Source organism: candidate division WOR-3 bacterium (assembly GCA_039803545.1).
Lineage (GTDB): Bacteria > Hydrothermota > Hydrothermia > UBA1063 > UBA1063 > UBA1063.
This window is the reverse complement of sequence record JBDRYS010000001.1, coordinates 1019651-1067405: the sequence shown is the minus strand read 5'-3', so window position 1 is coordinate 1067405 and position 47755 is coordinate 1019651. Positions and strand designations below refer to the sequence as shown.

Genomic DNA, 47755 nt, shown 5'->3' with positions numbered 1-47755 from the left:
GGGCGTACGCCCCGCCCCCTCTTTCTTTTTTGTTGTTTTTTGTTGTATATGGTTTAAATTTTTATTATGGAAAATAAATCCCCCGATAAGTTAAATCTTACCATTACTGGAATGACCTGCGCCACCTGTGCAAAGACCGTGGAGAAAGCGATTAAGAATGTACCGGGAGTTAAATATGCTGCGGTAAACCTCGCCACAAATCAAGCCTTTATAATTCTCGAGAGGCCATTGGATATTGAGGAAATAAAAAAGGCCGTAGAAAAAGTGGGGTACGGTGTATCTACATCTCCCCCCGAGGACGTTGAACGTAAAAGATACAAGAGGACTCTGAGAAATCTGATTTTTGCACTCATATTAACGGCTCCTTTGACCATGTTGATGATACTTCATATGGTGGGGATCCATGTGCCGGGTTTTTACTATTTAGAATTGCTGCTTACCCTTTTAGTTATTTTTGTGGCAGGGATCGATGTCTTGAAGGGTGCCTGGATCGCGGTGTCACACTATCACGCAAATATGGATACATTAATCTCCATCGGTGCCTTAACTTGCCTTTTAACTTCTGTTTTCAGGTTTGCCGGCTTCCAAATTGAATCCTTTGGAACCATAGGTGCGATGATCATGTCCCTCCACATCCTCGGTAGGTTCATAGAGAGCAGTTTACGAGATAAAGCCTTCAGAGAAATAAGGGCACTCATCAATTTAAGGCCTAAGGAGGCAAGGATTATTCTTGAGGGGGAAGAAGTTATGATACCTGCCGACCATCTTAGAGAGGGTATGTTAGTTTTGGTTAGGCCGGGTGAAAGGATTCCTGCTGATGGGCTCATTGAGGAGGGAAGGACAAGCGTTGATGAGTCCATGATCAGCGGTGAAGCAATCCCTGTGGAAAAGGACAAAGGCTCGAAGGTACTTGGAGGCACCTTAAATTTAACAGGACTTGTGAAAGTTAAGGTCGAAAAGCGGCCTGAAGAGTCTTATATATCAGAAATAATTAAGATTTTGAGTGAGGTCCAAGGTTCGAGGGTCCCTATACAAAAGTTGGCTGATAGGATAACTAATTATTTTGTACCGGTTATCATTACCCTTGCTTTACTGAGTTTTATCTTTTGGTTTTTCAATTTTGAGCATTTTAAACCTATCCTCGAGGAAATTTCCTCTAAATTACCCTGGGTACCATCTACCAGCAGGCTTGGCTTTTCTCTTTTCACTTTTGTTTCCGTTATAGTTATTGCCTGTCCTTGTGCCCTTGGGCTTGCTATTCCAATGGCGCTTGTGAGAGGAACAATACTGGCTTCAAAGAAGGGCATATTGATAAGAAATGCAGAAATCATTCAAACCATTATGGATGTTAAATATGCACTCTTTGACAAAACGGGTACTTTAACAGAGGGAAGACCAGTGGTGGTATTTCAGAACCTACCTCTTGAGGATTTGAAAAAAGTTGTTTACTTTGAACGTTTCTCAAATCATCCTCTCGCGAATGCGGTTTCGAAACTGTTAGAGGATGACTTAACTTTTGAGGGATATGAAATTGAGGAAGTTCCTGGAGTAGGACTTATTGCTAAATCTCGTTCCGAAGAGTATTTCATTGGTAGGCCAGAAAATTCTGAGGGTTACCTTGACTATCTAAATAACGGTGGTACTGTTGTCGAGGTTCGGAAAAATGGAACCAGGATAGGCTTTTTTGTTCTGGAAGATAAAATAAGAGAGGATAGTCTTATAGCCGTAAAAGGGCTTAAAGAGATGGGAATTACGCCAGTTCTTGTCACCGGGGATAATGAAAGATCGGCTAAATATGTGGCAAAAAGACTCGGAATTGAAGAGGTTTACTACGAAGTGAGACCAGAGGATAAGGTAAACATAGTGAGGCAGTTTCAATCGCAGGGAAGAAAGGTTTTAATGGTTGGGGATGGGATAAATGACGCTCCAGCATTAAAGGCAGCCGATATTGCTGTAACAGTGTCGCATGGTTCGGATCTGGCCATCGAAAATTCTGATGCCGTTATTTTAAAGGGAGGGCTTTCTGTCATTATTGATCTCGTAGGCCTTTCCCGAAAGCTTTTAACGAAGATTAAAGAAAATTTGATTTGGGCTTTTTTGTATAACGGTGTTACAATTCCTTTCGCTATGATCGGTCTTTTGCACCCTGTTATGGCTGAAGGTGCAATGGCCTTTAGTTCAATATCTGTGATTTTGAATTCAATGAGGCTAAAATAAGGGGGTGTTATGGCAAGGTACAAAGTATATATTCCAGCCATTCATTGTAATCATTGCAAGATGAGAATTACGGAGGCCCTGAAAGAGATCGGTGAAAAGAAATTTGAGATCGATGTTGAAAAGAAATTACTTTTTATAGAGACGGCAAATTTTGATAAGGTTAGAGAGAAGTTAGAAGAGATTGATTATCCTCCGGAAAGGGTCGAGGAAGTTTAAGGCTTCTATCTTCACAAGCTCCTCTGATAGAGGGTATTTTACCTTGATCTCATCTTTTTAAGTTGGGTGTTGGGCAAGATTTGGTTTATTTTGGTGTCTTGTGAAAGTGGCGTTTTTCGACTTTTCCCAAGATTTTAGTTTAAAGAGCTTTTTTAAGTTTTTACCTTGGTTTATAGTCTTTATTATGGTTTGTGTTTTCACCCTCGGAGTTTTACCCGAAAGAATTAGGTTCTCGTTTTTAAACGCGCACTTACCGGTTTCTTTGCCTTTGGTGAGGCAAAAACTTTTGAGGCTAATTTTTTAGTTTCTGTCGCCTTACATTCCATATACCCCCATGAAAGGGGATTTTTTTCTTTATGGAACAAGACCAATGCCTTCTTAAAATTTTTCTTTGCCTTTTCTTTACCTCCTCCAAAGGTTTTTGGTCTAAAAAAGAAAGATATTCCTTCCAAATAATAAACTCTTGGATTTTCAGGATCAAGGGACTTTGCCTTCTGAAAAGCCTCTTTTGATCTTTTCCCCCAGTACACGACGCGGGAAAGGTTCATTATGGCCTTCATACCGTAGAGGGAACCCAGGACAGCGTAGGCGTCGGAGAAATCGGGTTTCAATTGGGTGCACTTTTCTAAATAAAGAATAGCGCTGTCGACGTACTGTTCATTTGCGTAAAGGCTGTCTGATGTTAAAATTAGGAAAATCGCAAGCCCATTGGCGTAAGCATAGAGGTAATTTTCTTCTCGCGGATTGGCTTTATTTCTCAATTCGTTGTAATAGTAAAGGAGAGAGTCTTTGTTTCGAGAACGAGAAGCTTTCGTTAAATTTGAGACGTAAAAACCGATTTGTTCCGGTGTGAGAAGCTGAAGGGTTAGGAAAAGGATTGAAAACATTTTAATGATTTTAACCCGTCAACCTTGGTTAGAAAAATTGTTCGCACATTAAAAGGCTTTTTAAGGTCAGGATTTAACGGTTAAAATAAATGGGGAGGTGAAAGATGAGGGTGGTAATTCAAAGGGTTAAGACGGCGGAAGTCTGGGTTGAGGGGAATTATGTATCCGGGATAGAGTCTGGACTTTTGCTCCTTGTTGGGTTCGGGAAAGGGGATAGTGAAGAGAAGATTTCCAAAGCTGTTAAGAAAATATTAGAACTGAGAATTTTTGAAGACGAAAACGGGAAGATGAACCTGTCGGTAAAGGATCTCGGCCTTGGGATTCTTGTAGTGCCCAATTTTACCCTCGAGGGGGACATAGAAAAAGGCAGACGCCCATCCTTTGATAATTGTATGGAACCGGAGAAGGCGCGTCTGTTTTTCGAAAAGTTTTGTGAGAAATTAGAGGAAGAGAGAATTAGAGTTTCCAAAGGCATTTTTCAGGCAAAAATGGAAGTGAAGTTGATCAATTACGGCCCCGTAACCTTCGTGCTTGATTTATGAGTATTTTATTATTTTTCGTCTTTGTTTATCCTGTTATTACCGAGGTTATGCTGGACCCACTGGGTCCGGAGACGGGCTCTTTATCCCCCGGCGACCGTAATGAGTTTATAGAGATTTATAACCCTGATGATGATACCGTTGATATGGGACTTTTTAAACTCAGGGATAATGCCGAGTTCGATAGCATCGTTCCTTTTACGGAAGTCCTTCAATTTTATCCGAGGGTGAAAGCCACCACAAGAGTACCGCCGAAGTCCTACGGAGTCATTTTAGACAGAGAGTACATTGTAGAGGGAGAGAATTATTTGCCCTATTCGCTCCCCGGTGGAATTTCAGTGATGACAACTAAGGATACAGACTTGGGAAATGGCCTCTCTTCTAATGATACGTTATGTCTTATAGATAGAAGCGGCAACGTTGTTTCATCCTTTGGATTGGGAAGTGGATTTCCTCTGAGATTAAAGGATGGGGTGAGTTTTGAACGGAAATATTATTGGGGACCGGATAATGCGGACAACTGGAGGTATTGTAACGAAGCAGGTGGCAATACCTGTGGAAGGGAGAATTCTGTTTCAAAACCCTTTAACTTGAAAATGGTGGAAGTGAAGGTTGAAAGGAGTGGGGATTGCGAGCTGGCTTTTGTTGTAAGCATAACAAACACAGGTACTGAATTTTTAAGTGCTGTGAAGTTAAATTACGAAATTCATGGGGCCTTGCCATCTTCTGAAGAGGAGAGGAGTGTATCCCTTTTTCCCGATTCTACTACCTCTGTTAAAATTGGACCTTTTCTAATACCTCAGGGCACCTATCCTGCCTGGTTACGTGTTGGAATTCAGGATATCTACTTTGATTCGACTTTTTTGCAGGTTTTTTCAGGAAGGCCACCGGTAGTAATAAACGAAATTATGTATAACGGAGATATGGAGTGGGTTGAGCTTTACAATGTTTCAAATAGTCCGATTTCTTTGAGGGGATATTGCGTTGGCGACCCTGTGAAAAGATCAGAATCTGCACCCGAAATCACCCTTATGCCAGATTCCTACTTTGTTTTTTCTTCAGCAATCCTCAATATTTCAAATAGCACGGTGCTTAAGAATTTCCCTCCCCTTAACAATACTGGAGATACTGTCTTTCTATACGATTCCTACGGTCAGATCGTAGATGTGGTACCCTATTCCGCCCGCTGGGGAGGGTCTTACAACGTTTCCTTAGAAAGACTTTCACCTTTCTTGCCGTCAAACTCTCAATACAATTGGATTTCATCGAAGGAAGGTAACACCATGGGGAGAAAGAATTCAATCCAGATTTTACCACCATCGGGGGGAACTCTTCTTTCCCTTTCTTCGAAAGCCCTTTCGCCCTCGAGGGGTGTTCCGGCTATTGCGGTTAAAGTGGAATTTCCTGAATTTCCCGTTTATGCAACCTGTGAACTTTACCGATTAGATGGAAAGAAGGTCCAGACCTTTTTCAGCGAAAAACTTCTGGAGGATGGTAAGTTGGACTTTACGATTAATCCATACGCTGATGGTGTTGAACTTGATGAGGGGATGTACATCCTGTTTGTGAAGGGTCGAACTCTTCAAGGAAAGCTCTTTTCGAAGAAAGAGGTGATAGGAATTTTAAGATAGGCGCCTTTTTAGTCTTATTAGTGGTATGATCATTTCTTCAATGCTTAGACCACCGTGGAAAAGACCGCCCATGTATCTCTTTTTGTATTTACCTGGGTCACTTTTGTAAACAAAGAAATCGTACCCCTTTGCTAAAAAGAGCATTCTTGCAATCTGGGGGATTCCAAACTTTTTGAGATCCATTAATTCAACGGGTTTACCTTCTAAAGCTTTCAAAGAGTCACCAAATTTGAAACGTAATCCCTCCGTTGTCTCCATACCACCCTGGATTACCACAGGTTTTTCTCCTTTTACCCAACCGTGGTCAGTGGTTATGATAATATTTGGTGTGTGCAACTTTTCTAAAAAGTTAGCACTTTCGAGAAGGAATTTGCATAATTTTACATAGTCTTCTGCACTTTCGATAAGCCCCCTGAGCGGTGATTCTGCTTCTCGAAGATGAAAGATCATATCGAAAAAGTTGATAACGTAAACTTCGAGAGGCAGACCTGCATCGAAAATCTCTTGCTTAAAAGCATCTAAGGAATTGATTTTTTTGATGACATGGGGAAGATTTTTGAAGCCATTTTCAATGAGGTTTTGTTCTAAGAGCTCCTTTTCGTGTAAGTTATCCCTCGTCCAGCCGGGATTTCTTCTTTCGGTATCGTAAGGGGTATGTCCTGAGAAGAGTGAGTTTCTGGCAAACTGGGTCGCAGTTGGTAGAACAGAGAATATGGGATGGATTTCGACGTTGTAGCCCGATGGAATTGCCTTGGATAATTCAAGAGCCTGGTCAAATCTAAAATTATCGAAGACAATTAAAGTAACTCTCTCGCCATTTTTGAGTAATGGGAATACGTGATTTTGGAAAATCCTGAAAATAAAAGGAACTTCGGGTGTATTGAGGAGTTCTGGGTATTTTCTCATAACCCAGGTAGCAAAATCTTGATTTTTTGTCTTCAATTCTTCTTTTAAAAGTTCATCTTCAGGGCTTTCTACCATCCAGTAAAAGAGAAGTCTACCCTTTTCAAGCCAGTCTTTCCAATCATTTCCGAGACTGTTTATAGCATTGTAGTAGTTTAAAATTCTGCGGGTTTCAGCGCGGTTTTTTATTTTGTCTTTTTCCAGTTTTCTTAATACCGCAAGGATCTGGGAAGGTTGAACGGGTTTTACGAGGTAATCAAATACGTCAATAGAGTAGGCCTCATCCATAACCTCTTTATCCTGAACCATAGTTATTAGTACTAAAGGCACGTTGGGATGCAACTTCTTGATTTCCCTTGCAAATTCTATTCCCGAAATCTGGGGCATTTTATAATCTATGAGGATTACATCAAAGTCTTCGGACTTTGCTATTTCCAGTGCCTTTAAAGGATGGTCGATACCTATGACCTTCATTCCCTGATCCTCAAGAAACATGATGTGAGGCTTCAGAAGGTCAATTTCATCATCGAGCCACAGGATTTTCATAATTTAAATTATAAAGCGATGAACATGGAGAAAGCCTCCTCTAAAAGACTTTAAAATTCCTGCTCTCTAGAATATAATATATAAACTACGGGCAGATAGTTCAGTCTGGTTAGAACGCTGGTCTCACATACCAGAGGTCGGAGGTTCGAATCCTCCTCTGCCCACTTTTAAATTGTTAAGGCTATAGCCATTAGCATCATCGCACCGCCTACCAATTCTAAGGGTGCCCATCTTTCTCCAAGGAATACCACTGCTACAATAAAACTGAACAGTACTTCAAGGGATACAAAAAAGGTGGATTTTATAGCACCCGCATGTTTTAAGCCGGTAACATAAAGATAGTAAGCGAGGACAGTGCAGTTTAGTGCAAGATGGACCACGAGGAGAATGCTTTTCCAGTTTAGAACTATGCTGGTCCCCTTATCCAGAAGGAGAAAGGTTGGAAGGGAAAGTAAGGCAGTTATGCCGAAGGTTATCATATTGACTTCGTGTGAATTATACCTTTTCAAGAGGTTCTTGGAGAGTATCACATAAAAGGCCCAACAGAAAGAGGCAAGGAGCACGATAAGGTCGCCGACCATTATTCTCGAGTGGAAAAATTCTTTTACATTTTTGCCCGTAGTAAGCAGGAACATTCCAGGTAAAAGAAAAGCGAAAGAAAGGAAGAATCTCCTCGGAGGTTTTTCTTTTAGAAGAAGAATTGCCAATATAGGAACCCATATCACAAAGAGGTTTATTATGAGAGCAGTACGGGAAGCGAAGGTGTATTGCTGACCTAAGTATTGAAAAATGTAGGAGAGGTAGGTTACCAGGCCGAGTAGGTAGATCGATTTTTCTTTGAAAATGTTTGGGTCAAATTTTTTTTCAAAAGCAAAAAATAAAAGGATGTAAAAGAGGGTGCCAAGAAAGAACCTAAGAAAAATAAAAAGAATTGGTGGAAGATAACTAAGACCTAATTTTACGGCGGGAAAAGATGTACTCCAGATTAATGAAGAAAGTACTACATAAAGAATGGCCTTTCTCTCTGACATAATGGATTCTCATTCCTTGCATTGGCAAGGCGATTTTTTACACTTAGGGCAACCTTTGGAGTATTTTGAGACTGCAGATTCCATATCGATATCGTAGAGGTTGGCTAAGGAAAAGAGCCAGGCACAGACGTCGGAAAATTCTTCTGCTAGTTCATCCTTCGATTCGTGCTTCATCGCCTTTGCCAGTTCCCCGACTTCTTCAACGAACCAGCGAAAGGTCTCCGCTTTGCCCCTCTTTGAGTCTTTCTCAAAATAGGTTTCTCTTATGATCTTCTGAAATTCTTTTATTTCCATAGTCCCAGGATCCTTGTTATCAAGGCAAAATAAGGCGCTGTGAAGATGATGCTGTCAATCCGATCAAGCATCCCCCCATGCCCGGGGAATAGATTTGAGGAATCTTTAACTCCAACTTCTCTTTTGAAGGCGGATTCAACAAGGTCGCCGATTTGGGAGAGAATAGATATTAAAAATGTAAGAATTATATTGATGTAAAGGTTTTGTGAAGGTGTGATTTTCAAAAAGTGCAATAAAAAGCCAAAGGGAATAGTAAAGAGGATTCCGTAGATGTATCCCTCTATAGTTTTCTTAGGGCTTACTTTTTCTGCAAGTTTGTGTTTCCCAAAGAAGTACCCGGCGATGTATGCCATGCTATCGAAGATCCAGATGATAAAGAGGAAGAACAAAATCCCTTTAATTCCCATTTTTTGTCTTATTATCAATGCCGAGATGGCTCCTATCACTATGTAAAGGAAGATAAAAGTGGTCAGGGCGAATTCTTTGATTTTGTAGTCTCTGCTCCATAGGATAGGTATAGGAAAGTAGAGGAGCAGAATTGAAAGAAGCACTATGGAGGTGTAATTAAAATAAAAGCCTAATATTGCTGTAACAAGAAGAAAGGTAGCGTAAAAGGCAAGATTTTTTTTAACGGCGTAAAGATTCAGGAATTCCCATTGCGCTAATCCAAAGGCGACAATTACCAATAAAGTAAAATAAAATTTCCCGAGATATATTAAAAGCAGAACCACGGGAATTAAAACAATGGCTGTAAGGGTTCTTATTTTTAATTCAGCCTTCAACGACACCGCCAAATCTCCTTTCTCTTTTGCTGTAGTCCTGGAGAATTTTAATGTATTCCTCTTTCCGGAAATCGGGCCATAAAGTCGGTGTAAAGTAAAGTTCAGTGTAGGCTATATGCCATAACAGGAAATTAGAAATGCGCACCTCTCCTCCTGTTCTTATAAGAAGATCCGGTTCAGGGATGTCGGGCATGTAGGTGTATTTCTTAAAGAGCTCTTCAGTAATATTATCAGGGTTGACACCTTCTTTGACGATCCTTTTTACAGCATCTAAGATCTCGGCTCTTCCGCCATAAGATAGTGCGAGAATTACATTTAACCCTGTACACGTTGCCGTTTTTTCTTTTGCTCTTTTAAGTTCGTAGGACAAAGATTCAGGAAAAAGTTCTATTTTTCCTATGAAATCGAGCTTGACGTTGTTTTTGTATAGACTGTCCACTTCATCTCGAATTAACTTCCGAAGGAGGGTCATTAAAAAGTCAACTTCCTGCTTTGGCCTCCGCCAGTTTTCTATTGAAAAAGTGTAAAGGGTTAGGTACTTGATGCCAAGTTGTTGAGAGGTTTTTATGACTTCCCTGGTGGACTCTGCCCCCGCCTTGTGCCCCAAGTATCTTGGAAGTCCACGCTCCCGTGCCCAGCGGCCATTACCATCCATGATAATGGCCACATGCTGAGGCAGGTTATTCTTCAAGAATCTCTTTCTCCTTATTTTTTACCAGTTTGTTGATCTCCTCGATGTATTTGTCGTGGAGTTCCTGGAGTTGTTTTTCCGCCCTTTTAGAATCATCCTCGCTAATCTCTTTGTTTTTCTCCATCTTTTTTACCTGTTCGACACCGTCTCTCCGTATATTTCTAATGGCCACCCGAGCATCTTCGGCGTATTTTCTAACCAATTTTACGAGTTCCTGACGCCTTTCTTCTGAAAGTGGAGGTATAGGAATTCTGAGTACATTACCGTCGCTCTGAGGATTAAGGCCCAGGCCGGCTTTTTTGATAGCTCTTTCAATTTCGCCTATCACCGACTTGTCCCAGGGTTGGATCAAAATCATTGATGGATCGGGTATTTGGATGGTAGCAATCTGATTTATGGGGACCTGAGAGCCGTAATACTCCACTTTTATTCCGTCCAGTAGGTAAGGAGTAGCACGACCGGTTCTTAACCTTGAGATTTCTCTTTCAAAATTTTCAACGGTCTTTTTCATTCGAGATTCAACTTCTTTATATACCTTGTCTAACATGTTGGCGGCCTCCTATGGAAAGGTTAAACCTCAACAAAGGTACCTATTTTTTCTCCGATTAATGCTTTGGTTAAATTCCCTTCTTTCGTAACATCGAAAACCAAAATGGGAATCTTGTTTTCACGACAGAGGGCGATAGCAGTTTGATCCATCACTTCAAGCTCTAAATTAAGCATGGTTTTGAGGTCTAAATAGTCAAACTTCTTCGCGTCACTGTACATCTTGGGGTCTTTGTCATAAACACCATCTACTTTTGTACCTTTCAACAGTATGTCGGCCTTTATTTCGCCTGCTCTGAGGGCTGCCGCTGTGTCTGTCGTAAAAAGGGGATTCCCGGTTCCACAAGCAAAGATCACAATTCTATTGTTATCCAAATGCTTGAGAACTTTTCTTCTTATAAAAGGTTCACCTATCGCTCTAATTTCTATGGCGGTGACTATTCTTGTTTCAACGCCTTCTTTTTCAAGGGCATTCTGAAGCGCCATACTGTTGATCGCGGTAGCAAGCATCCCCATATAATCAGCGGATATCCTGTCAAATCCAAGTTTTTCTATGGTTTTCCCGCGTACGATATTACCACCACCTACTACAATGGCAATTTGGGTCCCCAAATCCCTGGAACAGTAAGCAATTTCCTTTGAAATCCTGTTAAGGAAATTAATATCTAAATTTTCCTTCTCGTTACCAAAAAGCTCGCCCGACAGCTTGAGGAGTACCCGGTGATACTTACTCTTCACCTATTTTAAACCTCGCAAACCTCTTAACTCTTATATTCTCAGAGAATTTTGCGATGTGCTGTTTTATATATTCTTCGACGGTAATTTCTGGTTGCATGAAGAATTGTTGTTCATAAAGGACGTTTTCTTGATAAAACTTTTCCATCTTTCCTTCAACTATTTTCTGTATGACATTTTCGGGCTTCCCTTCCCTCTTAAGTTGCTCCATTAATATCTCTTTTTCCTTTGCAATAACTTCTTCTGGCACATCTTCTCTTTTTACATACTTAGGAGCCATTGCAGCGATTTGCAGGGCAAGGTTGTGAGCCAACTTTTTAAACTCGTCAGTATTTGCGACGAAATCAGTTTCGCAATTAACTTCAACGAGGACACCAAGCCTCGCTCCTGGGTGGATATAAGCTTCTATTATTCCTTCTTTGGTCTCTCTGTCCAGCTTTTTGTCCGCCTTAGCAAGGCCCATTTTTCTAAGTTCTTCAACAGCCTTTTCAATATCACCGTTGGTCTTTTCAAGGGCCTTTTTGCAATCAAGAACTCCAGCACCTGTTCTTTCCCTCAATTCTTTAATTAAATTTGCAGGAATTGACATAATTTTTTACCTCCTTACTCTTCTTTCTTCTCGACCATTGTAGTCTCTGCACCCTGTTTCCCTTCGAGGATTGCATTGGCAAGGGTTTTGGTTATAAGGGCAATTGACCTTATTGCGTCATCGTTACCAGGAATGGGATAATCAACCTGAGATGGATCTGCGTTTGTATCTACAATTGCTATTACCGGTATCTCAAGGCGTTTTGCTTCCCTAAAGGCTATATCTTCTTTCACAAGATCTACGATGTAAACTGCATCAGGTAGGGTCTCCATATCCATAATCCCGGTGAATACCTTTTGCAATTTTTCCAGTTCCTTTAGCATGAGAAGTTGTTCTTTCTTGGGATACTGTTCTATCTCTCCGGTTTCTTTCATCTGCATCAATTCTTTCATCCGATTGATTCTGCTTCTAATCGTTTCAAAATTGGTAAGGGTGCCACCAGGCCACCTTTCTGTCATGTAAAAAGCGCCGCACCTTTTTGCTTCTTCTGCAACAATTTCTTTGCCCTGCTTCTTTGTGCACACAAAAAGGACAGTTCCACCCCTTGAAGATAGACGTTTCAAAAAGTTGTAAGCTTCCTGCAACTTTTCATAGGTTTTTCTGATGTCAATTATATGATGTCCGTCTCTTTCAGTAAAGATAAAAGGCTTCATCCTGGGGTTCCAACGCCTTCTCTTGTGTCCAAACTGTACCCCAGCCTCGAGAAGGTCTTTCAAAGTAACTGGAAATGCTATGTTATTATCGCTTGGAGTATTGTGGAGATTTTCTTCTCTTGCTCTTTCCATATTTCATCCTCTCCTTTTCTCTTGGATCTCTTGATAGCATTCTGAACTTCTTAAGGACCTCGGTTAGGTTCTCATCAAAGGCTTTCAATGCTCTTGCTAAAGCAAGTCTCATTGCACCAGCTTGACCGGACTTGCCACCGCCTTCTACCTTACAAACAACGTCGAATTTACCCTCTAAGCCAGCAACCTTCAGTGGCTCCAGTGCATGTATAACCAGATCTTCTCTATTGAAGTACTCAAGCGGTCTGAGTCCGTTAACGTAGATTCTGCCTTTACCATTCTCTTTAAGACGAAGCCTTGCCACTGATCTCTTTCTGGATCCCCAAGCAAAAATTACTTTGGTGCCTTCCAAGTTTTAACCTCCTTAATTTATTTTCAATATATCAATGGGTTCAGGGTTCTGGGCCTTGTGGGGATGTTCAGGACCCTTATAGACTTTAAGTCTCAAGAACATCCTCTGCCCAAGCTTATTTTTAGGCAACATTCTTTTAACTGCAAGTTCAATTAACCTTTCAGGGTGACTTTCGAAGATCTGTCTTGCTGTTCTTGCCTTTAATCCGCCTGGGTAGTTGGAGTGATGATAATAGATTTTTTGATCCCATTTCTTACCTGTTAAAACAACTTTTTCTGCGTTAATCACAACGACGAAATCACCAGTATCGATGTGAGGAGTGTATATTCTTTTCCGCTTTCCCTGTAGAAGCAAAGCTATTCTTGAGGCAAGACGCCCCAACTCAATTCCCGAAGCGTCCACGAGAAACCATTTTCTCTCAATGTTTTCTATTTTAGGCAAAAAAGTACGCATTTACATCTCCTCCATTTCCAATATTATACTCTCACAGGAACGTAAATTCAAATTGTGTAATAAAAGCGGAGAGGGTGGGATTCGAACCCACGGTACCCCTTTTAGGGGTACGCACGATTTCCAATCGTGCCCCTTCGGCCAGCTCGGGCACCTCTCCGAGCGTGTCTTAGTATAAACTAAAAAGTTTGAAATACCAAGTCGGATGTCATTCGTTTTTGTTTGAATGTAAACAATCATGGATTTATAATTAACGACACGCCGGAGTGGTGGAATCGGAAGACGCGCCGGCCTCAAAAGTCGGTGGCCCGCAAGGCCGTGAGGGTTCGAGTCCCTCCTCCGGCATTTTATTAAAATGTGTGGAATCATCGGTTACATTGGTAATAAAGATCTTGATTCGGTAATTCTCGTCGGCCTCGAGAAACTGGAGTATAGAGGCTACGATTCTGCAGGTATTGCTGTTATCCACAATGGCAGGCTATTAGTTAGAAAGCGTGCTGGGCGAATCGGCGATCTTTATAACCTCGTCAATGGTTTAGCCTTCAATGGTAAAGTGGGAATAGGCCATACAAGGTGGGCAACTCACGGAAAGGTAAACGACATCAACGCCCATCCTCATGTAGACTGTAAATCACAGATTGCCGTTGCTCACAACGGAATTATAGAAAATTTTGAAGAACTTAAAAGAGAACTGGAATCCCGTGGACACAAGTTCATTTCTGAAACCGACAGTGAAGTGGTTCCTCACCTTATAGAAGAGTATTACGAAGGTTCCCTCGTTGATGCTGTATTAAAAACTGTTAATAGGCTTAAAGGTTCTTTTGCTCTTGTGATTGTTTCTTCCAATGAGCCCGATAAAATTATTGGGGTTAAAATGAATAGCCCTCTAATAGTGGGGATTGGGAAAGGGGAGATGTTTCTGGCGTCCGACATTACACCTTTACTGGCGCACACCAAAGAAGTTGTCCCACTGGCTGATGGTGAAATAGCTGTGTTAACCCAGGATAGCTGGAGAATTATAGATTTCAACGGAAATGAGAAAAAGAAAGAAATTTCCAGGGTCGAGTGGACTGTCGATATGGCTGAGAAGGGACAATTTCCCCATTTTATGCTTAAAGAGATTTTCGAACAGCCAGAAGTTATTTCCAGGAATCTTGAATATTATATTCGCGGAAAGGAAGTAACGCTCCTCAAAGATTTTAATTTGAGAAGGTTACTTTTGAATAAAGATAGAATCCTTATTCAGGCGTCCGGGACTTCGTTACATGCTGGACTCGTTGGTAAATATGTACTGGAGAAGCTCGCAAAAATCCAGACCGATGTGGATTTTTCATCAGAGTTTCGTTATAGAGAACCGGTACTCAACCAGAATACCTTAGTCATCGCCATAAGTCAGTCAGGTGAAACGGCAGATACCCTTGCAGGTGTCAAGATGGTAAAGGAGAGCGGACTTGAGGTGCTTTCGATTGTTAATGTGAAAGATAGTTCTATTGCAAGAGAATCGGATTATGTTTTGTATATCAATGCGGGTCCTGAAATTGGAGTAGCTTCAACTAAGGCTTATACAGCGCAGATTTTAATTCTAACCCTTCTGAGTCTTGAAGTTGGCTTGCTACGTGGGTATGTATCAGAAGAAGAATTTCAAACATTGAGGAAGGAGCTTAATGAGATACCGTCAATGATAAGAAAGGTACTGGATAAAAATGCACAGATTAAGGAAGTAGCTGATAAGTTCCTTGACGCCAAGTATTTTATGTTTTTAGGTCGTGGGGTAAATTATCCTACAGCTTTAGAGGGTGCCTTGAAACTTAAAGAAATCTCTTATATTCATGCGATAGGTTACGCCGCTGGCGAGATGAAGCATGGCCCCCTTGCCCTTGTAGATAAGGATCTGCCTGTGGTCTTTATTAATCCCTATACGTCAGTCTACGAAAAATCTATAAACAATCTGGAGGAAGTAAAGGCAAGGGGCGGAGTCATTCTCTCCGTTATCACTGAGGGCGATGAGAAAATGAAGGCATTGAGTGATTATACCTTTGAAATTCCCCGTGTAAATGAATTGTTCACCCCTATAGTGTCCATAATTCCTCTGCAACTTTTTGCTTACCATGTGGCGGTAGGCAGGGGATGTGATGTTGATAAACCCAGAAACCTTGCAAAAAGCGTGACGGTAGAATGAACCACAAGCCTTTTGTAGTTGTAATTTCAGCCCCTTCTGGAACGGGAAAGACCACAGTCTTAAGTGAAGTTAGAAAGTTAGAACCTGATCTCTTTTATTCCGTATCAGTTACTACAAGGCCTCCACGTCCCAACGAGAGAGACGGCGTTGATTATAAGTTCGTTTCAAAGGAAGAATTTGAACGGATGATAGAAAAGGGAGAACTTTTGGAATGGGCCAAGGTCTTTGGAGGAGAATATTATGGAACTCCAAAAGCCCCAGTAATGGAGGCTTTGAAGGCAGGAAAGGATGTTATAATGGATCTAGACATCCAGGGTAGAAACACGTTGGAGGGGATTTTTGGCAAAGACCTGGTTTCAATCTTTTTGCTGCCACCTTCTTTTGAGGAGCTCAAAAGAAGGCTAAGTTTAAGAAAAACAGAGAGTGAAGAGGAACTTATTGAAAGGCTTGAAAGGGCCAAATTAGAGCTCAAGTGGGCGGAGCGTTACGAATACTGGGTCATAAGTAGTTCTATTGCTGAAGCCGCTATGAATATCATCCACATCATCCATGCAGAACGAATGAAGAGAGAAAGGGTAATATTCAAGATTGACTTAAGTTAGCCCCGCCAATTTCCAGAGTTTGATCATTCCTTCAGCGTCACTGGTTGCAAAATAATTCTTTTGAGGGAATATGCTAATACTGGTGCATCTCCTCGTCTGAAGGTCGATTTCTGTTTTCTTATCCATAAGTTCGAGGCCCATTACAAAGAGCCTTGTTTCTAAAGCTATAAGAACGTGGTTTTCGTCAGGAGTTATTGCTATATCCACAATATTTCTGGAATCTTCTGATATCTGATGCCTTTTGATAGCATTCAAAGTGTTTGAATCCCAAAGCGTAAGCCTTCCATCGTTTCCAACGGTTATGAAAAATTTTCCAGAATTGGCAAATTTTATCTTTCTAACCTGTCCAAGGTGCTCTTTTACTGCCTGTTTCTGTTTAAAGGTTGAAGTATCCCATATAATAACTGTGCCATCCCACGAACCCGAGACAAGTATGGGCGCTTTGGGTGAGTGGTCAAGACAGCTTATCCAGGTATTGTGACCTGCCATTGCTCCTATTTTTTCAACCTTTATAAGGTCGAAAATGGATATTATATTTTCATAGCCGCCAGCATAAAGAAACCTGGAATCTGGAGAAAAGGCAATTTCCGAAATTTCGTCATTCTGTAATTTAACAACGCTTAAACGGGTCCAGGCTGAAGTTTCATAAAACTTTACAAGTCCGTTCTTGGTTGATACTACAAAATATTGGGAATTTGGTGATACTTTTATATCCGTAACAGCATCATCTTCTGAAGTGGCCTTTAACGAGATCTTCCTCTCCCAATCTGAGGTACCAAAGACCTTTACAACTCCATCGAGGCCCGCTGTTATCATGCTATCGCCTTTTGGAGAAAAAATTACTTTTATTGCGGCACCCTGATGAGCCTGAACCTTGCCAAGCATTTTGATGGTAGTAACAGCCCCAGTTTGTGGAGCCATTGAGAGCCTGGTAACAAAGGGGGAAGTTGCTACTGAGCTGGTTGAAGTAGAAGCTTTGACGGTTGTTTTGTGTTTTTCTTCGTCAATTACTTTGTTGATTAGGTCAGATGGAATTCCCAATTTGTGGGCCATATCAATGATTTCTTTACGCTCTTTATCTCCTATTTTCCCTCTATACTGATTGATCTTTATGTCCCTCAAGGTCCTTATTTTTTCTATTATATCAAGGGCGCTCTTAGCTTCTGCTGCGTTCTTGAATCTATCAGCAGGAGATGGTTTAGTCATTCGCATCAGGAAATCTCTGAGTTCTACGCTTAAATCTTTAATTACTGAGTAATCTACTATCCCGGTTTCTTCATCCTTAAATTTTTCGGGATTTAATCCTGTGAGGATTTCAATGGCAACAATACCCAAGGAGTATAGGTCCGTGGAGGGGCTTGAATATCCTTGTTTTTGTTGAGGGGCTGCATAGCCCTTTGTATAGATTATTTCTCTGTCTTTTTGATCACTCTGATATTCGATAACAGCTCCATAGTCCACAAGAAATGCCTTTCCATTTGGGTCAACAATTATGTTTTCTGGTTTTATATCGCGATGGACCAATGGCGGGTTGAAAGAGTGGAGATAATGAAGAATATCCAGGACATCTTTTAAAACAATTATAGCTTCGTCTTCTTCGAGTTTTTTGCGCTCTGCGAGAATTTGCCTTAAATTTTTTCCTTCAACAAAATCCTGGATGAGGTAAATTTTTGCATTTTTTCTATCTTCCAGAAATCCGTGAATTTTGGGAATCTGGGGGTGATTCAATTTGGCAAGGACCATTCCTTCTTTTTGGGTATACTTTGCGAATTCTTCAAATTTACTAACGTTCATGCTGAATTCTTTTATCACAACCTTTTTCCCGAAAAGTTGAAGGTCTTCTGCGAGGTAAGTTTTTCCAAATCCACCGACACCAATTTTCCTTATCAGCTTGTATCTATTTTCAATAATAACAGGAGTTTCAGAGAGGGGACTACCACATTTTACACAAAATAGCTCTTGAGGAGGATTATGTTCTCCACAGACTTTACAAGTTATATCTTCAAACTTGTAACCACAAAAGGCACAGAAAACCGCATTGTCTAAATTATCTTTACCGCATCTTGGGCACTTTTCCATTGCACCTTTCCTATGATAGTTTCCTTTTCAGCCTCAATTAATATCACGCTTACATTATCTGTAGTTTTTCTTTTGTAGGCTTCCTGAACGAGCTTTGTACACACTTCGTGCAAATCACCCTTTTTACTATCTATAATTTTTTTGATTTCCCCGGGCCCAACTACATCAGTAAGGCCGTCAGAGCAGATGAGAATTTTAAACTTAGATTCTGGTGTTTTCAATTCATCAATGTGGATTTTAATATCTTCAGAACTTTTTATTCCTATGGCCTGGGTTATTGCCTTGGATTTGTGCTCTGAGACATCTCTTGTAGAGATTTCTGTAATCATATCATCGGTGAGGATGAATATAGGTGAGTCTCCTACATTGAAAATTATAAATCTTTCATTGTCTATGATAACTCCAGAGACTGTTCCACCCATTTTGTCCGTTTGATTGTCCTTATCGAGGTTCATCGAATATACACGATTATTTACCACCTGGAGAGAATCTATTACATCTTCAAGTTGAATCTGTTTCTTCGGCAGTAAGTTTTTAGTAAACTCTTTCTTTATCCCTTCAATTATGAGTTCTGCAGCGACCTCTCCTTTTTCATGCCCTCCAAGTCCATCTGAAAGGACAAAGAGGTATCGATGGTATGTTTCAGAAGTATCCTTGATATTGGTTTCCCACTTGGTGCTGAACATGAGTATTGCGTCCTCATTGTTAGCTCTCGCAGGACCTTTATCGCTTATTCCTGCGTATTTGATGAGAGGGGATTTGAGCCTTTGTTCCAACTCTCTTATCCATTTGTTCAGCGATACGAAATCACAGCTTTCCTTTAGGATTTCTGCCTTTCCCTTTTCCCATAATGAATCCTTCGCCCCTTTTAGTCCCGAGATTATTTTGCAAAGGAATTCATTGGGATCTATAAATCCCCTTTTCTTTTCAACGGAAACCTGGAATATAGGCCTATTTTTTTCGTCAAAGATTACCTCTTCCAGTTTGTCTGGATAAAAGAGGTTGTGATTAATTACAAGTTGTATAAGATTTCTTAAAATCTCGATTTTCCTTCTGTCGCCGTTTTCTTCCCAAAGCTGATGTAATTCTTTTATTTCCTGCGGCTTTTCAATTACGGGAACGTACTCTTTAGGCCCTATTTCAATGATGTCTACTAAGTTGCCGAGGGCACCGTAAAAACGCTGGATAGGTGATTCAACGAGTAATTTGGTAAGATTTGGATTTACTTCTTGAAGGATAGTGCCAAATCTTTCTTTTGAGTGGATTCTGTATTTTGAATCCTTTATTTCTTTCAGGAAGAAGGGGGTGAAAAAGAGACGTACAAGGTTATATCCACAGTTTGGACATGTTTCTGTATCTAACTCTACTTTGGTGCCACATTTGGGGCAGAATTTGGAATTGAGTTCAAAGCCACAAATGATGCATTTTTCGGCTTCAGCGGCGTTGAAAGTATTACACCTTGGACATCTCAAGAGTCTCATAATTCTTTAACCTCAAAAACTAGATGCAGTTTCTTACTGAAGCTCACCACATCACCAGGTTGTAATTTATAAGGTTTTTGTGGCTCTAATCGTTCTCCATTGATGTATGTTCCATTGGTGCTTTCAAGGTCTTCAATAATCACTTCACCGGTTTCCTTGTTTATCGTAAGTCTTGCATGTCTTCTCGATACCGTTGCAGAATTTCTGAAGGAAGAAAGGTCAACATCCGGTGTGAACTCATTACTTTTTCTTCCGATTACAACCCTTGTTACTTTGTCTTCTGTTAAAGGTATAGAAACCAGATCCCCTGTTTCTTTATCTACAAAAACGTAGGGACTTAATAAAACTTCAGCTTTTTGGATAGGCGCCCCACAAACGGTACAGAATTTAACACCTGCAGGATTCCAATGACCATTTGGACAAAAGACGCCTTCCTCTTCCGGTTTTACGCTGAATATATCAAGGGCGGAGAAACATCTTTCGCAGAATTTAACACCGCTTTTATTTTGAAAACCACAAATTGGACACTTCATTCTTCTACCATCTTTGTCTTATATTTCGTTTCTATTCTAAACTCTTCGGGGAGAGAGCCTTCTACCTTTATCTTTTTGATATTTTCCTCGATTAATTTTTTCAATGTTTCATTTTCAAACTTCACCGCAGTTTGAACCATTGTCTGCAATATTGTTAGAGCTTCTAATGGTTTCCCTTCGTCAATATACTTTTCTGCCAACTCCTGCTGAATGTAAAGGCTTAATCTCTCGAGTGTTTCTCTAACTTCGTCATCGAATTGTGCAACATAACTTTCTGTAACCTCCAGGACCACATTATGGGCTTGTGTGGTCAGTTTCTCGCCTAAGATCGTTCTATACTCGATTTCGTACTCAAAAATTTTGTTTATGTAACTTGATTCCGGCTCAGAAAGGAAGAGCTGGAGAAGGACGAGTTTCTCTTTATCTCTTTCCAGATTCCCTACTTCGATGATCCACTGGGTCCCGTCCCAAAGCGGTTCAATCTTTTTGATTTGAGGCGTCACTAAAAAGGCCGGAGAGACTTCAGACATTCGAGCAATTTTTTCGAATCTAATTTTTAAATTAACATCTCGATAGGCTACATTTTTTATGTTCTGAAATTCTTTTACGAACCTTTCCTTTAAATCCTCCGGATTTTCAACAAAATACATCTTGCCACCTGAAAGGTCAGCAATTTCTTCCAGTAGTTTCGGGTCCCACTTTCTACCAAGGCCGATAGTGGAGATATTTATTCCCATTTTCCTTGCCTCTCTTGCAAGGTCTAAACAGCGCTTGTTGTCGCCATGTTCGTTCTTACCATCGGTAAGTAAGATCATCCAGCTGAGAACATCAGGACCGCGGAACTTTTCAGCCTCTTTGATTCCCAGTTCAATTCCTTCATCTATTGACGTCCCCCCGAGGGGAAAGATGTCTTCTACCCTCATTCGTATTTCCTTTCTTTGAGAGGCTGGTGTATTTGACACCAAAACTCTCGCTTCGGAGTCAAAAAGTATAATACTAATATGGTCCTCGTCGTCAAGAATCTGGAGAATTTCCCTTACTGCCTTTTTCAGGTTTTCTAAGGGTTCGCCTTCCATTGAGGCGCTTTTGTCGAGAACGAGGATTAGATTTACCTTGGGAGGTGGTGGGATTTCCAATGGCCTAATTTTTAGCAATAAAAAACGCTGTTCTTCAAAGGGTAGATTTTTTGTTATTGTGGGATTGTCCCATAAATAAGACAAAACAATCGACTCTTTTGATTTGAATAGTGCCATAATGTGAAAAATTATAAGTTATTCTTTTTTAACATTCAACAGGTTTAGTTCTAAAATCTTTGAGGCCTGAGTGCTTTCAGGGTATTCTGAAACTATTCTTTCAGCTATTTCCCTGGCTTTTCCCTCATCCTTCAGATGATATAAATAGACCAGCATTTCAGCGTATAAGGCTTTGAGTTTAACATTTTCACTTTTTGCATTTTGAGTAAGTTCCTCGTATATCTTTAAAGCTTTTTCGGGATTCTTAAGGTCGTAAAGGAAGAGCTCCGCCTTGCGAAGTTTACTTTCGTCTGATTCTTCGAGAGTATCCGATGAAACTTCCAGTAGAGTCTTATACCTTAGTTCAACTTCTTCTCTCATTGCTTGTGATATTGGAAAGTTTCTTAAATCCTGATATATGGAAAGAGCTATACTTAAGCTATCGAGGGTTTCCATTATTTTCCCTTTCAAAAAGAGTGCCTTGAAATATACCGAATCTCGAATTGATTTTTCCTCAATGGCTTTGAGTTCTTCTAAGGCTCTATCGTAAAGCCCCGCCTGAGTTAATATCCTTGCCTTTTCGTATTTTATGTTTCTATATGGGATCGAATTTTCCGGAAGGTTTGACTCTTCTAAAACTTTGATGCTTTGCTCGTAATCTCCTTTGTTTGCAAGAATAGTTGCCCTTGTCGTCATTAAATAAGCCCTTTCATTGTCACTGCTCACAAGCTTCTCCAGTTGTTTTAAAACCTTTTCCGCTATATCTATGTTTCCGGTTTTTACCGCAGCCTCTAAAGCCAGAGAATAAATTGCTTTTTTAAAAGGGTTTTTTTGAAGGGCTTTCCAGTTATCGTTTACGAGGTTCAAAAGGTCTCTGTATTCACCATTGACATATAGGAGTTTTGATTTGACTGCGAGAAAATCTTGATCCCTTGCAAGTTCAGGATTTTTCTTTATTGTTGCGTTAGCTTCGTCTAAGTAGTTCATTGTAATAAGAAGATCAACATACTCTAAGAGGGCTTTTTTGCGATATTTTGAATTGGGGAAATATTTAAAAAGTTCCTCAAATTTTATTTTTGCCTGCGAGTAGTTACCCAGTCTTTTATATGCAATTGCAGTATAAAATAGGGCGTCGTCAACGTACTGAGAGGTTTTGTAGTATTCGAAGATTTTAGAGCTTTTTTCGATGACTTTGTTGTAGTTTGTCGATGCTTCTCTTGTTAGTTGCCCTTTTTCTCTGTAAATTTTCTCTGCCTCTTTAAAATAGTTCTCGGTGTTGTAGAAGGTATTGAAGTAAGCACAAGAAGTGGCAAGAAGCGTAGCAAAGATTAATGATTTTCGAATAACCATTTTAAGAAACTCGCTTCTTTTTCTAAAAAGTTAGATAACTTTCCTTGCTCAATTATTCTAATATATAGCGAACGTTTGTTTTTGGGAACATTTTGGGAAGGAATGTCCAAAACCTGGAATCTAAGGTAGCTTCCATCTTCCAAAGTAATTTCAACCTCGTCGCCGATTTTTACTTCATAGGAAAGCTTTTTCTCTTGTCCATTAACTTTAATAGTAACATCCCTTGCCTTTGAGCGGGATTCTAAGATTCCAACCTTTTTCAAAAAAAGGTCTATCCTCAAAATTCTTTTATTTCAATAAAAGTCTTTTTCTTTAAATCCTCAATAAGCTTTGAAAGCTCTTCTTGCAATTTTACATTCTCGATATATTGTTTGATGTTGTTCTGCACCTCTGAAAATTCGGGAACTTTGCCCTGTTTTTTGTCGGTCACTTTTACAATGTCATAGCCATTTTGTGTTTTGATTATAATAATATCTCCAACTTTCGCATTGGCTAATTTTTGCTTGTATTCGTCTGGTAGATTTGTGTAGGGAACCCATCCAAGGTCTCCACCTAAGTCCTTTGTTTCCTCATCATCAGAGTATGTTTTTGCAAGACTTTCGAAATCCTGTTTTTGTACGTCTATTTTATTTTTAATGGATAGGGCTTTCTGGTATGCTTTATTCCATTCCTCAGCTTTGGGCTCTACTTTTACTAAGATATGTTTTAGTTGGTAGCTCGTTGCAGTTTTGCTAACCATTTTAAAAATGTGATAACCGTTGTCGCCCCTTATAGGCTCTGATATTTCGCCGGGATTCAACTTGTCCAGTTTTTCCTGGACTTCTGGTGGGAAAAAGTTTTTGGGAATTGTACCTATTGCTCCTCCATATGCTGCGGATTCTCTGTCGTCGGAGTATCTATTGGCCAAGTCTTCAAAACTGGCCCCTTTCGTAAGCTGATTGTAAAGTGATTGGGCTTTTTTGAGAGCCACGGCTTCTTGCGCAGAATCTACCTTTACCCTGATGAAGATGTGCGAAATTCTATACATATCCGGCTCTTTTAAAGAGTCTTTGTACTGGTCGTAAAAGTTGCGTATTTCCTGAGGGGTTACCTGGATTTTAGGCCTTACATATTTGTCAATATACCTTTGAACCAGGATTTCGTCAGAGATATTTTCCCTGTACATCTCTTTTAGGCTTTCCCTTGTCAGGCCTTGACTTTTCAGCATATTTTCGAAGTTTTCGGTTCCATATTGCTGCTCAAAGTATTTAATTCTCTCCTCGAGGGCCTGGTTTATTTCCTCTGGCCCGGGTTTAGCAATTGTCGTATCCTTTTTTGCTGCCTGTAAGATTAACTTGTTATTAATCAATTCTTGGAGTATCGAGTTTTTAAGGTCCTTTTCGCTCATATTGGGGTAGAGATTTTTGTAGTTCTCATAAAGTTCGTTTAGTTCAGATAGAGTTATTACTTCGTCACCAACCCGTGCGACGACCTTATCTTCTATAGTAGTCTGGGCATATAAAAAACCTGAGAGAAGCAGTACAAGTAGTCCTGTTCTTCTCATTTCCCTTTGACCTCCGAAATTTTATATTTGTTCTGGAGTGCAGTTAAAATAGAATCCCTTAGTTGGCTTTGCTTTATTGAAATTAAAGTTTTATGCAGAAAATCTTTTATGTCATTTTCATTGATTTCTGCATTTTGAATGTTAAGAATTTTTATTAGGGCGTAATACCCAGTTTGCCGAAGAGGAACTGGTTCGGATATTTCTCCAACCTTTAAATTGTTAATAATCTTGAAGAGGTCTTCACCGTAGGTGTAATAAATAACTCCGAGGTTTTCACTTAGCGGGGCAACCTGAACTTCTTGTGGGTTAAGTTTGTTTACTTCGGAAACAATAACTGGATATGGGTTATAAAGGAGCTGCTTGTATTGAGAAGCTTTCGAGGGATCGGAGTAGTATAGAACCAGCATATCAATCTTCTTGGAAAAATATGGCTTGGTTTTCTGCAACTCTCGATTTATTTCATCTTCGGTTACATTTACATTTTGCAATTTTTCGTTTAAATAGTATTGGCTAACCACTTTGATGGTCGTTACCTTAATTTGGGCCTTTAAGTCCTCCCTTTTGAGAAAACCTTCATCTTTTGCCGCCTTGTACAATAAAACTTCATTTGCGTATTGATTTAAAATTTCATTTGCGACCCTTGGGTCGCCTTTGAATCCTTCTGGAGTTTGTATTTCCAGTTCCTGTTTAGTGATATTGATGCCATCCACTTTTGCGACCACTTCACCTTTTTCTTTCTTGCAGCTTGTGAGGCTAATTAAAAGGATTAGCCCCATAAAAAATAATTTTCTTAACATAAACACCTCCAATTTTGTTTGGTAAAAGTTTAAGCCCATTTTCTCAGGAATTCAATATCGAGGCCTCTTTTAAGCTTTTTCTTTCCTTCGGAAGTTTCAAGAATTAATTCCGAAGGCTCGACCACTACCCCTTTTATGTTTTCTTTACTTGCCGTCAAAATCTTAATCCTCTGAACATAAAAGAGTTCTTCTACCTCCTTTGGAATAGGTCCAAATCTGTCAATTAGTTCCTCCCTCAGCCTTTGAAGCTGTTCTTCTGTCTTTGCGTCAGCAAGCTTTTTGTAAAAAGATAGTCGGATATTTTCATCTTCTATATAGTCATAAGGAATGTAAGCATCGGTTTTAACTTTTACTTCTTTTTCTGTAAACTTTTGCCCCTCAAGTTCTAAGATAGCCTGCTCCAACAATCTGAAAAACATTTCGAGTCCTATTGTTCTCACAAATCCATGTTGTTTTTTGCCAAGGATCTCACCAGCACCTCTAAGTTCGAGGTCCTTCATCGCAATTTTGAAACCAGAACCCAGTTCAGAATGCTTCTCGATTATTGAAAGTCGTTTTCTTGCTTCTTCTGAAATTTCGGAAGGAGTTAGAAAATAGGCATATCCTTTCTTTATACCCCTTCCAACTCTACCTCGAAGCTGATGTAAATCGGCCAGTCCAAAGGTGTGGGCATTATTAACTATTATGGTGTTGGCTTCAGGGAAATCAACGCCAGCCTCAATTATGGGCGTTGATACAAGTATGTCATAAGCCCCAAGGTAAAAATTTATATAGATATCCTCAAGGAGGTTTTTAGGCATCCTTCCATGGGCATAACCAATTCTTAGATCCGGAAACATTTCTTTAAGCATATTAACTATTTCTCTTATGCCGTTGATCCGGTTATTAACAAAAAAGACCTTTCCGTTTCTTTCAATTTCAAAAAGGATAGCTTGTTTTATAATTTCTTTATCGAATTTTCCAACGTAAGTCTCTACTGCTTCTCTGCCTGGAGGCGGGGTATCAAGAATTGAGAGGTCGTAGATTTTACCAAGACTCATATAAAGGGTTCTGGGTATGGGTGTAGCAGTAAGCCTTAAGGTATCAACCATTGGAAATTTCTTCCTTATGATCTCTTTATCTTCCACGCCGAAGCGATGTTCTTCATCAATTATAAGCAACCCCAGGTTAAAAAAGCTAATATCACTTCTTAGAAGAGCATGGGTTCCGATGACGATATCGATTTTACCTTCCGCAAGGCCTTGAAATATTTCATCCTTTTCCCTGGGATGAGTTAATCTTGAAAGCATTGCGACTTTTACGGGATAATTGGCGAGTCTTTTGGTGAAATTTGTATAGTGTTGAAGAGCCAGTAAAGTTGTTGGTACTAATACTACGGTTTGAAAAGAGTTAACGGCGGCTCTAAAAGCTGCTCTTAATGCAATTTCTGTTTTTCCAAATCCAACTTCTCCAGCGACTAATCTATCCATAATTTTGGGCGATTCCATGTCCTCAAAAATCTCTTCCATAACCCTGATCTGCCCTTCTGTTTCCTCATAAGGAAATTCAGCGTAGAGTTTGTATTCCAATTCCGGCACAGGCTTATAAATAAATCCTCTTTCTTTTTTCCTGTAAGAGTGGATTTTTAACAATTCCATTGCAAATTTGTAAGTTTCAAGGAGCGCTTTTGCTCTCTTCACCTGCCAGCGGGGGGAGGCGAGGGTAGAGATTTCTACTCTTTCATTTTCTTCGGCTACATATTTTTCAACCTTAGAGAGATTATGGACAGGAATATTTACTATGCCGTCTTTATATTCAATTCTCAGGGTATCATATTTTATGTTTTCGATTTCTATTCTTTCCAATCCTGCAAAGCGACCTATACCAAAATCGAGATGCACGAGGTAATCGCCTACTTTGAGGTCTGTATAGTCTTCAATTCTTTCACCATAGTGTTCTTTCCTTATCCACCGTCGATGCTTAATTCCCCTTAATTCGGTCTCGGTAAAAACAGCGATTTTTTCTAAAGGAAAAACAAACCCGTTATAAATTTTCCCCTGTATAACGCGGCATCCTAGCAGTTCTTCAAAAAACTTCTCTTTATTTTCTCCAAAGGCAAAGAAGTATATCTCGTAGCCTTCGCTTTTTAATCTTTCTATTTCGCCTTTTAAGAGTTCAACCTTTCCTAAATAGTTGAAATTGTGCAAAACAGAAAAGGGGGAATTTCCCTCTAACTCCTCAATAATTATGAAGCTGGTATTGCTCTCTGCCTTACTTCTCGTACTGAATATTGTTACCTCGCTTACCGATTTAATAGATCTCTGGGTTTCTGGATCAAATATCCTTATGGAAAGAACCTTATTGCCTGAGAACTCGAGTCTTATTGGTTCCCTTTTACCATGCAAAAATATATCGAGAATTCCACCTCTGACTGCAAATTCTCCGGGTTTTTCAACAATGTTTGTCCTTTCGAAATTTTTTTCCGATAGCAGATCCGCAACATGGGTAAGGCTTATTTCTTCGCCTTGTCTAATTTTAAAGAAACTCAGCGTTGAAAGAATCTCCCTTGCATAATCAAGTTCTTTTTTGTCCTTTACGATAATTAGATTCCTTATAGGAGAGCTTATTTTGTTTTCAAGGTTTTCGTCAAAGGTATATGCGGAAAATCCAGAAAGGGAGTTTACTTCATCTTCAATAATTTTTTCGTCTTCATCTGTTTTCGAGTGGAAGACTACATTGTGCTTTTCTAAATGGTGCAGCAGATTTAGAGTTTTAAAACCAGAAGGATGCAAAGTATAAATTGGGTAGGGTGATTTCAGGATATTCACAAATTTAAAAACTTTTGCAGTATTTCAAATTCCTTCATCTCTCTCAGCTGGTTTTCCACAATAGCACACTGCTCACTCGATAATTTGCCTTTCAAATAGGGTACAAGAGTACAAATTTGAGCAACGGCTCTTGCTGTCTTTGCTCTTACAACCTCATTTTTTTCAAGAAGGTGGGGAGTTATAATATCAAATAGTTCCCCTATTCTTTCATACCCTTTCGGCAAACTTGCTTCTTCTTGTTCAACGGCTTCCCCTTCAGCGCTTTTGTTTTCCAGTTCTTTTATGGCCAAATTTCCAAGAATGTTAATTGCTGCAGCCCTTACATACCAGATCTTTTCATCAAGTAACGGTATTAGCTTATTCGCCAGTTCGTTGAGTGAGAATTGAGAAAGGGCTTCCTGAACCTTTTCCCTTAGGTGCCAGCTTTCTGAAAATATAAGACCTAAAAGCCTGTCTAAGCTTTTTCTCTCTTTAAGTAGTTCAACGGCTTTAAACTTCTCTAAGAGGTTATTGGATTTCAATAGCTGTTCAATTTCCTGTTCCGTTAGTCGTCCTTTGCCACTTCTGTCTTCCTTAGACATCTTTCAATCCCCCTTTTCAACTCTTCAAGCCCGATCCTTTTTAAGGCTGATATATAGTATACTTCTTCATTAACGTTTAATGAAGGTGGTGTGGGGACTAAATCTATTTTGTTGACGGCAACTATTCTTGGCTTTTTGAGTAGTTCTGGTTTATAAGAAGAGAGTTCTTCCATAATCGTTCTATATTGTTCTTCGAGATTATTCTGGGAAGCGTCTAACAGGATAAGCAAAACCCTTGTTCTTTCAATATGCCTTAGAAACGCTAGCCCCAGCCCCTTGCCCTTGTGGGCATCCTTGATTATACCGGGGATATCTACCAAAACGAACCTTGGACCCTCACCTTCATCATAAACCCCTAAGTTAGGGGTCAAAGTGGTGAAGGGGTAATCGGCGGTTTTGGCTGTTGTTCCGACTAAGGCGTTGAGAAGGGTTGTTTTCCCCGCGTTTGGAAGTCCTACAATCCCAACATCAGCAAGAAGCTTCAGCTCTATTCTAATGGTTCTCTGTTCTCCTTCCGTTCCCTCTTCTGCAATTCTCGGTGCTCTATTGGTGGGTGTAGCAAATCGGGTGTTTCCTCTTCCACCTTTTCCGCCTCTTGCCAGTAATAGGGTCTGGCCCTGCTCTGTGATTTCACCTAAATATTTACCGGTTTCTTCATCGTAGAAAACGCTTCCCAGTGGTACTTTTATGTAAAGGTCTCTTCCCTTTCTCCCTGTTCTATTGTTAGGGCCGCCGTTCTTACCATCTTCAGCCTCATAAATTCTTTTGTATTTAAAATCCAGCAACGTTTTCAATGACCTATCACCGATGGCGTATACATTTCCACCGTCCCCGCCGTCACCTCCGTCGGGTCCGCCAAAAGGTTTGTATTTTTCCCTTAAAAAGTGTACAAGCCCATTTCCGCCTTTTCCGGCTTTAACAATTATTTTTACAAGGTCTACAAAGGTTTCCTGTTTCATTTTAATTAAAAACAAACCCCAGGGAATAGAAATCCCTGGGGCAGGAGGGGGTGGTTTAGGACTTTCTTATTTTCTATTCTACTCAATAATTATTGCGCTTCCAGGGCACTGTTCAGCGGCTTCCTGAACATCTGCTCTGTCACCGCTCATTTCCATTCCAGGTTTTACATGAGCAAGGCCATCGTCACCCATATAGAAAACATCGGGAGCAATATCCGTGCATATTGCATCGCCAACACAGAGATCAGGGTCTATTCTGACTTTCTTTGCCATGGCTACCTCCTTATTTGCGTGTCTAAAATTCTATAGCAAAAAAACTCGAACAGTCAATCTGAATAAGTGGTACTCAGAAAATTTCGGGGTGAAATTTAGGTACAAAAAGTAATATTTGAGAGGAGATAGTTGTAACCCTATAACTTTTCAAAAGAATCGGAAAGTGAATGGAACCAAGCTTTTTATAAGCTTTTCCTGAGGCGGTGTTTTTCGTATAGCATCGAGTACTTCTGAATGGTGTACTGGAGATAGAATAGGGAAAAGATAAGCCCCCGTTTTCCTTCGAAGATACAGCCTTTTAAGAGATAGTGCTTTAAGAAATTTAGTAGAGGCCGGATCTTTAGGTCAAATAAAGTTGCCTTTTTACCCTCTTTAAACTTTTCTTCCGCCAGCATTTTGGCATATTTGAGATTTTTAGAGTACTGATGGTAAAGATCTTTAAAAGGGTAGTGAAGGATTGGGTTCTTTAAAGTTGCTATTCTTCCTTTGAGTTCAACCTTTTCGTGAACCTCTCCTTTCCATATCCCTTTTTCCTTTTTAAACAACCTTAAAAGCCTGTCAGGGCTCCAGCATTTGAGAAAGTCACCAAGATACCAGTTTTTTCTTGGAATGAGGAAGCCGTCGATATTCTCATTTTCACTAATATTCTTTATAATTTCCTTTTTGAGTTCTTCCGAAACCACTTCGTCGGCATCGAGAAATAGGACCCATTGGGTTTTGACTAAACTGAGGGCAAAGTTTCTCTGTTCCGCATAGTCTTTAAATTCATTAAGGACACATTCGGCACCCAGGCTTTTCGCAATCTCCACCGTTTTGTCTGAACTTCCAGAATCAACCACTAAGATTTTTTTTGCAAGGCCTTTTACACTTTCTATGGCCCTTTTAATGTTTTCCTCTTCATTCAATGTTAGGATTACGCAGGTTAAATCTAATTCATTCATCGCTTTCTCTGGCTAATAGGTAACGAATTATGCCTCCGATAATGTAAAGTAGGATAGCAGCCAGTAAAAATAAGTATCTGAAGTAAATTAAAAGCAGCAGTCCTAAGATGAAAAATAAAATCTGCAATTTTTCGGCTTTCTTAGTCTGTTTAAAAACAGGGAACTCAATTTTGCTGAGCATCAAAAGGCTGAGGATGAGAACAATGCCAGCTGTAGCATCTTTTACAAAGAGAAAGGAAGGGAAAAACCGGTTTAAAGTTGATATAAAAGAGACCAAGAAAAGGGCTGAAATTGGTGAAGAGAGGCCATAATAAAATTCCCTTTGGGAATCTTCGCCTATTACGTTAAAACGAGCAAGTCGCATAATGACAGCAGAGAGGTAAACAAAGGGAAGGAGAGAGAAAGGAGAAAATTTCCCTGATGGAAAAACGGCGAAATTGTAAATAAAAAAGGAAGGTGCGACCCCAAAGGACACAGCGTCAGCAAGAGAGTCAACTTGTGGCCCTAATTTTGAAGGAGTTTTGAAGAGTCTTGCCATTTTTCCATCGATAAAATCGAAGATGGCTGAAAAGACGATGAACCAGAAGGCAGAATCCGGTTTCATCTCGGATACGGCAATAATTGCCATAAAACCAGAGAATAGGTTAAGGAAAGTAAATAGGGTTGGTATATTCATTGTATTTTAATCCTCGCAATACTTGTTACACCTGCTTTTACGTGCTCCCCTTCTTTCACAAGAACATCAATCTTTTCTTCTGGTAAAATCACTTTTACCTTAGAACCAAAAAGGATAATGCCCATTCTCTGGCCCGTTTTTACTTCCATATCAACTTTCAAATTATTGACAATTCGCCTTGCTATAATTCCCGAAATCTGTATTACGCTGTATTCCCCTATTGATGGGGATAAGATCTTCGTCTCGCACTGAACATTATGAAAATCTGCCTCCTTAAGAAAAGCGCGCATAAATTTTGTCCCTCTTCTTTCGATGGAAATGACCCTTCCAGAAAGGGGTACGCGGTTAACGTGGACATCGGTGAGAGACATAAATATGGAAATTTCAATTTTTCCGTCTTTGTAGGCAATTTCTGTAACCCTTCCATCGGCAGGGGAAACTATTTTGTCCTCTTCAATTTTTATCTCTCTTTTAGGGTCTCTCAGGAAAAAGAGAGTGAACAAAAGTAAAAGGCCAGATATAAAGGCAATCACATTTTGCCTTATAATAAGTGCGATAGTGGTTATTGAACTCAGGATTACCAATATACGCAGACCTTCTTTTGCAATCATTGCAAAATTATAAAGGAGAAGACTGGTAGTTCATTGTATTATTTTGATTCCCATTTTAATTTTGTTCTAGTTCCCTGTTTGATACTCTATAATTTAAGCAAAAGGGGAGTCGGTATGAAAGAAAAAGTGACCCATTTTAGTGAAGTAGAGGAGACCCCTGTAAAGATGGAGGGGGCGAAAAATGTTTATATCCGATGGCTGGTCGCCGAGAAAGATGGTGCCCCCAATTTTTATTTACGGATGTTTCGTGTTGAGAAGGGAGGATATACACCTTATCACAGCCACCCTTATGAACATGAAGTTTACGTATTAAGTGGTAGTGGAATTGTGAAAATTGATAGTAAAGAATATCCGCTGGCACCTGGAGTAGTTGTCTTTGTCCCTCCTGACGTGAATCACCAGTTTATCAATAAAGGGGAGGAAGAACTGGTCTTTCTCTGCATAATTCCAAAGACTGATTAAAAATACTTGACAAAATGAGGGGCTTGAATTATAACTATAATACGACAAGAAGGAGGTTTGTGAATGAGTTATAAAAAAATGAGCATGGTGTTTATAGCTGGTGCACTTCTTTTGGCCGCGTGTGGGCCGAAGAAGGCCACCAAGCAGACTCTGGCACAGTTAGAGGAATGCAATAAGGCCCTTCAATCTGCGGAGCAGAAGAAGGCAGAACTTCAAGCGAACATCGATTCCAAGAATGCAAGCATAGAGGCAAAGAAGGCTCAACTTTCTCAGCTCCAGGCCGAAAGAGATTCATTAAGCTACTGGCTTCATGAAGTTCTTGAAAAAGGATACTGAGGAGGTATGGATATGAAGAGGATTATTGCTATATTTGCAGTTTTAATGCTTCTAACACCTGCCCTCAGGGCTGAGCAGAAAAAACTTACTGAAAAAGAGGCCTTACAGATGCTGGAAGATTGCAGAGCCAAGGTGGCAAGCCTGAATCAGGAGATTGCAGATCTTGAAGCAAAGTACAATGCCCTTGTCAATGAAGAGTCTGATCTGGATGCAAAGATTTCTGCCCTCCAGAATGAAATTGCGGAGCTTAAGGCAGAAATTGCAAAATACCCTGCGGAGTATACCGTTCAAAAGGGTGACTATCTGAGCAAGATTGCCGCGCAAAGGTACATATACAACAACTGGAAAGCATGGCCAAGGATTTACAGAGCCAATAGAGACCTCATTAAGGATCCTAACCTCATCTACCCCGGCTGGGTGTTGAAGATACCCCATGGAATTGTTACGGAGATCGAGGTAATCCCAGGCGATTGTCTATGGAAAATCTCTGGATTCACATGGATATACAATAATCCAAGACTCTGGACCAGGATTTACGAGGCCAACAAGGACCAGATTAAAGATCCTAACCTCATTTATCCAAAGCAAGTATTAAAGATACCAAGATAATTCAAAAAAAACTCAAGAAATGCGGGGGATACCACCTCTGGTATCCCCCATTTTCTTTAAAAATCAAGAGACGGGAGGAGAATGGAGAAGGTAGAAAAAATTATCTTCATAGGGGATGTAAACCCCGTTGAGTTTTTAGGTGTCAATGACGCCAATCTTAAATTCTTAAAAAGCAGAACGTCAACGGAAATAGTTGTCCGTGGAGACGAGTTAAGATTAAGAGGGTCCCCTGAAGAGGTAGAGCTTGTGGCAAAGGTAATCCAAATCCTAAAGGAAGAGATAAAGAGAAGACACAAAATGGAAGAGAGTGAGATAAGAGAGATTATGAAATGGGAATTAGAGCATGCAAAAACGAGGGATGAGGATTCGAAGAGTTTTTTAGTAACTCCTAAGAAAAGGATAGAACTTAAAACTCCCAATCAAAGAGAGTACATCCGTCTGATTGATGAAAATGATATTGTGATTGCCATTGGGCCTGCAGGAACGGGCAAGACCTTTTTGGCCGTTGCTGCAGCAATAAACTACCTCAGAAAGAATCTGGTGGAAAAAATTATATTGACAAGACCTGCGGTAGAAGCAGGCGAATCTCTTGGATTTCTGCCCGGTGATTTTCAAGAGAAAATAAATCCTTATCTTACTCCGCTTTATGACGCGTTGTATGCCCTTCTGCCTGCAGAAACTATCAAGAGATACGTAGATACCCGTGTCATTGAGATTGCGCCCTTAGCTTATATGAGGGGAAGAACCTTTTCCGACGCCTTTGTAATCCTTGATGAGGCTCAGAATACTAAAGCTGTTCAAATGAAGATGTTTCTTACCCGGCTTGGGCCTCGCTCTAAACTGGTTTTAACCGGCGATATTACGCAGATCGACCTGCCGGGGCACGAAACTTCGGGTCTGGTAGAAATTCAATCGGTTTTAAAGGGAATTAAAGGCGTTGCCTTTATATATTTTACTTCGGAAGACGTTATTCGTCACGGGCTTGTAAAGGAAATTGTGGAAGCTTATGAAAGATTTGAAAACAAGCAGGGCAACTCGAAAGACAAGGGCAAAGAAGGATAATCTTTCTCTTTTAATTTTTTTCTTCTTGCTCTTTTTAACTTTATTCTCGTTAATTAAGCTTGGCTTTGACGAAAGATTGTTTGAAGAAGATGCAAAATTTCCCATAGTTCAAAAGAGAGTTGAGATAAAGACGCTACCATACTTTTCTCAAGGAGAGACAAACTTCGGGCCTTTAGAGCGAATTTCTGATTCCCTTGGCCCTGAATTTCTACCACTTATAGAATTTTTGAAGTCTTTGCTTAGAAAACCTGTAGTGAAAGACGAATTAATGGCCCAGATGGATTCCATTTATTTGAAAAGAGGCGGAACTTTGCTTAAGCTTAGCAGTGACTCTGTGCTTCTGTTTTCAGATTTAAAAGCTCAAATCCTAAAGTTTCTTGATGAAATGAGTGTTGGAGAATCTACAAAGAAAGAGATTCTTAACATTATTGAACCGTATTTGAAACCTAATGTTGAACTGGCTGGCGTAAAAACCGACTCGATCTCGCGAATTGAGAAAGGGGAAGCGGAAGCTGTTCTATTCTCTAAGGAAGTTAAATTCGCCCTTTTCTTTGTCTATTTAATTTTTGCCTTTTCTTTTGGCTACTTTTTGACAACTCAGGGTTTGTACCTCAAAAAGGATAGAAGGGTCATTGTAATATTTCTCGTTGCGTACTTCTTTATGGTTATTTTCCCTCACTTTTCTCGACCCCTTGACAAATCTTATTTTCTTTTTGTTTTCCCTGCCTCACTTATGGTTGCTGCCTTTTTCGGTGGGATTTTACCAGCCTTTTCAATGTTTATTGGATTTTTACTGTTATTCTTTCCCTTTTTTAAGTCGGGTATTTATGAGTCTTTTCTCATCAATTCCGCTTTCGGTGTGTTGTCTATCTTGGTTGGGGCAAATACAAGGAAAAGATGGGATTATTTTATCGCGCTTGTCGCTTTTATTGTGTTGAGTTTACTGGTATCTTTGGGATTGAGTGAATTTCACAGAGGCCAGTTTTTGTCATACTTTAAGGATTTTTCGATTCTTAGCTTTGTTTCTGTTTTGCTTGTGATTTTGCTTATTCTTGTATTCGAAAAGATTCTTAGATATCCAACGGACTTTGTTCTTCTCGAGCTTTCGAATGTTAATCATCCTTTACTTCTTAAACTTCAAGAGGAAGCCCCAGGTACCTTTGAGCACAGCTTGAGGGTATCTGAAATGGGGGCTCGTATTGCGCCCATCGTTGGTGTAAGTCCATTGCTTGCAAGGGTTGCCGGATTGTATCACGATATTGGTAAAGTGGTCCATCCAGTTTTCTTTATAGAGAATCAGGTTGCTGGTGAAAATCCTCACGATAAGCTTTCTCCCGAGATGAGTGTTCAGATTTTAAAATCTCACGTTGTGGACGGGATAAATTTGGCAAAGTCGTACCGGCTTCCGGATGAGGTAATCGGAGTGATTGAAACCCATCATGGAACTTCGATAATGTATTCTTTTTACAAAAAAGCTTTGAAACTTTATGGGCAGGTTGATGTTGATAAGTTTCGGTATCCTGGACCGAAACCCCGGAACAAATTTGAGGCTTTGTTTATGATACTTGATGGGATTGAAGCCTCTTCAAGGGCTCTTGATGAGAAAAATGAGAAAAAATTCAGAGGGTTGATTGACGAAATCATCGAAGAAAAAGTGAAGGATGGCCAATTCTCTGAAACAGACTTAACCTATGCAGAGCTTGAAAAAATTAAAGAAGAGTTGCTGATAATTTTGCTAAATCAGTATCATTTGAGGATTAAATACCATGAAGATAAGGGTTATTGAGTACGGGAAGGTGAAGCTTTCTCCCTCATTCAAAAAGAGGGTAAAGAACCTGCTCGAATCTGTTCTTAGAAAGGAAAATCACAGGCTGGAAGAATTAAATGTGATCTTTACCACGGATAATCGGGTGAAGAGAATCAACAAAACCTTTTTAGGGAAGAATAAGCCTACCGATGTCCTCTCTTTTAATCTTGACTCCATCGGAGAAATTTATATTTCTGTTGATACGGCAAGGAAAAAAGCAAAGGAATACGGGGTTGACGCTGAGTACGAAATGGCAAGGTATTGCCTTCACGGACTCCTCCACATTATAGGTTACGACCATAAAGACAAGAGCAAGGCTTCTTTAATGGGCCAGAAAGAAGAAGAGTATCTTGCTTTATGGGGAAATTCTTAATCTTCCTTTTGCTTCTCTTTCTGTCTTTCAACTTCAGTGGGTGTGAGACGGCGATTTTTTCCACCCTGCGCGCGGAACTCGAGAGGATAAAAAACAGATTTATTTTGCAAATAGCAGAGAAGTTAAAAAATTTCGAAAAGGAGGCCCTTTTTTCTCTTTTGGTTTCTAATACCTTTGTCAATACCTTTGCCGCCTCAATCTTTTCAACCCTTTTCTGGGGCTTTTTCAGCAACTTGAAGTTACCCACCGGCTTGGCGCAATTCGTTGATGTTTTGATTTTCACGGCTGTTATACTTATCTTTGGCGAAGTTAGTCCCAAATTAATCGCCGTTAAATATCCTCTCAAGATGCTGAGTTTTCACTCCTTAGTGGTTTATCCTTTTTTTCTTTTACTAAAGCCATTTGCAAGGTTCATTCCATCTTTTAACTTTGAAAACAAAGACGAAGGTGAAACTGATGTGCTCGATGAAATGGAGGAACTCGCGATCACTTCCGATCCCATTTTGAGGTCCAGAATTTCTATGCTGCATATTAAGGTAGGTGAGCTAATGACACCTCGAGATGATGTCATAGCATTAAAACCCACTGACACAGTAAAGTATTTCTTAGAACTTGTAGGAAAGTATCCTTATTCCAATTATCCCGTTCTTGATGGTTCGGAGCTTTTGGGGGTCTTGAAAGTTGGCGATGCGAGGATATTGGAGGCTAATCCAGAGGATAAAGTAGCAAATTTCCTTACTGAGTGTCCGACGGTTCCTGTAAATGTTAGGGCCTTAAAGGTTTTAAAAGATTATGGCTATGAGGAGTTTTTTGCTGTAATTGATGAGTATGGTAATTTCGTTGGCGTTTTAACTCTCTGGGATGTGCTGGAAAGACTTTATCCGGAGCCTTCAGTGAAGTGGATAGGTAAAAAGAGTTTGATTGTAAGTGGCGATATTCCTCTTAACGATTTGGAGCTTATTCTTCGGAAAAGAATCCCCTTTGATACTCCAACAATTCAAAGTTTAATAATGGAGGTCACAGGTAGAATTCCGGAAGAAGGCGAAGTCGTCGAATTGGAAGGCATCAAATTTGAAATAATTGAAAAAGAATTTGCGAAATTAACGAAGATTAAGGTGGAGCTTTTATGATCTGGCTTTTTGCTTTGCTATTTTGCATTGTGATGGTTTTTGTGTTCTCTGCCTTCGAGACTGGTTATATCCTTTGCCAGAGAAAGGATTTTGCTGGCATCACAAGAAGTTATAAAAGGTTTTTACTGGATGTGGAAGAGGTCATAACTACTGTTCTTGTTGGGCTAAACTTCTTTGCCGCTGCCTCTTCTATCCTGGCCTTTTGGTCTTTAAAAAGTTTTGGTATTGAAACGGCAAAGGCTATAGGGATTTCTGGACTGTTTATCTCTATCTTATTGCTTTTAACTGAGTTTTTTGCAAAAAATTTCGCACGGGAGCGAAGCAATTTGGTGGTAAAGCTATTTGTGCCCTTCATAGTTGCGATTTCTTATCTCGCTGTTCCTGTAAACAAATTGATACTGTTCCTGATCTTTCCAATTCGAATGATTAAGGGGGAGAGAAAAAAGGAAGCTGTAGAGGTGATAAAATTGTTAGTTTCTGAGTCGGTTAGAGACGGTGAACTGGACAGTGAAAGAGCGAGGTTGGTACTCTTCTTTTCTCGTTGGCGGGAGTTGAAGTTAAAAGAATTTGCAGAGCCTATCGAAGGGTTTGCGGTGGAAGCTAAAGAGTTATTGGATGGAACATTTAAAATAAATGGCCCTGTTCTAATTTTTGAAGAGGGGAAGGTTCTAGGTTTGCTCGATATGAAGAAGTTCCTCTTAAGTCGGGATTTGAAAGCGAGTATTATTGCTATTCCAGTTTTAAGCGGAGATCTTTCGATAGATACTGCAATTGGAAAACTGAAGGAGGCAGGAAGCAAGTTGTGTCTTGTGGATATGGGAAACAAATATATGCTGTTCAGGTTTTCTCAGTTTTTAAAGATAATGGTGGAGGGCTGAAATGGAAAAGGTACTGGAAACAATTGATCGTTTCAAGAAACTGAAAGCCATCGTGGTCGGAGATTTGATGCTGGATGTCTATTCCTTCGGTACCGTTGAGCGAATTTCGCCAGAGGCCCCCGTTCCTGTGGTAAGGGTCGATTACGATGAGTACAGAGTTGGTGGTGCAGCTAATGTAGCAAATAATTTGAGGGTTCTCGGAGCAGAGGTTAAGGTTGCAGGTCTTGTTGGAGAGGATTATGAGGGTAAACTCCTCTTGGATTTAATGGAAAGTCAAGGAATCGACACATCCATGGTGAAAGTTGTGAGGGGTAAAAAGACCATAGTAAAGAACAGAATCGTGGCTAAGGGCCAGCAGCTTTTGAGGCTTGACAGGGAAGATTTGAATGACAAAGGGGGAAAGATCAGAAAAAAAATCCTTTCAGATTTACTAAAATATTTGCGGGATGTCGATTTTGTAATCATTGAGGATTACAACAAGGGATTTTTAGACGGTTTTATTTATAGAACCGTGATAACTTCTTCACCTGTTCCCGTTTTTATTGACCCCAAATTTGAACATTACAGCTCTATGAAAAATGCATTTTTGGTCAAGCCTAATTTTGAAGAATTTAAAAAGGCTACAGGACTAAGGAAAATTCGCGGAAATTTCGGAATCATCGTGGAGAACTTCAGGAAGAGGTTGAATCTAAAAAATTTGGTAGTTACAAAGGGTGAGGATGGGATGTATATAACCAATGATGAAGGGTTATATCACATACCTTCCCTTCACAGAAATGTCTTTGATGTAACGGGTGCAGGTGACACTGTAATTTCCCTTCTTGCTCTCGGTATGTGTGCGGGGCTTTCCCTTTTAGAAGCCTCTTTACTGGCAACAATCGGAGCAGGAATTGAGATTACGAAACTCGGTGCCCAACCTGTGACTCTCGATGAGTTAATTTCTGAGGTGAAAAATCACTGGAATAGATTATTATCACAGGTAATTTCATTGAAGAAACAGGTCTAAGGCTTTATTCTAAATCTATGGAAAAAGTTCTTGTAATTATTCCAACTTATAACGAGAGAGAAAACATAAGAGATATCGTTCCTATCGTTCTTTCTAAGGGGGAGAATATAGATGTTCTTGTCGTAGATGACAACTCACCCGACGGGACTCAGGAAGAAGTTAGACTTTTAATGGAAAAGTATGGGAACAGGATAAATTTGCTGGCAAGGCCAGCGAAGCTTGGCCTCGGAACTGCCTATGTAGAAGGCTTTAAGTATGCCCTTGAGAAAGGTTACGATTTGATTGTGGAAATGGATGCTGATTTTTCCCATAATCCTGAGGATCTGCCAAGGCTCATTGAAGCTTCTAAGGAGGCAGATTTAGTAATCGGATCACGATACACTAACGGGATAAGTGTGGTTAACTGGCCTCTCAAGAGGTTGATTCTGTCCTATTTTGCAAATCTGTATGCCCGCATCGTAACGGGCGTGCCGGTTAGGGATTTAACAGCGGGTTTCAAGTGTTTTAGGAAAAAAGTACTTGAGAGTATTGACCTTTCTAAGATCCATTCCGATGGCTACGCCTTTCAGATTGAAATGAATTACTATGCATATGAGAAGGGTTTCAAAATAAAGGAAGTGCCGATAATTTTCATAGAGAGAAGAGCAGGTACCTCAAAAATGTCAAAGCGAATAATTAAAGAGGCCTTTTTCCTGGTCTTATACTTGAGATTGAAAAGGATTCTAAAAGGGGTGAAAAGAATTTTCGGGAAGCAATGAAATTCCTCATCTGTTTTTTGTTTTTGCTCGTTGAAACTCAGGGAAAAAATCCCTCCAAAGCGGTTCTTATGTCGGCTTTTTTGCCAGCGGGTGGGCAGTTTTACAATGAAAAATACCTAAAAGGCGTTGTAATTGGTTCTGTAGAAATTTTTACCGGTTTTAAGGCAGTTTCAAACTATGTAGAATACAAAAAATCCGGGGATTTGCAAAAATTTAATGAGGGTCTTTCCTATGGGTTTTACTTTCTTGGAACATGGTTATATTCAATGGCTGATGCCTATGTAGACGCTCACCTCTTTAATTTTAAAAGTAAAATAGAGCTGGCATTTTTACCCAAAAATATGGGCATTATTTTTAATATAAGATGGAGATGAACTATGCCTTATGAGATCCTTGACCATACAGCGGATTTTGGGGTGAGAATATATGGGAAGAGCTTAGAGGAATTATTTAAAAGTGGTTTTGAGGCAATAATGAATGCGATGGTGGAGATTAAAGAGAAAGGCGAACAAAAGGAACTTTTGTACACCGATAAGGCGGAGACCTTAGAAGATTTGCTGGTTGATTTTCTAAGTGAAGTCATTTTCAGAACCATCGTGGAAGGTAAGATTTTCACTGATTGTGAGCTAAAGATTGAGGATACTTCTATTAATGCAAAACTTTTCTACGAAGACTACGATCCTGAAAGGCACCGTTTAAAGAAGGAAATCAAAAGTGTTACTTACCATAATTTAGAGATAAGGAAAACACCGGAAGGTTTTGAAACCAACCTCATCTGCGACGTTTAAAAATGAAGGATGTTCAGAATCAATACGATCCAAGGAAAATCCCAATAGATAAGGTGGGTATAGAGGATCTACTCTATCCGATAAGGGTAATGGATAGGGCGAATGTACTCCAGCACACTACTGCAAGGGTCAAATTGGCTGTGGAATTACCTCACAACTTTAGAGGCACTCACATGTCCAGGTTTGTTGAGGTCTTGAATAAACATTCCAACAACATCACTTTACAGAATATCGAAAATATTCTCGATGAGCTTAAGAAGGTGCTAAAAGCTGAAAAGGCTTATCTTGAGCTGGAATTTCCTTATTTTATAAAGAAGAAAGCACCAGTCTCAAGGCTGGAATCTTACATGAATTATTTGTGTAAGTTTATTGCATCAAAGGGAACCGAGTTCGATTTTGTACTTGAGGTTAATGTGCCTGTTCATACACTGTGCCCGTGCTCTAAGGAGATATCCGAGAGAGGAGCCCATAACCAGAGGGCAGAGGTTCAGATTCAGGTACGGACTTTAAAACTTGTATGGATCGAAGAACTTGTGGAAATCGCTGAGAGTTCCGCTTCATCGCCTCTATTTGCCCTGTTAAAGAGGGTCGATGAGAAGCATGTTACTGAAAGGGCTTATGATACTCCCCGCTTTGTTGAAGATGTGGCGAGGGAGGTGGCTATAAAACTCAACAAAGACCCAAGGATTTTATGGTATAAGATTAATGTAAAGAGCTATGAGAGTATTCACAACCACAACGCCTTTGCATGCTTAGAAGTGGATAAAAGAAAGAGATAATTCTTTAGTCTGGCATCTTGGGCATTAAAAAGAAGTTATCCTAATTTTCCGATGTTCAGGGCGAAAAGCCTTAAAAAGACAAAGTGAAGTGTTCTTACACGGTTCCAAGAGAGCCTCCAAATCTAAAATTTGTTTGAAAGCAGCGATCGGTATATAATATTTTAAGCATGCGCTTTTTACCAGAATATTTAAGTAGAAAAGCGCAACCCATCGATTATCACCTTAGGGCCATTCTTTTCCGAGTAATACTCCCTGCGACCATTATTGCAGCTCTTCTGAGCTTTACCTACTCTATTGTTTAATATAGAAAAATTGGTGACCTTGTCTTTAACGGTATCAATAGAAGAGCAGATGTTTTGGTCACCGAATCCGTTAGTGGTATTAGAAAGGCTACGAGCTATTACGAGAAAGACATAATTAGAATGCTAAATGAGCTCTATGCGCAGGTAGAGAAAGAAGTGATTGCCGGTAAATCTTATCCACAGATAAATTTCGAAGGGGTCATCGAAAAATACAGGAAAAGGTTCCCTTCCGAGCTTTTTGAGGATATTAACTATTACATAATAAGTAAAAGTGGGAAAATAATCTGGACGGATTACAAAGAGGATTTGGGGCTTGATTTGTCAAAATTTGAAGATTTCTGGAAGAGTTTGAATGTAGCCCTTGAAAAAGGCCTGGTGCTTCATAGAATGGGTATTGAAGTAATGACTGGAAAAATGCGGGTTTATGCCTATAGGAGGCTACCCAACGGAGACATCCTCGAAATCGGACTCCTGCTTAATGATAGAGATTTCGTTGAGAATTTGAGGAAATTAAAGGGACTTTCGATTTTTCTGGAAAATATAGGAGTTTATAATGTTGCACACCTACCCATCCTTTCAGACTTTCCTCCATATCCTAAGAAACTTTTGAAATTTCACCCATATAAAAGAGACTTAGTAGGGGAGATTGCTATTGAAGATTTTCCTCCTTATGAGCAAAAACTGCTGGTTTATGCGAGACTCAATTTCTACAGCCTTTTCAAAATATTGATTTTTAATCTCACAATGTTTGTTTTTCTCTTTTTTGTGACGGCCTTAGCCTCTCTTCATTTATCCAAATGGGTAAAGAGGGAGACAGGATACATAAAAGAGGCTTTAGAGGATTTTAGGAAATATAAGTCAATCAATTTCGATGCCGATATCTCTCGCACGGTCGAGGTGAGGGGATTGTTATCTACCTTAAAGGAGGCTGCTCTGGGAATAAGTAGTGAGCTAACGAAGAATCAGGCGTACGTAAAAGAACTGAAGGAAGCTTTCTTTGATTTTGCTGAGAAGCTTGCCCTTGCAGCCGAAGGTTACGATACGGAGACAGGGAAACATTTGCAGAGGGTGAAATTTTTGACCCGGTTGCTGGTAGAGAATTTGGAAATGCCAGAGGGTTTGAAAGAAGAGATTATAAACTATTCCGTTCTTCATGATGTTGGTAAAATCTTCATTCCGCTTAATATCCTTACCAAGCCAGGACCCCTTGACCCACAGGAATGGGAATTGATGAAACAGCATACAATTTTTGCGAAACGCCTTCTCACCCATCCAAGATTTAAAATTGCCCTTGAAATTGCCCTATATCATCATGAGAACTACGATGGGACGGGTTATCCCTTTGGGCTTTCTGGAGAGGCAATACCCATTACAGGAAGAATCATAAAAGTTGTCGATGTCTACGAAGCCCTAAGGAGTGAAAGACCTTATAAGAAGCCGCTTTCTCACGAGGAGGTGGTAAAGATTCTTCTTCATGGTGATAATAGAACGAAGCCGGAACATTTTGATCCCGTTTTGCTCAAGAAATTTCTCGAAGCCCTGGAAAAAGCTGATTTATCATCGATATTTTAAATTTTCTCTTGGTTTTTACCTCCTTTAGCGTATTGTTGTGAGGTTGAAAAAACGTTTATTTTCTTAAAGATCAACAAGGTTATTCCCGCTCACTGGAGTTTACGCAAATATTTCTATAAAATTACTGTGGAGCCCGATTGAAGCCGATTAAGTATTATTATCGTCTATTGTTTTTTGGCATTATTTTCCCTGTATTACTCATTTCAGCCTCTTTGTCTTGTTTTTATTCGTGGAAAAACATCACAAATATTTCTTCTCGTGTGTCTAAGGAAATCAAGCCAAGGGTCGAGGCAGTTATCAATTCTTTGGTTTCTTCAATTTCGGAGGAAGTATTTTTGGAAAGAAAAACTATTGAAAGAATCTTACTCGAAGGACAGATCGAGTTTGATCGGGCTATCATTAATGCTAAGGGTTACGAGACGGTCGATGGGCAATTGGTTAAAGAGAAAACGAGGATCCTATTAAAGGATACACCTTTCACTGACGTTGCTTTTTATGTATTTGATCAAGAGGGCAATATTAAGTGGGTAACTGAACCAGACTCTGGAATCTCAACTTTTCTAAAGGACCGTGAATTTTTGTCTGCTTTAAAGATGGAACTGGATGAAAGAGGAACGTGTTTGTATCCCTTTACTTTTGTTGGGAATTTAGGTGTTGGAAGAACCTTTGTTTTCAAAAGGTTAAGTAAAGGTGACATTATCGGTGCCGCTTTTATATTGAACCCCGGTCTTTATCTCCCCCAGATTAAAAGAATCAAAGACCTTTCTGTTTTTATCCAATCGATAAAGATTCTTAATGCCGAGGGAGTTTCCTTACTTTCCGTTGATTCATCCTTGTTGACCCCTTTGAAATGGTGGGAGTTTTATAAGCGCGATTTGAAAGCTACTCTATCCATACCTGCCTTTGGTGCCTGGTCAGAAAAGCTGAATGTGCTGCTTCGATTAAATTTTTTCGAAATGTATTCCATTTTTTTACTGGGCGTGATCATTTTCCTTGTAGTGTTCCTTTTAACTTACGGTGTTGCGTTGAATGAATATTCGATTGTGAAGAAGGATTTAAGTAAAATTCAAAGTTGGATTTCTACCGTTGATTCATCTGAGCTTCCAAGAGGTGAAATCAAAGGTTTTAAGTTAAAAGAGATTCATGATGTCACTCTTACACTGAATTCTCTGGTGGATAGGTTGAAAGAAGAGGAAATTAGGTCCGTAAGTCTTATAACTAGAACGAAAGAGGCCTTTTTTGATTTTGCTGAAAAATTGGCGGTGGTTGCAGAAAGTTATGAACACATGACAGGCGAGCATTTGATGAGGGTAAAATATTTAACAAGCATAATTGTAAATAGACTCAGAATTGACAGGGATTACGCAGATGAAATAATTAATTACTCAGTTCTACATGATATCGGGAAAATCTACATTCCCCTTGATATCCTGAAAATGCAAAGGGAGCTAAATTCCGAGGAATGGGAGTTGGTGAAGAAACATACTATTCTGGGCGCAAATCTCTTTTCGGATGATGAGTTTCGGGTAGCTAAGGAAATTTGCCTGTATCATCACGAAAACTACGATGGTAGTGGTTACCCCTTCGGGCTCAAAGGTGAAGAGATCCCTTTACCTGGAAGAATTGTGAGAATTGTTGATGTTTATGATGCATTAAGGAGTGAAAGACCATACAAAAAGGCGTATTCCCACTCTAAAGCTCTCAAAATAATGACGGAAGGTGATGATAGAACTAAACCAGCCGATTTTGATCCTCAATTATTGGCAATATTTATTGAAGAGATTGAAAAGATCGATCATCAAAAACTTTACGGGGAGAAATGAAGCCGATAAGGAAGAGGGTAGCAATAGTTCTCGGAGGGATTTTGATCCCCGTTATAATTACCTTTGGCGTCCTGCACCTGTACTATGCCGAAGATAGAATTAACCGTCTTGCGGTTAACATAGAGCGGAAGATTCCGGGAAGGGTTGAACTTATTTTAAATCAGACCATTAATGAGATTTATACCGGGTCTAAAGGAAGAAGGCAGTATTTTGATAGCTTGATACTATCTAATGTACAGATCTTTGAGGATCTGATGAGGGTTAGTCCCGAAAACATAAGCAACGTACTTATTGTATTGAAAAACCAATTTTTGAATTCTTTACCCGACTCTTTTTACAATAACATTGAGCTTTCAGTAATCGATAGCAATGGGGTTGTTGTCTATTCTACAAAGAAAGAATTTCTAAATCTGGATTTGAAAGAATTTGGTACCTTATGGGACAGTGTAAGGAATTTAATTAAGGGAGCCACCTATTTCATGCCCGTGAGTTTTTCTTCCCGGGATGCCAAAATGCGAACCTATTTATACACAAGGATAAACTCAAAATATTATCTGGATCTTTCTTTGGATGTAAACCCTACAGTGTATAAGGCAAGTATTGAGCGGCTAAGAAAACTATCGGTTTTTATGAAGGATATCGGCATTTACAGTGTCGGGAAAAAGCCTCTTTTAGAGTATTTTCCACCTTATCCTGAGAGAACCTTTAGAAGCCACCCGTTTTACAGGGATCTCGAAGAAACAATGTATTTTTACGTAGGTTCAAACAAATTACAGGGTTTATTGTTTGTAAGACTTGATTTTTACCCTCTTTTCTCTGTCTTTTTGTTTAACTTGCTGGTTTATGCGATTTTAATTACCACCCTTAGTGTGGTGGCGAGGTATTTTGAAAAGTTGGTAATAGAGGAGAGTTCGACTTTAACCAATTTAACTGAAATGGTGAAGAATCTCGAGGATCCTAAAAAAATCGAGAAAAAAATCTATACGGAAGAAGTTTTTGACTTAATAAGGGTTTTACATACCTATGTTGTGAGAACAAAAGAAATAATCAAGGAGAATGAAGTTTTGTTAAAGAAGTTCAAAGGGGCTTTTTATAACTTTTCTGAAAAATTAGCGATTCTTGCCGAAAGATTTGATCCTGAGGATGTAGGACACCTGAAAAGGGTAAGGTATCTAACGAAATTGATCCTTGACAATATGGAAATCGACGAAGATTATAAAAACTCCATCGTTGAGTTTTCTATTTTGCATGATATTGGTAAGATTTTTATTCCTGCTTCTCTTTTAAATAAAAGTGGGCCACTCACTGAGGAAGAAAGAGAATTGGTAAGGAAGCACACTATTTATGCAGAAAAGCTGCTGTCCCATCCAGAGTTAAAAATTGCTCGGGAGATTGCGGTTTATCACCACGAAAATTACGACGGCACAGGATATCCTTTTGGACTTAAAGGTGATGAGATTCCCTTCCCGGCAAGGGTCGTTAAAGTTGTTAATACATACGATGTTTTGAGAAGCGATAGGCCTTATAAAAAGGGGCTATCCCATGAAGCGGCTTTAAAAATTTTGCTCGTTGGTGATAAGAAAACACGGCCTTCCCATTTCGATCCCAAGATCTTTAGTATTTTTCTGAAGGTCTGTTCTAAAGGTGATCCATACGAAGGTTTGGGTGAATTATGAACATGCCGGGGGCGGGATTTGAACCCGCATGGGATTAGCTCCCGCATGGCCCTCAACCATGTGCGTCTGCCAATTCCGCCACCCCGGCGTTTTTAAAGAGTAAAAAAATTATAGCATATTTTTCACAATCAATCAAATGTTTTTTCTTGATTTAATCTACCTTATATTTTATCATTTTCCTATGCAGTCGAAGTTCTTTTTTAACGGGAAGATTAGCCAGGAACAACGGTGTGTGTTTACAATTCCCGAGAACCCCTTGCTTTTCTCCTATTCTCTATTTTCTCTATGGAATTTCATCCATTATTTTAAGAAGGCCAGCCACGTTTTTTATCCTGTAGATGGTAAGGTTGAACTTATTAAAGCCATTTTTCCAGAGCACATATACTGGTTTAAGTTTAAGAAAGAGAAAGACTTTCTTAAAGCGGTCCATAATGAGAGGGGGATAACTGCGTTGATAAACCTCGATTATGAGAACCCCAAAAGGTATGATTTTCAGTATCCTGTAAATTCTTTTGCAGTCTCCAAGGAAGACTTAAAGAATTTTACAGTAGTATTT

50 protein-coding genes and 4 tRNA genes (1 of these 54 only partly in view) are annotated in these 47755 nt (G+C 39.7%); 25 read left to right on the top strand and 29 right to left on the bottom strand.

From position 1 onward, the window contains the following. Positions 1-66 precede the first annotated feature (66 nt). Together ABIM45_04940 and ABIM45_04935 are read left to right on the top strand one after the other, a co-directional pair. The gene (locus ABIM45_04940) at positions 67-2217 is read left to right on the top strand and encodes a cation-translocating P-type ATPase (GenBank protein MEO0239251.1); all 2151 of its coding nucleotides are present in this window, start codon (positions 67-69) and stop codon (positions 2215-2217) included. Between the two features lie 9 nt (positions 2218-2226). Then, the gene (locus tag ABIM45_04935) at positions 2227-2433 is read left to right on the top strand and encodes a heavy-metal-associated domain-containing protein (GenBank protein MEO0239250.1); all 207 of its coding nucleotides are present in this window, start codon (positions 2227-2229) and stop codon (positions 2431-2433) included. A 224-nt stretch (positions 2434-2657) separates the two neighbouring features. Here ABIM45_04935 and ABIM45_04930 read toward each other — a convergent pair whose 3' ends face one another. Further along, entirely contained in the window at positions 2658-3320 is a 663-nt protein-coding gene (locus ABIM45_04930) for a hypothetical protein (GenBank protein MEO0239249.1), read from the bottom strand. A 104-nt stretch (positions 3321-3424) separates the two neighbouring features. Here ABIM45_04930 and dtd point away from each other — a divergent pair, with 104 nt between their 5' ends. Continuing rightward, on the top strand, positions 3425-3862 hold the full coding sequence (gene dtd, locus ABIM45_04925; GenBank protein ID MEO0239248.1) for a D-aminoacyl-tRNA deacylase: 438 nt from the start codon (positions 3425-3427) through the stop codon (positions 3860-3862). Next, positions 3859-5490, top strand: a complete 1632-nt coding sequence (locus tag ABIM45_04920) for a lamin tail domain-containing protein (protein ID MEO0239247.1) — start codon at positions 3859-3861, stop codon at positions 5488-5490. Before dtd ends, ABIM45_04920 begins: the two co-directional genes overlap by 4 nt. Here the strand turns inward: ABIM45_04920 and ABIM45_04915 are convergent. Further along, positions 5482-6939 (bottom strand): response regulator, encoded by a 1458-nt coding sequence (locus tag ABIM45_04915; GenBank protein MEO0239246.1) that lies wholly within the window; start codon positions 6937-6939, stop codon positions 5482-5484. The genes ABIM45_04920 and ABIM45_04915 overlap by 9 nt on opposite strands. Before the next feature lie 89 nt (positions 6940-7028). Here ABIM45_04915 and ABIM45_04910 point away from each other — a divergent pair. Then, a tRNA-Val gene (locus ABIM45_04910) sits at positions 7029-7103 on the top strand. Positions 7104-7106: 3 nt separating this feature from the next. Here ABIM45_04910 and ABIM45_04905 read toward each other — a convergent pair. From ABIM45_04905 to ABIM45_04855, 11 genes are all read right to left on the bottom strand, one after another. Then, positions 7107-7970 (bottom strand): DMT family transporter, encoded by an 864-nt coding sequence (locus ABIM45_04905; protein MEO0239245.1) that lies wholly within the window; start codon positions 7968-7970, stop codon positions 7107-7109. 9 nt (positions 7971-7979) lie between these two features. Next, entirely contained in the window at positions 7980-8264 is a 285-nt protein-coding gene (locus ABIM45_04900) for a MazG nucleotide pyrophosphohydrolase domain-containing protein (GenBank protein MEO0239244.1), read from the bottom strand. Then, positions 8255-9046 (bottom strand): phosphatidate cytidylyltransferase, encoded by a 792-nt coding sequence (locus ABIM45_04895; GenBank protein MEO0239243.1) that lies wholly within the window; start codon positions 9044-9046, stop codon positions 8255-8257. Before ABIM45_04895 ends, ABIM45_04900 begins: the two co-directional genes overlap by 10 nt. Continuing rightward, positions 9036-9737 carry an isoprenyl transferase gene (locus ABIM45_04890; protein MEO0239242.1) on the bottom strand — a complete coding sequence of 234 codons (702 nt, stop codon included), beginning with the start codon at positions 9735-9737 and terminating at the stop codon, positions 9036-9038. The genes ABIM45_04895 and ABIM45_04890 overlap by 11 nt, the downstream gene beginning before the upstream one ends. Continuing rightward, positions 9727-10284, bottom strand: coding sequence for a ribosome recycling factor (gene frr, locus ABIM45_04885; GenBank protein MEO0239241.1), 558 nt, complete (start codon positions 10282-10284; stop codon positions 9727-9729). The genes ABIM45_04890 and frr overlap by 11 nt, the downstream gene beginning before the upstream one ends. Before the next feature lie 23 nt (positions 10285-10307). Beyond that, entirely contained in the window at positions 10308-11021 is a 714-nt protein-coding gene (gene pyrH / locus ABIM45_04880; GenBank protein MEO0239240.1) for a UMP kinase, read from the bottom strand. Continuing rightward, on the bottom strand, positions 11011-11607 hold the full coding sequence (gene tsf / locus ABIM45_04875) for a translation elongation factor Ts (GenBank protein MEO0239239.1): 597 nt from the start codon (positions 11605-11607) through the stop codon (positions 11011-11013). The genes pyrH and tsf overlap by 11 nt, the downstream gene beginning before the upstream one ends. 14 nt (positions 11608-11621) lie before the next feature. Beyond that, positions 11622-12392, bottom strand: coding sequence for a 30S ribosomal protein S2 (gene rpsB / locus ABIM45_04870; protein ID MEO0239238.1), 771 nt, complete (start codon positions 12390-12392; stop codon positions 11622-11624). Next, positions 12346-12744 (bottom strand): 30S ribosomal protein S9, encoded by a 399-nt coding sequence (gene rpsI, locus ABIM45_04865; protein MEO0239237.1) that lies wholly within the window; start codon positions 12742-12744, stop codon positions 12346-12348. The genes rpsB and rpsI overlap by 47 nt, the downstream gene beginning before the upstream one ends. A 12-nt stretch (positions 12745-12756) precedes the next feature. Further along, the gene (rplM, locus tag ABIM45_04860; protein MEO0239236.1) at positions 12757-13197 is read right to left on the bottom strand and encodes a 50S ribosomal protein L13; all 441 of its coding nucleotides are present in this window, start codon (positions 13195-13197) and stop codon (positions 12757-12759) included. A 66-nt stretch (positions 13198-13263) separates the two neighbouring features. Continuing rightward, positions 13264-13354: transfer RNA gene (locus ABIM45_04855), tRNA-Ser, on the bottom strand. A 100-nt stretch (positions 13355-13454) separates the two neighbouring features. Between ABIM45_04855 and ABIM45_04850 the strand changes: the two genes are divergently transcribed. The 3 genes from ABIM45_04850 (at position 13455) to gmk (ending at position 15975) form a co-directional block, all read left to right on the top strand. Then, positions 13455-13539 (top strand) — tRNA-Leu (locus tag ABIM45_04850). Between the two features lie 10 nt (positions 13540-13549). Continuing rightward, entirely contained in the window at positions 13550-15373 is a 1824-nt protein-coding gene (gene glmS, locus ABIM45_04845; GenBank protein MEO0239235.1) for a glutamine--fructose-6-phosphate transaminase (isomerizing), read from the top strand. Beyond that, positions 15370-15975, top strand: coding sequence for a guanylate kinase (gene gmk, locus ABIM45_04840; GenBank protein ID MEO0239234.1), 606 nt, complete (start codon positions 15370-15372; stop codon positions 15973-15975). The genes glmS and gmk overlap by 4 nt, the downstream gene beginning before the upstream one ends. Here the strand turns inward: gmk and ABIM45_04835 are convergent. The 15 genes from ABIM45_04835 to ABIM45_04765 all read right to left on the bottom strand — a co-directional run bounded on the left by ABIM45_04835 (position 15967) and on the right by ABIM45_04765 (position 31838). Beyond that, positions 15967-18054 carry a WD40 repeat domain-containing serine/threonine-protein kinase gene (locus tag ABIM45_04835; protein ID MEO0239233.1) on the bottom strand — a complete coding sequence of 696 codons (2088 nt, stop codon included), beginning with the start codon at positions 18052-18054 and terminating at the stop codon, positions 15967-15969. The genes gmk and ABIM45_04835 overlap by 9 nt on opposite strands. Next, positions 18018-19535, bottom strand: coding sequence for a protein phosphatase 2C domain-containing protein (locus tag ABIM45_04830; GenBank protein ID MEO0239232.1), 1518 nt, complete (start codon positions 19533-19535; stop codon positions 18018-18020). The genes ABIM45_04835 and ABIM45_04830 overlap by 37 nt, the downstream gene beginning before the upstream one ends. Then, positions 19532-20068 carry an FHA domain-containing protein gene (locus ABIM45_04825; GenBank protein MEO0239231.1) on the bottom strand — a complete coding sequence of 179 codons (537 nt, stop codon included), beginning with the start codon at positions 20066-20068 and terminating at the stop codon, positions 19532-19534. The genes ABIM45_04830 and ABIM45_04825 overlap by 4 nt, the downstream gene beginning before the upstream one ends. After that, positions 20065-21321 (bottom strand): VWA domain-containing protein, encoded by a 1257-nt coding sequence (locus tag ABIM45_04820; protein ID MEO0239230.1) that lies wholly within the window; start codon positions 21319-21321, stop codon positions 20065-20067. Before ABIM45_04820 ends, ABIM45_04825 begins: the two co-directional genes overlap by 4 nt. A gap of 18 nt (positions 21322-21339) precedes the next feature. Then, positions 21340-22650, bottom strand: a complete 1311-nt coding sequence (locus ABIM45_04815) for a tetratricopeptide repeat protein (GenBank protein MEO0239229.1) — start codon at positions 22648-22650, stop codon at positions 21340-21342. Further along, positions 22629-22931 (bottom strand): RNA-binding S4 domain-containing protein, encoded by a 303-nt coding sequence (locus ABIM45_04810; GenBank protein MEO0239228.1) that lies wholly within the window; start codon positions 22929-22931, stop codon positions 22629-22631. The genes ABIM45_04815 and ABIM45_04810 overlap by 22 nt, the downstream gene beginning before the upstream one ends. Continuing rightward, positions 22928-24193, bottom strand: a complete 1266-nt coding sequence (locus tag ABIM45_04805; GenBank protein ID MEO0239227.1) for a peptidylprolyl isomerase — start codon at positions 24191-24193, stop codon at positions 22928-22930. Before ABIM45_04805 ends, ABIM45_04810 begins: the two co-directional genes overlap by 4 nt. Then, positions 24190-24990, bottom strand: a complete 801-nt coding sequence (locus ABIM45_04800; protein MEO0239226.1) for a hypothetical protein — start codon at positions 24988-24990, stop codon at positions 24190-24192. The genes ABIM45_04805 and ABIM45_04800 overlap by 4 nt, the downstream gene beginning before the upstream one ends. Before the next feature lie 29 nt (positions 24991-25019). Further along, positions 25020-27797, bottom strand: a complete 2778-nt coding sequence (gene mfd / locus ABIM45_04795) for a transcription-repair coupling factor (GenBank protein ID MEO0239225.1) — start codon at positions 27795-27797, stop codon at positions 25020-25022. Continuing rightward, positions 27794-28378 (bottom strand): HEAT repeat domain-containing protein, encoded by a 585-nt coding sequence (locus tag ABIM45_04790; protein MEO0239224.1) that lies wholly within the window; start codon positions 28376-28378, stop codon positions 27794-27796. Before ABIM45_04790 ends, mfd begins: the two co-directional genes overlap by 4 nt. After that, positions 28342-29337 (bottom strand): GTPase ObgE, encoded by a 996-nt coding sequence (obgE, locus tag ABIM45_04785; GenBank protein ID MEO0239223.1) that lies wholly within the window; start codon positions 29335-29337, stop codon positions 28342-28344. Before obgE ends, ABIM45_04790 begins: the two co-directional genes overlap by 37 nt. Before the next feature lie 78 nt (positions 29338-29415). Beyond that, positions 29416-29610, bottom strand: coding sequence for a ferredoxin (locus tag ABIM45_04780; protein MEO0239222.1), 195 nt, complete (start codon positions 29608-29610; stop codon positions 29416-29418). Between the two features lie 182 nt (positions 29611-29792). After that, positions 29793-30551, bottom strand: a complete 759-nt coding sequence (locus ABIM45_04775) for a glycosyltransferase family 2 protein (protein ID MEO0239221.1) — start codon at positions 30549-30551, stop codon at positions 29793-29795. Beyond that, positions 30544-31227, bottom strand: a complete 684-nt coding sequence (gene pssA, locus ABIM45_04770; protein MEO0239220.1) for a CDP-diacylglycerol--serine O-phosphatidyltransferase — start codon at positions 31225-31227, stop codon at positions 30544-30546. Before pssA ends, ABIM45_04775 begins: the two co-directional genes overlap by 8 nt. Then, a complete protein-coding gene (locus tag ABIM45_04765; protein MEO0239219.1) occupies positions 31224-31838 on the bottom strand; it encodes a phosphatidylserine decarboxylase in 615 nt (204 codons plus the stop codon). The genes pssA and ABIM45_04765 overlap by 4 nt, the downstream gene beginning before the upstream one ends. Before the next feature lie 114 nt (positions 31839-31952). Here ABIM45_04765 and ABIM45_04760 point away from each other — a divergent pair, with 114 nt between their 5' ends. From ABIM45_04760 to ABIM45_04685, 16 genes are all read left to right on the top strand, one after another. Then, positions 31953-32300 carry a cupin domain-containing protein gene (locus ABIM45_04760; GenBank protein MEO0239218.1) on the top strand — a complete coding sequence of 116 codons (348 nt, stop codon included), beginning with the start codon at positions 31953-31955 and terminating at the stop codon, positions 32298-32300. A gap of 63 nt (positions 32301-32363) precedes the next feature. After that, positions 32364-32636 (top strand): hypothetical protein, encoded by a 273-nt coding sequence (locus ABIM45_04755; GenBank protein ID MEO0239217.1) that lies wholly within the window; start codon positions 32364-32366, stop codon positions 32634-32636. A gap of 12 nt (positions 32637-32648) precedes the next feature. Further along, a complete protein-coding gene (locus ABIM45_04750; protein ID MEO0239216.1) occupies positions 32649-33245 on the top strand; it encodes a LysM peptidoglycan-binding domain-containing protein in 597 nt (198 codons plus the stop codon). An 81-nt stretch (positions 33246-33326) separates the two neighbouring features. Beyond that, complete coding sequence (locus tag ABIM45_04745) at positions 33327-34307, top strand: PhoH family protein (GenBank protein MEO0239215.1); 981 nt, start codon at positions 33327-33329, stop codon at positions 34305-34307. Then, positions 34252-36093, top strand: coding sequence for an HDIG domain-containing metalloprotein (locus tag ABIM45_04740; GenBank protein MEO0239214.1), 1842 nt, complete (start codon positions 34252-34254; stop codon positions 36091-36093). The genes ABIM45_04745 and ABIM45_04740 overlap by 56 nt, the downstream gene beginning before the upstream one ends. Continuing rightward, positions 36074-36487 carry an rRNA maturation RNase YbeY gene (gene ybeY / locus ABIM45_04735; protein ID MEO0239213.1) on the top strand — a complete coding sequence of 138 codons (414 nt, stop codon included), beginning with the start codon at positions 36074-36076 and terminating at the stop codon, positions 36485-36487. The genes ABIM45_04740 and ybeY overlap by 20 nt, the downstream gene beginning before the upstream one ends. Further along, complete coding sequence (locus ABIM45_04730; protein MEO0239212.1) at positions 36472-37617, top strand: CNNM domain-containing protein; 1146 nt, start codon at positions 36472-36474, stop codon at positions 37615-37617. The genes ybeY and ABIM45_04730 overlap by 16 nt, the downstream gene beginning before the upstream one ends. After that, positions 37614-38495 (top strand): DUF21 domain-containing protein, encoded by an 882-nt coding sequence (locus ABIM45_04725; GenBank protein MEO0239211.1) that lies wholly within the window; start codon positions 37614-37616, stop codon positions 38493-38495. Before ABIM45_04730 ends, ABIM45_04725 begins: the two co-directional genes overlap by 4 nt. Before the next feature lies 1 nt (position 38496). Further along, positions 38497-39501, top strand: coding sequence for a bifunctional ADP-heptose synthase (locus tag ABIM45_04720; GenBank protein MEO0239210.1), 1005 nt, complete (start codon positions 38497-38499; stop codon positions 39499-39501). Between the two features lie 17 nt (positions 39502-39518). Further along, positions 39519-40259, top strand: a complete 741-nt coding sequence (locus ABIM45_04715; GenBank protein MEO0239209.1) for a polyprenol monophosphomannose synthase — start codon at positions 39519-39521, stop codon at positions 40257-40259. Next, positions 40256-40633, top strand: a complete 378-nt coding sequence (locus tag ABIM45_04710; GenBank protein MEO0239208.1) for a DUF5683 domain-containing protein — start codon at positions 40256-40258, stop codon at positions 40631-40633. Before ABIM45_04715 ends, ABIM45_04710 begins: the two co-directional genes overlap by 4 nt. Before the next feature lie 3 nt (positions 40634-40636). Further along, on the top strand, positions 40637-41047 hold the full coding sequence (locus ABIM45_04705) for an archease (protein ID MEO0239207.1): 411 nt from the start codon (positions 40637-40639) through the stop codon (positions 41045-41047). A gap of 2 nt (positions 41048-41049) precedes the next feature. Next, on the top strand, positions 41050-41826 hold the full coding sequence (gene folE2, locus ABIM45_04700; protein MEO0239206.1) for a GTP cyclohydrolase FolE2: 777 nt from the start codon (positions 41050-41052) through the stop codon (positions 41824-41826). Between the two features lie 356 nt (positions 41827-42182). Continuing rightward, the gene (locus ABIM45_04695; protein ID MEO0239205.1) at positions 42183-43700 is read left to right on the top strand and encodes an HD-GYP domain-containing protein; all 1518 of its coding nucleotides are present in this window, start codon (positions 42183-42185) and stop codon (positions 43698-43700) included. A gap of 137 nt (positions 43701-43837) precedes the next feature. Further along, a complete protein-coding gene (locus ABIM45_04690; GenBank protein MEO0239204.1) occupies positions 43838-45523 on the top strand; it encodes an HD domain-containing phosphohydrolase in 1686 nt (561 codons plus the stop codon). Next, positions 45520-47199 carry an HD domain-containing phosphohydrolase gene (locus ABIM45_04685; protein ID MEO0239203.1) on the top strand — a complete coding sequence of 560 codons (1680 nt, stop codon included), beginning with the start codon at positions 45520-45522 and terminating at the stop codon, positions 47197-47199. Before ABIM45_04690 ends, ABIM45_04685 begins: the two co-directional genes overlap by 4 nt. Positions 47200-47202: 3 nt before the next feature. Here ABIM45_04685 and ABIM45_04680 read toward each other — a convergent pair. Beyond that, positions 47203-47287: transfer RNA gene (locus ABIM45_04680), tRNA-Leu, on the bottom strand. 93 nt (positions 47288-47380) lie between these two features. Here ABIM45_04680 and ABIM45_04675 point away from each other — a divergent pair. After that, positions 47381-47755, top strand: the start of a protein-coding gene (locus tag ABIM45_04675) for a hypothetical protein (protein ID MEO0239202.1). The gene runs 474 nt beyond the window's last position; the window shows 375 of its 849 coding nt (coding positions 1-375); its start codon is at positions 47381-47383; its stop codon lies beyond the right edge, outside the window.

Excerpts from the sequence above, each read along its gene's own strand:
- ABIM45_04940 (MEO0239251.1), top strand. The coding sequence starts at position 67 with ATGGAAAATAAATCCCCCGATAAGTTAAATCTTACCATTACTGGAATG.
- ABIM45_04935 (MEO0239250.1), top strand. The coding sequence starts at position 2,227 with ATGGCAAGGTACAAAGTATATATTCCAGCCATTCATTGTAATCATTGC.
- ABIM45_04930 (MEO0239249.1), bottom strand. The coding sequence starts at position 3,320 with ATGTTTTCAATCCTTTTCCTAACCCTTCAGCTTCTCACACCGGAACAA.
- dtd (MEO0239248.1), top strand. The coding sequence starts at position 3,425 with ATGAGGGTGGTAATTCAAAGGGTTAAGACGGCGGAAGTCTGGGTTGAG.
- ABIM45_04920 (MEO0239247.1), top strand. The coding sequence starts at position 3,859 with ATGAGTATTTTATTATTTTTCGTCTTTGTTTATCCTGTTATTACCGAG.
- ABIM45_04915 (MEO0239246.1), bottom strand. The coding sequence starts at position 6,939 with ATGAAAATCCTGTGGCTCGATGATGAAATTGACCTTCTGAAGCCTCAC.
- ABIM45_04905 (MEO0239245.1), bottom strand. The coding sequence starts at position 7,970 with ATGTCAGAGAGAAAGGCCATTCTTTATGTAGTACTTTCTTCATTAATC.
- ABIM45_04900 (MEO0239244.1), bottom strand. The coding sequence starts at position 8,264 with ATGGAAATAAAAGAATTTCAGAAGATCATAAGAGAAACCTATTTTGAG.
- frr (MEO0239241.1), bottom strand. The coding sequence starts at position 10,284 with ATGTTAGACAAGGTATATAAAGAAGTTGAATCTCGAATGAAAAAGACC.
- tsf (MEO0239239.1), bottom strand. The coding sequence starts at position 11,607 with ATGTCAATTCCTGCAAATTTAATTAAAGAATTGAGGGAAAGAACAGGT.
- rpsB (MEO0239238.1), bottom strand. The coding sequence starts at position 12,392 with ATGGAAAGAGCAAGAGAAGAAAATCTCCACAATACTCCAAGCGATAAT.
- rplM (MEO0239236.1), bottom strand. The coding sequence starts at position 13,197 with ATGCGTACTTTTTTGCCTAAAATAGAAAACATTGAGAGAAAATGGTTT.
- glmS (MEO0239235.1), top strand. The coding sequence starts at position 13,550 with ATGTGTGGAATCATCGGTTACATTGGTAATAAAGATCTTGATTCGGTA.
- gmk (MEO0239234.1), top strand. The coding sequence starts at position 15,370 with ATGAACCACAAGCCTTTTGTAGTTGTAATTTCAGCCCCTTCTGGAACG.
- ABIM45_04835 (MEO0239233.1), bottom strand. The coding sequence starts at position 18,054 with ATGGAAAAGTGCCCAAGATGCGGTAAAGATAATTTAGACAATGCGGTT.
- ABIM45_04830 (MEO0239232.1), bottom strand. The coding sequence starts at position 19,535 with ATGAGACTCTTGAGATGTCCAAGGTGTAATACTTTCAACGCCGCTGAA.
- ABIM45_04825 (MEO0239231.1), bottom strand. The coding sequence starts at position 20,068 with ATGAAGTGTCCAATTTGTGGTTTTCAAAATAAAAGCGGTGTTAAATTC.
- ABIM45_04820 (MEO0239230.1), bottom strand. The coding sequence starts at position 21,321 with ATGGCACTATTCAAATCAAAAGAGTCGATTGTTTTGTCTTATTTATGG.
- ABIM45_04815 (MEO0239229.1), bottom strand. The coding sequence starts at position 22,650 with ATGGTTATTCGAAAATCATTAATCTTTGCTACGCTTCTTGCCACTTCT.
- ABIM45_04805 (MEO0239227.1), bottom strand. The coding sequence starts at position 24,193 with ATGAGAAGAACAGGACTACTTGTACTGCTTCTCTCAGGTTTTTTATAT.
- ABIM45_04800 (MEO0239226.1), bottom strand. The coding sequence starts at position 24,990 with ATGTTAAGAAAATTATTTTTTATGGGGCTAATCCTTTTAATTAGCCTC.
- ABIM45_04790 (MEO0239224.1), bottom strand. The coding sequence starts at position 28,378 with ATGTCTAAGGAAGACAGAAGTGGCAAAGGACGACTAACGGAACAGGAA.
- obgE (MEO0239223.1), bottom strand. The coding sequence starts at position 29,337 with ATGAAACAGGAAACCTTTGTAGACCTTGTAAAAATAATTGTTAAAGCC.
- ABIM45_04780 (MEO0239222.1), bottom strand. The coding sequence starts at position 29,610 with ATGGCAAAGAAAGTCAGAATAGACCCTGATCTCTGTGTTGGCGATGCA.
- ABIM45_04775 (MEO0239221.1), bottom strand. The coding sequence starts at position 30,551 with ATGAATGAATTAGATTTAACCTGCGTAATCCTAACATTGAATGAAGAG.
- pssA (MEO0239220.1), bottom strand. The coding sequence starts at position 31,227 with ATGAATATACCAACCCTATTTACTTTCCTTAACCTATTCTCTGGTTTT.
- ABIM45_04765 (MEO0239219.1), bottom strand. The coding sequence starts at position 31,838 with ATGATTGCAAAAGAAGGTCTGCGTATATTGGTAATCCTGAGTTCAATA.
- ABIM45_04760 (MEO0239218.1), top strand. The coding sequence starts at position 31,953 with ATGAAAGAAAAAGTGACCCATTTTAGTGAAGTAGAGGAGACCCCTGTA.
- ABIM45_04755 (MEO0239217.1), top strand. The coding sequence starts at position 32,364 with ATGAGTTATAAAAAAATGAGCATGGTGTTTATAGCTGGTGCACTTCTT.
- ABIM45_04750 (MEO0239216.1), top strand. The coding sequence starts at position 32,649 with ATGAAGAGGATTATTGCTATATTTGCAGTTTTAATGCTTCTAACACCT.
- ABIM45_04745 (MEO0239215.1), top strand. The coding sequence starts at position 33,327 with ATGGAGAAGGTAGAAAAAATTATCTTCATAGGGGATGTAAACCCCGTT.
- ABIM45_04740 (MEO0239214.1), top strand. The coding sequence starts at position 34,252 with ATGAAAGATTTGAAAACAAGCAGGGCAACTCGAAAGACAAGGGCAAAG.
- ybeY (MEO0239213.1), top strand. The coding sequence starts at position 36,074 with ATGAAGATAAGGGTTATTGAGTACGGGAAGGTGAAGCTTTCTCCCTCA.
- ABIM45_04730 (MEO0239212.1), top strand. The coding sequence starts at position 36,472 with ATGGGGAAATTCTTAATCTTCCTTTTGCTTCTCTTTCTGTCTTTCAAC.
- ABIM45_04725 (MEO0239211.1), top strand. The coding sequence starts at position 37,614 with ATGATCTGGCTTTTTGCTTTGCTATTTTGCATTGTGATGGTTTTTGTG.
- ABIM45_04720 (MEO0239210.1), top strand. The coding sequence starts at position 38,497 with ATGGAAAAGGTACTGGAAACAATTGATCGTTTCAAGAAACTGAAAGCC.
- ABIM45_04715 (MEO0239209.1), top strand. The coding sequence starts at position 39,519 with ATGGAAAAAGTTCTTGTAATTATTCCAACTTATAACGAGAGAGAAAAC.
- ABIM45_04710 (MEO0239208.1), top strand. The coding sequence starts at position 40,256 with ATGAAATTCCTCATCTGTTTTTTGTTTTTGCTCGTTGAAACTCAGGGA.
- ABIM45_04705 (MEO0239207.1), top strand. The coding sequence starts at position 40,637 with ATGCCTTATGAGATCCTTGACCATACAGCGGATTTTGGGGTGAGAATA.
- folE2 (MEO0239206.1), top strand. The coding sequence starts at position 41,050 with ATGAAGGATGTTCAGAATCAATACGATCCAAGGAAAATCCCAATAGAT.
- ABIM45_04685 (MEO0239203.1), top strand. The coding sequence starts at position 45,520 with ATGAAGCCGATAAGGAAGAGGGTAGCAATAGTTCTCGGAGGGATTTTG.